Origin of the sequence: Bradyrhizobium sp. 2TAF36 (genome assembly GCF_052114925.1) — a bacterium.
Taxonomy (GTDB): Bacteria; Pseudomonadota; Alphaproteobacteria; order Rhizobiales; family Xanthobacteraceae; genus Bradyrhizobium; species Bradyrhizobium barranii.
Genome location: NZ_JBFRFR010000023.1, coordinates 56,748 through 100,960, shown reverse-complemented (window position 1 = coordinate 100,960; position 44,213 = coordinate 56,748). Strand labels below are relative to the sequence as shown.

Here is a 44,213-nt window from a genome sequence, read left to right as displayed (position 1 = left end):
GCCTCCGCCCCAGCCAACCATGCCCGCCGTACGTCACGCCATCGTCGATCTCATCCTTCGGCCGCCGTCTCAGCAGTGCCCATATTGCCGAAAGCAAATCCTTGAAAAACAGGGGCGCAAACACATTCTGCCAAAGTAGTGCTAGGGCGTGTACTCATAAATCGGGGACGCAGTGAAGTCCGCTATGCCTCTAATCGCGGCGCGAACGCGGACGTCGCAGGACTTCCGCGTTGGGCCGATGAACAGACTTCATTCGCTGCTGTTGGTCCGAAGTCGTTGGCAGGGAACGTCACCAAGGTCTCGCTTGCTCATGGCGTAAATGTTGCGAACAAATCGGTAATGTCGCGATACTCGACATGATAATTCCCATCCTGCCCGTCAACGGCAGGTTGCCCGGGTCCCAAGTCTGAAGGACTGGCACGCCTGTCACGCGCCGCTGCCCTTGAGCCGTTCGTTGCGACGGCGCAGGCCTTCCAGGGTGGCGAGGAGGATGACCGACACTGTGGTCAAAACCACCGCCGCTGCCGTGATGGTCGGACTGATGTTCTCGCGGATGCCGCTGAACATCTCGCGCGGCAGGGTGCGCTGCTCCGGACCTGCCATGAACAGCACGATCACCACCTCGTCGAAGCTGGTCGCGAAGGCGAACAGCGCACCTGACGCCAGGCCGGGCAGGATCAGCGGCAGGATCACGCGGCGGAACGCATAAAGCGGCGAGGCGCCGAGCGAGGCGGCGGCGCGTGCCAGATTGGTGTCGAAGCTTTGCAGCGTCGCGCCGACCGTGATCACCACAAAGGGCGTCGCCAGCGCGGTGTGGGCCAGGATCAGGCCGAGATAACTGCCGGTCAGTCCGATCGGCGCGAAGAAGAAATACAGGCCGACCGCGGTGATGACGCCGGGCACGACGACCGGCGACAGCACGAAAGCCAGCACGAGCGGTTTGAACCGGCTCTTCCACTGCGCCAGCCCCAGCGCGGCCAGCGTGCCAAGCACCATCGACAGCAGGGTTGAGGCGACGCCGATGATCATGCTGTTCTTCAGCGAATTCATCCAGCGCGGCGAATTGATGAAGTCGTCGTACCAGCGCAAGGAGAGGCCCGGCAGCGGATAGGTGAGGTACGAGCCCGAGCTGAAGGACAGCGGCATGATCGCAAGGATCGGCGCGATCAGGAAGATGAACACCAGCGTGGAGATGATGATGGTCGCGGTCCACGCGATGCGCTGGCTGGGCGTGCGGAGGGAAGAATGATCGCTCAATTCTTCATCCCTCCCGTGACTTGCTGTCCCTGCACCAGCTTGCCGTAGACGAGAGCGAGCAGAAGAGTGGCCAGCAGCAGCACCGCACCCAACGCCGAAGCAAGGCCCCAATTGGCCGTCTCGGTCGTGTAGAGCGCGATGAAGTAGCTGATCATCTGATCGGCGGCGCCGCCGACGAGGGCCGGCGTGATGTAGTAGCCGAGCGCCAGGATGAAGACGAGCAGGCTTCCCGCGCCGATGCCGGGCAGGGTCTGAGGCAGGTAGATCCGCAGGAAGGCAGTGGTCGGTGGCGCGCCGAGCGAGGCGGCGGCACGCATGTACGCAGGCGAGATCGCTTTCATGCTGCTGTACAGCGGCAGGATCATGAACGGCAGGAGAACGTGGGTCATGGCCACGCAGACACCGAAGCGGTTGTAGATCAGCCGCAACGGCTCGTCGATGATGCCAAGCCAGTGCAGGCTGTCGTTCACGACGCCCTTGCTCTGCAACAAGACGATCCAGGCGCAGGTGCGGACCAGAAGCGACGTCCAGAACGGCAGCAGGACGAAGATCATCAGCAGGTTCGACCGGCCCGGCGGCAGCGTTGCCAGTAGGTAAGCGACCGGGAAGCCGAGGATCAGGCAGAGTACCGTGACGCTGAAGCTGATGAGGAAGGTGCGGGCGAAGACGTTGCGGTAGATCGCCTGGTCTGATGCGGCCGCGACGATCGCACCATCGACGTTCCGCGTCAGGTCGAGCGCCGCCAGCAGATAGAATCCGGTCACCGGGCCACCGGCATCCTTGATCGTCGTCCAGGTGGCCCGTTCGCGCCAGGCCGGGTTGATCTTGCCCAGTGTCTCCCTGGCGGTGCCGGGCTCCGGCTGCGCCTTCAGATTACGTGCCGTGCTGGTCAGGATCGTACGAAAACCGTTCAGGGCGTAATTGAGCCGCTTGGCCGCGATGGCGATGATGCCGGAAGCGCGCGCCGCCAGGATGTCGCTTGCCAGCGCTGCAAAGGCCTTTTCATCCGGCAGGTCCTTGCCGTCCCAGTCGGCGAGAGCAGCGATGGTTTGCGGCAGAACCTGACGCACCTCGCGGTCATCGACCGCGCGCCACAGCATGCCGGCGATCGGGCCTGCGAAGGTGAAGAGCAGGAAGACGAGAAGCGGCAGCACCAGCGCCAATGCCCTGACCTGACGTGTCCGCTCCGCACGCCTCAATCGGCGCTTGAGCGGCACCTCGGTCAACGCATTGGCGCCGGTCAAGCGCGCATCCGTCATTGGTCGAGCCTTGGATCGAGCCTTGGATCGAATCTTGCGGGGCGCGTTATTTCGCGGCCCATTTGTTGAAGCGCTCGGTCAGGCGGTCGATGTTCTCGAGCCAGAAGCCAACGTTGATCTCGACCGCGTTCTTGATGTTGTCAGGCGCTGTCGGCAGGTCCTTGAGAACGGCGGGCGCGAGCAGGGCGGCTGCGTCCTTGTTCGAGGTGCCATAGGCGATGTTCTGCGACAGTTTTGACTGGTTCTCCGCCTTGCCTGCGAAGTCCAGGAACTTGTAGGCCGCGTCCTTGTTCGGGCTACCCTTCAGGATGACCCAGCTGTCGAGGGTGAAGAGCGCTCCGTCCCATACGATGCCAAAATTCTTCTTGTCGTTCTTGTTCGCGGTGTCGATGCGGCCATTGTAGACCGAGGTCATCGCCACCTCGCCGGAGGCGAGCAATTGCGGCGGCTGGGCGCCGGCCTTCCACCAGACGATGTCGCCCTTGATGGTGTCCAGCTTCTTGAACGCGCGCTCGACGCCCTCGTCGGTCGCCAGCACCTTGTAGACGTCCTTCGGTGCGACGCCGTCGGCCATGAGGGCGATCTCCAGCGTGGTCTTCGGGCCCTGACGCAAGGCGCGCTTGCCCGGAATCTTTTTGGTGTCGAAGAAGTCGGCCCAGCCGTTGGGGGCGTCCTTCAGCTTGTCCTTGTCGTAGCCGAGAACGAAATCGTAGAGGATGGCGCCGACGCCGCAGGGATTGACCGACGGCGGGATATAGGCGGCCTCGCCGCCGATTTTGGAATAATCCATCTTCTCGAACAGGCCTTCCTCGCAGCCGACCGCGAGTTCGTCGCTCTCGACCTGGACGAGGTCCCAGGTGGCGGCACCACCCTGCACCTTGGCGCGCAACACGCCGACGCCGCCGTCCCAGGACTCGTCGTTCATCGCGACGCCGGCTGCTTTCTTGAACGGCTCGAAATAGACCTTCTTCTGGGCATCCTGATAGGCGCCGCCCCACGACACGACGGTGAGGTCACGCGCCTGCGCGACCGTGGCCAGCGCGGCGCTGGCGCTGAACGCCACGGCGAACCCCAGAGCAATCTTGCCAGTCTTGCGCTTCAGCATGGTCCTTGTTCCTTCTTCATCTGCGTTGCGTTGAGCTTGATCGATGCCGGTCCGGATCAGACGGGATCGAGGGCCAGGCAGTCCTCGGGACGGAAGGTGATGAATACGCTTTCACCAGATCTTAGATTGCCATGTCTCAATCCGTCATGCGTCCCCGGCTGAAGCTTGACCATGAACTCCCCGTTGCCGGCGACATCGAGCACGGCAAGCGCGTGGTCGCCGAGATAGATGGTGTTCTGCACCTTGGCCGGCAGTCGGTTCGGTCCCTCGCTGGAGGTGCCGTCCGGGATGATGGCGATCCGCTCCGGCCGCACTGACAGGGAGGTCGACGCGCCCGCGCCCGATACATTGACCGCCCGTGCGGTCACGGCGCCGCCACCAGCCAGCGTGACGCGGCAATATTCCTTCTCGACCGTCTCGACGGTGCCGGACAGCACGTTGTTCTCACCGATGAAGTGAGCGACGAAGCTGTTCACCGGATGCTCATACAGCGCGTCGGGCCGGTCGATCTGCTGCACGATGCCGTCGTTGAACACGGCGATGCGATCCGACATGGTGAGCGCTTCGCTCTGATCGTGGGTGACGTAGACGACGGTGATGCCCATCGTCTCGTGCAGCTGCTTGATTTCCAGTTGCATCTGCTCCCGCAGGCGCTTGTCGAGGGCGCCAAGGGGTTCATCCATCAGTACGAGCTGCGGATTGAAAACCAGCGCGCGGGCCAGCGCCACGCGCTGCTGCTGACCGCCGGACAGCTGCCCGGGCCGCCGGTGCGCCAGGGTTTCCATCTTGATCATGCGCAACGCCGCGTTGACGCGCTCCTGCGCCTCGGCCTTGGCCGTGTTGCGAACGGATAGCGGGAAGGCAATATTCTCCGCGATCGTCAGGTGCGGGAACAAGGCATAGTTCTGGAACACCATGCCGATGTCGCGCTTATGCGGCGGCACGTTCTTGATCGGCCGTTCCGCGAGGTAGATTTCGCCATGGGTTGGAACCTCGAAGCCGGCCAGCATCATCAGCGTTGTCGTCTTGCCCGAGCCCGACGGGCCGAGCAGGGTGACGAACTCACCCTTCCTGATTTCGAGATCGAGGTTCTTCACCACGAGGTGCTCGCCATCGTAGGTCTTCTGAATGCCGGAAAAGCGCACCAGCGCCGGCGCAGGCGTGACCATGCCGGCTTCCATGTTGTCCTCGCGTTGTCCCCTGCAGTGCTGTCAGCACCTCGTTCGAGGTTGCGGGAAACAGCTTAGCATCCTCCGACGAGAATGCCAGCGGCGCAAGCGACGCGCGCGGGTCCGGCGCGTGAAGACGCACTACATCCCCGACAGCTTCGTCACGTAGACGTTCAGCGAGCCGCCGGCTTCCGCGACGATGCGCAGCGTCTTGGAATCGAAGGCGATGTCGGCGAGGGTCAGGCTGTCGATCTTGGCGTCGACCTTGAGGCCATCCTCGCTCTTCTGGTAGTCGGCGATCGCGGCCGCGATCTTCTCGCGCGCATTGGCGGCGATCGGCTTCAGATCGAGCGTCGCTTTCTGCACCAAGGCCTGCTGCATCTGCGGCACCACCGCGCGCGCGGCCGCGCCGAGCAGGCCGAAGGCGGCCTCGGACTCCACCGCGAGCTGGATGTCGGCGAGCCGCAGCGTCTGCTGCGCCTGGTCGAGCATCGGCCGGCCCCAGATGTGTACGGTCGCTTCGGCGCCGAGACCGAGCCAGCTCTTCTTCTCCTTAGCACGCACCAGCAGCGAGATCAGGAGACGATCGCCCGACGGGACCACGTTGACGCCTTTCACGGTGACGTCGACCGGGCCGGAGCCGTCCTCGGGATAGGTGTGGCCGACCATCTGCGCCGCGATCAGCTTGTTGATCTCGGTGAAGGGCACGTCGATCGGCACGCCGATGTTCACGCCGGTGCCGGTCGGCGGCACGATCGAGATCTTGTCGGGGAAGGGACAGTCCGGTTTGGTCGACGTCGAGGTCACGCGCGTCTCGAGCTCGAGACCGAGCAGCAGCGTCACGTTCTGCGCGTCGACGCGCGGCTGCGCCGCGATGGCACGGGTCGGTTTCATCTCGAGCCAGAGCGGCGGCAGCGCGGCCGAGGAGCCCGAGCCCTGCAGCGGGATCGAGCGGCAGGCCTTGGCCCATTGCAGCTTCGCATTGTCGCGCAGCGAGGGATCGTTGCGGATGCGCTCGGAGACGATGTTGATCTGCTCGCCGACATTCTTGTCGATCAGCGGCTTCACCTGCGCCGGCACGTTGACCTTGGCGCCGGAGACGTTGAGGTTGGTGTCGCCGAGATTGACCTGGGCGCCGAGATTTGGCTCGAGATGCCAGTTGGCCGCGAGCTTCGGGCGCGAGGTGACGACCACGTTGCCCTTGATCTCGGCGCTGGCGTTCAAATTCTTGATGTTGACCGCGCCGATCCGTTTCGCTGCGTCGCCGCCGAGCACGCTGCCCAGCGCGTCGCCAAGCGCGCCGGTGGCTTTCGACGACAGCGAGCCCGTCACGTTGAGCTTGCCGTTGAGCGGCGTCGAGATCGTCAGCACGTCCTTGTCGCCGGCAGCCGCCATCGGCCCGCGCACGGCGGACCAGCCGATGTCGGCATTCTCCAGGATCTGCGAGATTGGATTATCGGCCTTGCCGGCGAAATTGCGCGGCGCGGCTTTCTCGGCCTGTTCGCGGATCGCCGATATCGCGATCGCCACCGGCGCCACCACGATCGAGCTCTTCGCGACCGGCGGCAGCGGTGGCAATTGTGCGACCGGCGGCGCAGTCGTCGCCGCGCGCGGCGACAGCCAGTCCATCGCCTTCAGGCTGACGAAAAACGACGCCGCGAGCACCGCCACGGCGATCAGGATAGTCTTCAAGTTCAGCGTCAGTCGCATCAATCCCCCAAGCCGCCCAGGGCCGGAAGTCTACAGGGCAGGCGAGGGGGGCGCTAGAGCGCACCGGTGGGGTGGAATTGGGGCGAACAGATTAACGGTTGCGGCAGCATCGGTGCCGCGCATCCGTCATCGCGCACCTAGCTGCGCCTCGGGCGGCGAACCGCCCTCACATTGCCGCGATCGCCACCGCCGCAAAAGAAGCGGTCGCCGCCGTCGGACTCCAATCCTGACACCATCGTCCCGGCGGGCAGGTCGAGCTGCTCCAGCACCTTGCCGGTCTCGGGATCGATCCGCCGCAAATCGCTTTCCTCGCCCTCCCAGGTGCCATGCCAGAGCTCGCCGTCAACCCAGGTGACGCCGGTCACGAAGCGCTTGCTTTCGATGGTGCGGAGGATCTTTCCCGTCTCCGGATCGACCTGATGGATCTTGCGCTCGCGATACTGACCGACCCACAGCGAGCCCTCCGCCCAGGCCAATCCGGAATCGCCGCCGCCGCCCGGGGCCGGAATCGTGCTGATCACCTTGCCGGTGGCAGCGTCGATCTTCTGGATGCGATCCTCGGCGATCTGGAACAGGTGCCGGCCATCAAACGCCGTCCCCGCATGCGCGGCGACGTCGATGGAGCGTGCGATCCTGCCGTTGGCCGGATCGACCGCATTCAGCTTGTCGCCGGATGCGAACCAGACATGGGTGCCGTCATAGGTGACGCCATGCACGGCCTCGACACCCGCAAAAGGTCCGTACTCCCTGACGATCTCGGCGGCTGAACGCTTCATGTGCTTGATCCCTGTGATGTGATCCAATTTACGCCTTCAGGAGCGGTCCGGGGAGTAACAAGCCTGTCGGGAAACCCGGGACGGGCGGGGTCATCCAGCGCCGTGCCCGGCCGAGTCCGAACGATTGCACCTTGTTCGATCGCGCCAGCTCTTCGAGGGCCCGCTGCACCGTGCGCGCGCTCGTCCCCAGCGCCAGCGCGAGCGCCGAGCTCGACCAGGGCTCGCCGTCGGAGAGGAAGGCGAGCACCGCGGCGTGCTTCTCCTCGACGGGACGTGCCAGCACGAGCACGTCGCGCGTCTTGCGCGGCGCCAGCACGAAGCCTTGCTTCGTCGCGCTGATGTCGGCCAGCGGCTTGAGCTGGGTGCGGAGGCGCCCGATCTCGACGCGCAACCGCGCGCGATGCGATTCATCGGCGTGCTTCGCCCGGAACGCGCCTGATATCAGCGCCTCTCGCGAGACGTCGGCAGGCCATGCCTGCGCCAGGAGGCGGGCGAGCGCGAATAGCACCGGCCGCGTTCCGAGCGATACGACGCGGCCTTGCCTGCGCAGGGCATGATGAAAGGTGTCCACGACGAGCGCCGTCGAGGTCGCCAGTCTCTCGACCTCGCCGAGCAACAACGGGTGTTCGCTGCCGCGCGCGATCAGGCGCGCCGCCGGCGTGTCGAGGATCAGGTTCGCGCTGTCGACCTCGGCCACGAGCGCCGGGATCTTCGCCTGCCGCGCTGCGAGAGCCGCGCGGTTGAGCGCGGCGCGCGCATCTTTCGCTCTCAATCGTCTGATGGCGATGCCGGCGACCACGAGCTCGCGGACGACTTGCGATGCAGGCGGGAGCGGGGAGGGGCTGAGCTCGGCCAGCGTGCGCTCGGCTTCGTCGAGCTGCCCGACGAGGAGGAGGCGGCGCGCCTCGATGTGGCCCGCATGGGCTGCATTGGCGAGATCGCCGTGCTGTTCGAGCGTCGCGCGGGCCGCCGCGAGCGTTTTCACCGGCCAGCTCAGGTCGCGCGAGACGAGCGCGATCTCGGCTTCGGCCACCACGCATCTCGCGCGCGCCACCGCCTCTCTTGGACCGAACGCGCGCGCGGCACTCCGCAGCAGCGTCTTCGCTTTCGCGAGATCGCCGAGCTGCGCCATCGCGATGCCGCGTAGCGCCAGCGACGGTGCATCGTTGCGCAGCGCAACGCGGTTCAGCGCGCCGAGCGGATCGCCGGCCTCTAACGCGCGCGCGGCGGCCGTGATCAGCGAGTCCATTCAAATCCCGCCACACTTGTTACTCCCACCGCGCAACCGCTTGGTGCCAGAAATCGTTGACGACCGACAATGTGCGGCGAGGGTCGAGCGGTTCCGCGTCCGTCATAGCGCGACGCGGAAGGACCGCCCGGACAAGAGGAATGGAGAGCCATGATGACATCAGTAGACAACGCAGGAACTAACGGACAGGCCGCCATGCAAACACCGCCGGTGGTGTCGCCGCAGGACTGGGAGGCCGCCCGTCAGCAACTGCTCGTGAAGGAAAAGACGCATACCCGTGCCCGCGACGCCCTCGCCGCCGAGCGCCGGCGCATGCCGTGGATGGAAATCACCAAAACCTATGCGTTCGAGGGGCCCGGCGGCAAGATCAGTCTGGTGGATCTGTTCCAGGGCCGGCGGCAGCTGATCGTCTACCGGGCCTTCTTCGAGCCGGGCGTGCTCGGCTGGCCCGATCAAGCCTGCCGGGGCTGCTCCATGGTGGCCGACCAGGTCGCCCATGTCTCGCATCTGAACGCCCGCGACACCACGCTCGTGTTCGCCTCGCGCGCGCCCCAGGCCGACATCATCAGGCTGAAGCAGCGGATGGGCTGGACCATGCCCTGGGTCACCGTCACCGACAGTTTCGACGCCGATTTCGGCGTGGACGAATGGCACGGCACCAACGTGTTCTACCGCGACGGCGACCGCATCTTCCGCACCTATTTCGTCAAGAGCCGCGGCGACGAGCAGATGGGCGGCACCTGGAACTATCTCGACATCACGCCGCTCGGCCGGCAGGAGGTCTGGGAGGACTCGCCAAAGGGCTATCCGCAGACGCCAACCTACAAATGGTGGAACTGGCACGACAGCTACGCGGAAGGCGCTGCGCCCGACAAGAAATGGGTGGAGATCTCGACGGCCGGCGAGAAGGCTTTTCGCGAGGAGGCCGCGGAAGGCCGTGACTAGTCCCGCCAACGTGGCCACCGGCGCGAGCCGCGATGGCGTGGTGGCCGCACGCCACCTCGCCAGATGGCTGGCTCTGGCGGCAACGCCGACCTTCGCGATCATGGCCGTGTTGACGGCCGTGCTCGGCGGCCCGGCGGACATGCTGTGTGCCGCCGGGTACGGCTCCGTGCTGAGTGGGATGGTGCCGATGTATCTGCTGATGAGCGCGTTTCATTCGGCGGCCTGGCTGAGGCTGGTTTCGGAGCGGCGGGGCGCCATCCGGCGAGATACGGATGGCGTCAGTCATTGACCGCTGTCGTTGAGGAACAATGCCATCAGGATTTCGTCGTAGTATCGGTCGGCGTGCTTCAGTGCTTTCACCTCACGGCCGTATTCGACAAAGCCGGCAGCGGTGTAGAGGCGGATGGCGGCGGCGTTCTCGCTGACGACGGCCAGCTGAAGCTGTTCAACTTGCCCTGTGGCATGTGCCACGACCGCGTCGACAAGGCGCCGCGCCGCGCCGGATTTTCGCGCATGGGGCCGCACATACATGCCCCAGAGAAGAGCCTTGTGCTCGGTCTTCGCGCCGTCCTGCCGATGGAAGCCGGCAACGCCGACGAGCTCGTGCGCGACGAAGGCGCCGAAAACGTCCGACGCTGCAAGGCGCGCCTCGAACCAGGTGAGGGGCTTTTCCTGCTCGCGTGCGAACGTGCTGCCAAAAGCTTCGGGATGCGTTACGAGCGCTTCCAGCCTGATCGCACGGTAGAGAGCCGCGTCGGCGGGCGTGAGCAGTCTGATCATGGCTATAAGAGATGTGCCAGCGGTAGCGGCGCGCCGGCCTTCAGCGTCTGGATCGCAATGCTGCTGCGAACCTCCCGCACGATGGGCAGGTTGAGCAGCTTGTCGACGAGGAAGCGCTGGTAGTCCTCGAGCTCGGGCACGACGATTTCGAGGAGATAGTCGGCTTCGCCGGAGACGAGGTGGCAGGCAACGACCTCGGGCATCGCCACAACGGTCCGTTCGAAGCCCAGCGCCTGGTCGTTGGCATGGCCGTTGATCTTGACGCCGAGGAAGGCCGAGAAGCCGAGCCCGAGGCGGCCACGCCGCAAGGAGGCCCGGTAGCCGTCGATATAGCCGTCCCGCTCCAGCCGCCGCACTCGTCGCAGGCAGGGTGATGGCGACAATCCGATCTTGTCCGCCAGTTCGATGTTGCTCAGTCGTGCGTTGGCCTGGAGTTCGGTGACGATGCGCCGGTCGATCGCATCTAGTTCGCATTTTGGCATGAACCGCATCCTGTGGGATCGAGAAGGGCGCAATATTGCGCCCGAGCCGCCGAGACTAGCCCAGTTCGCAAGGACATGCCTTGGCTTTCCGTGAGATGGATTGCTCCGACTTTGCTGCTGATGGAGTGAGCCATGACCGAGAGCCCGAACCTTGCGCCTCTGCTGGAGGCCGTCGAACGTTACTTCACGCTGATGTACGACAGCGATGCTTCGCAGTTCGACCGCGTCTTTGCGCCGACTGCGCAACTCCACGGATTTCGCGACGCTGAATTGCGGATCCTGCCCGTTGGCGACTAGAGAGCGATGCTGGCTTCGACCCCGTCGCCCAAATCCAAGAATGCCCCGCGCCTTCAGGAGATATTGCTGATCGATCTGGCGTCGTCAGCGCAGGCACTGGTGAAGGTTCGCGTTCGGATCGATGTGCGCCAGTACGTTGATTATCTGGCGTATCACTGCATCGAGGGCACTTGGCTCATTACCGCGAAATCGTTCCATGTGGAGCGACGGTATGAGCCGACCGGCACGTAGCGCCTCCGCAATCTTATTGCCCGCCCACCGCCTGCAGATACGCGACCACCTTGGCCGCGTCCTCCGCGGAGACGCCGCCATAGGGCTGCATCTTGTTGCCGGACACGACCTCGTCCGGCTTGACCATGAAGCGGGTCAGCTTGTCCGGATCCCAGACGAAGCCGGCGTCCTTCATCGACGGGGAGTAGTTGTAGTTCGGCAGCGAGCCCGCCTTGCGTCCCACGACCTTGTTGAGATTGGGACCGAGGCGATTGTCGCCATCCTTCACCGAGTGGCAGGTGCGACAGGAATTGTTGAAGGCCTGCTGGGCCGCCTCGTCGTTCGCCGGCTGCTGGGCGAGCGACGAGGGCGCAGACAGGAGCAGCGTCAATGCGCCGGCACCTGCGATCGAGCGCAGCCATGGACCTAGCGACATTTGCAGGTGTGATCGCATCCGCGCCTCCGAACAGTGCTTCTCCAGGCGAGGCCGCCCGGAGAGCATGATGCAAACGAAAACGGCCCCGGTGGGTTCCGGGGCCGTTTGCGTCACAATGTCCTGTCGCGTTAGCGCGTCGCGGCGCCGAGGTCCGCGCGGCGTTCGGTCATCGGCAGCACGATCACCTTGGTGCCGACGTTGACGCGGGAGTAGAGGTCGGTGACGTCGTCGTTGGTCAGGCGGATGCAACCGGACGAGACGTGCTTGCCGATCGTGTCGGGGGCGTTAGTGCCGTGGATGCGGTAGATGGTGCCGCCGAGATACATGGCGCGGGCGCCGAGCGGATTGCCGGGGCCGCCGGCCATGTGGCGCGGCAGATAGGGCTGGCGGGCGATCATTTCCGGCGGCGGGGTCCAATCCGGCCACTCGGCCTTCTTGGTCACCGACTGCACGCCGGACCAGGTGAAGCCGTCGCGGCCGACGCCGATGCCGTAGCGAACGGCCTGGCCATTGCCGAGCACGTAATAGAGATAGGTGTTGGGCGTATCGATGATGATGGTGCCCGGCGCCTCGCGCGTCGCGTAGGAAACCGTCTGGCGGCGGAAGCGGGCCGGCATCTCGACCGCGTCCTGATCCTCGGACGGCGCGGCCTGGTAAGGCGTGGCCTGATAGGGCTGGTAAGGCTGCGGCGCGGCCATCGGCGGCAGCGGCTGGAAGAACGGGAAGAGCTGCACGGGCGCAGCCTTGGCCGGACCGGCAAATGCGATTGCGGAGATCGCGATGGCGCTGAGCGCAACGGCGCGCGAATACGTCTTGAACGTGTCCAGATTGATCATTGATCGCCCCTGTTTGATCGGTGTTTCTTGACCACCGCGGCACCGTTTCGGTGCTCCGTTGCCCAAATCACTAACGACAAAACGTTTCGGGAGCTTTGCGCGGAAAACCGAAAACGGTTTCATGGCGGAAAGGATTTGTTTCATGACGGTTTCGTGGCGGCGCGGACCCGTTAACCAACAAAACAGCGGGCCGACACTTCTGTGACGTCACACGCCTGAAATATCCGTGGTTGATGGTCCTAAGCCGAGAATCATCAAACTCTCGGGATTTCCCCATGCGGGTATTAATCGCGACTGACGCCTGGCATCCGCAGGTTAACGGTGTGGTCCGGACGCTGACCTCGCTGGCGAACGCGGCCAAGGCGCTCGACGTCGAGATCGACTTCCTCACCCCGGACGGCTTTCGGTCCTGGCCGCTGCCGACCTATCCGGGCCTGCGCATCGCGCTGCCGAGCGGCAAGGAGATCGCGCGGCGGATCGAGAAGGCGGCGCCGGAAGCCTTGCACATCGCGACCGAGGGGCCGATCGGCTGGGCCGCGCGCGCCTATTGCCGCCGCAACCGCCTTGCCTTCACCACCTCCTACACGACGCGCTTTCCCGAATACGTCTCGGTGCGGACCGGTATCCCTGATGCCGTCGGCTATGCCGTGCTGCGCCACTTCCACGACGCTGCCGCCATGACCATGGTGGCGACGCCTTCGCTGCGGCAGGAGCTCTCCGAACGCGGCTTCAAGCGACTCGGCTTCTGGACACGCGGCGTCAACACCGAGCTGTTCCATCCAGACAGTCCGGCCAAGCTCGACCTGCCGGGTCCGATCTTCATGACCATGGGCCGCGTCGCCGTGGAGAAGAATCTCGAAGCGTTCCTCTCGCTCGACCTGCCCGGCACCAAGGTCGTCGTCGGCGACGGCCCGCAGAAGGCGGCGCTCGAAAAGAAATATCCGGATGCCGTCTTCCTCGGCGAGAAGAAGGGCGCGGATCTGACCGCGCATCTCGCCGCCGCCGATGTCTTCGTCTTCCCGAGCCTGACCGACACGTTCGGTGTGGTGCAACTCGAGGCGCTCGCCTGCGGCACGCCGGTGGCGGCGTTTCCGGTGACGGGCCCCAAGGACGTCATCGCCGATCATCCGATCGGCGCGATCGACCATGATCTGCGTACCGCGTGCCTCCGCGCGCTCACCATGTCGCGCGAGACCTGCCGTAACTTCGCGCTGGAGCGTTCCTGGGAAAACAGCGCGCGGCAGTTCGTCGGAAACCTCACCTCACTTCAGCCCAGCCGCATCCTGCGCGCCTCGCCGGTCATGGCGCGGCGGCCGGTGCGCGGCTGATCTGCAACGTTTGACCCACAGCGAGAACCTCATCGATGGCTAAGATCATGAACCTTGACGGTACCCAGCAGCTCGACCTCACCCGTGGCACGGTTGAGCAGGCCTATGACCGCTGGGCGCCCGTCTACGATCTCGTGTTCGGCGGCGTGTTCGCCAAGGGCCGGCAGGCCGCGATCGCGGCCACCAACAAGATCGGGGGCCGTGTGCTCGAGGTCGGCGTCGGCACCGGCATCTCGCTGCCGCTCTACGCGCCGCATCTGCGCATCTTCGGCACCGACATTTCGGAAGCGATGCTCGACAAGGCGCGCCAGCGCGTCACCGAGGGCAATCTGAAGAATGTCGAGGGCCTCGCGGTGATGGACGCCGAGAAGCTCGAATTCCCCGACAATTCCTTCGACGTCGTGATGGCGCAATATGTCGTCACCGCCGTGCCGAACCCGGAAGTGGCGCTCGACGAATTCGCCCGCGTGCTGCGCCCGGGCGGCGAGCTGATCATCCTCACCCGCGTCAGCGCCGATACCGGCATGCGCCGCTTCATCGAGCAGAAGCTCCAGCCGGTGGTGCGTCCGCTCGGCTTCCGCACCGCCGAGTTCGCCTGGTCGCGTTATGCGAAGTGGCTCTCCGGTGCCAAGGGCATCGAGCTCGCCGAGCGCCGCCTGATTCCGCCGCTCGGCCATTTCTCGCTGGTGCGCTTCCGCAAGGTCGACGTCGCCAAAGCAGCCTAAGTTGGGCTGTGTGAGCGGCGGCTCAAGCCGCCGCTCACGCGTTCGCGTGCGTCATCGCGCCGCTGCACATCGTCACATGACAAAATGATGATGTCACACGGCCTACATCGAATCCCTGTAAATCCTGAACCCGAAAGCATTTTGGGGGAGAGCATGATCAAGAATTATCTCGAGCAGCTGCGGATCCAGCGCTGGGACGACCATCGCTACTATCACCACAGCCGCATCAATCAGAGCCTGCACTTCGTCAGCGCGCTGAGCTTTCTCTTCGCCTATGTCTGGCTGTTCGTCGATCCCATGATCTCGGCGCTGGTCGGCTGGCTGGTGTCGATGACCTCGCGCCAGGCCGGTCACTTCTTCTTCGAGCCGCACGATTACGACCACATCAACCAGGCGACGCACGAGTACAAGGAGGACATCAAGGTCGGCTACAACCTTCAGCGCAAGGTGGTGCTGATGGCGATCTGGGCGCTGTCGCCGCTGGTGCTGGTTGTCGATCCGACGCTGTTCGGCCTGTTCACGCCCTGGGCGAGCGCGACCGATTTCATGCGGCAGGTCGCCAAGATCTGGCTCGTGATCGGCGGCGGTGGTCTGTTGTTCCGCACCGTCCACCTGTTCTTCATCCGCGACATCGAGACCGGCTTGGTCTGGATGACCAAGATCCTGACCGATCCCTTCCACGACCTGATGCTCTATCGTAGCGCGCCGCTCGCTTTGATGCGCGGCGAGCTGATGGATCCCGGCCTGCACCTCAACCCCGAGCACACGCTGGGCCTCATCTCCGAGCCCACGCTCGAAGAGCAGCACGCCTGAGCGCGCTGTTCTCACACAACACTCCGATGTCTGATGGTTGCGTCATGCCCGGCCTCGTGCCGGGCATCCACGTCTTGGGGATACCTTTAAAGTGACTCAGCGGAGCCCAGCGCTCTCTTCACCTCACCCCGCTTGCGGGGAGAGGTCGGATTTGCGCGTAGCGCAAAGCCGGGTGAGGGGGGCTCTCCGCGGGGGGACTGCTAGTGGATCGTTGATCAACTCTCACCGCATGCGCGGAGACTCCCCCTCACCCCGACCCTCTCAGCGCGAGCGTAGCTCGTCGCGGCCCCGCATCCGCCTTCGCCAAGGCTTCGGCGGACAAGGGCGGGGCGAGGGAGAAGGGAGGGCGGTGCTCGGGGTTAAGAGTGGGAAAGCCTCAGCGCCCAAAACGCTTGGCCAGCATCTCTTTCAAAATCTGCCGCTTGATATTCTTGTTGGTGAGCACGCCGTCGTGCCACCAGAAGCCGTCGGCCTTCATCTTCTCGGCCGCGCGGACGAAGCGCTCGGCGACCTCGGTGAAATCGGCGTCGGTGTAGTTCAGGCTGAAGATCAGCCGTCCGGTGCCGACCCAGCTCAGCGACAGGCCTTCGGCGCGCAGGTAATATTGCAGCATCCAGTTGTAGCGGGACGGGGTGGTGTACTTCACCGTCCAGATCGACGAGAAGTTGGCGAACCGCACCGGCAGGTTGGCATCGGTCATCATCTGGTTGAGCTTTTGCGCACGGCCGTTCCAGGTCGTGTCCAGGCCGTCGTAGATGGCACGGAAGTTCGGGCTGGCAAGCCGGCTCAAGAACTCGTCCATCGCCGTCATGACGTAGGGATGCGAGTTGAAGGTGCCGCGGGCGAAGCAGATGTCGGCGGGACGATCGTCGCGGAAGCGGCGCATCAATTCCTTCTTGCCGCAGACGACGCCGACCGGCAGGCCGCCGGCAAGGCTCTTGCCGTAGGTCACCATGTCGGCCTTGACGCCAAAGTACTCCTGGGCGCCGCCGGCGGCGAGACGGAAGCCGACGAAGACCTCGTCGAAGATCAGCGCGATGCCGCGCTCGGTGCAGACTTCGCGCAGCTTCTTCAGCCACTCGGTATACGCCGCGCGGTCAAAGTTTCCGCCGCGGGAGGAATCGACCAGCGAGGAATCGCCGGGCGCGTTGCCGTTCGGATGCAGGCCCTGCAACGGATTGACCAGCACGCAGGCGATGTCCTTGCGCGTGCGCAGCACGTGCAATGTCTTCTCGGACATCTCGGCGAGGGTGTAGGTCTCGTGCGCGGGAATCGGATTGCCGACGCCGGGCTGTACGTCGCCCCACCAGCCGTGATAGGCGCCGGCGAAACGAACGAGATGCGTGCGCTTGGTGTGGTAGCGCGCAAGCCGCACCGCCTGCATGACGGCCTCGGTGCCGGACATGTGGAACGAGACTTCGTCGAGGCCCGAGATCTGGCAGAGCCGCTGCACATTCTCGAGGATGACGGGATGGTAGGGGCCGAGCACGGGGCCGAGTGCATGCGCGCGCTTCTCCGAGCCCTCGATGCACTCCTTGTAGAAGTCGTTGCCGAAGATGTTGACGCCGTAGGACCCGGTGAGGTCGTAAGAGGTGTTGCCGTCGACATCCGTGACGGTGACGCCGCTGGACGATTCCATGAAGGTCGAGGTGCCCAGATGCTCGCGGACGAGGCGCGAGAACTGGAACGGCACGCGGTAGGTTTCGGTGAAGTGCAGGTCGGAGATCTTTTCCGCCGCTTCCTTCGTCATCGCGCGGCCCCTGGGGTAGCGCTCGGCGTAGAGGCCGGCGAGGCGGAAGAAGGCGTCCTTGCGCTGCTTCACCACGTTATCAGGCGCGCCGTCGCAGCCGAAATACTGATCGCCCTCGAACTCGTAGAACGGGAGCAGCTTGGCCACCCGGCGCGACATCTTGGAGTGCCCGGCGAGCGACCGGTGCTTGGCGCGGGAGAGTGCGATGCGCGCCTTGAGCTTCGGGAAGGCGGCGGCAGCGGACGCTGCGGCGGCCACGGAAAATGAGAGAATCGGGAGTGTCGTTTCCATGACAACAAGCGCTAATACTGCGAGCTGACAGATTCATGACAGTCAAAGCCCTCATCGCCTCTTTCACCCAGCAGGAAGACCTCAACTTCCTGTTGACCAACCGCATCCCCCGCGCGGCCCTGACCCGCTTCATGGGCCGGTTCTCCAAGATCGAGAATCCCCTGGTCCGGGACTTCTCGATCGCGCTGTGGAAGCTGTTTTCCGACCTCGATCTGTCGGAGGCGCGCAAGACCCACTTCAAGAGCCTGCACGACTGCTTCACCCGGGAGCTCAAGCCGGGGCTGCGGCCCTTCGATCCAGACCCTTCCATTGTCGCCAGCCCCTCGGACGGCATCGTTGGCGCCCATGGCCGGATCGTTGACACCGAGCTGTTCCAGGTCAAGGGTGCGCCCTATTCGCTGCTCGACCTGCTCGGTGACTCAGCGCTCGTGGATCAGCACCGCAACGGAAGCTTCGTCACGCTGCGGTTGACCTCGAGCATGTATCACCGCTTCCATGCGCCCTATGATGCGCATATCGAACGCGTCACGCTGATCCATGGCGACGTCTGGAACGTCAATCCGATCGCGCTGAAGCGGGTCGAGCGCCTGTTCTGCAAGAACGAGCGCGCGGTGATCCGCACGCATTTGTCGACCGGCGAAGCCGTGACGCTGGTGCCGGTCGCCGCGATCCTGGTCGCGAGCATCCGCCTGCACTTCCTCGACATGGTGCTGAACGCGCAGACTCGCGGCCCGGTCAATTTCCCCTGCGACGTCAACGTGACCAAGGGCGAGGAGCTCGGCTGGTTCGAGCACGGCTCCACCATCATCATCCTGGCGCCCGGTGATTTCAACTTCTGCGACGGCATCGGCGAGGGCACCCGCATTCGCGCAGGTCAAGCGCTGTTGAAGAAGAACTAGCCTTCAATCCGCCGCGTCGGCAGCCTATATCGTCGGCGGGCCGATTGGATCGACACGGAATCTTGTGATGGCGCGGGCGCCGGTGATGGCGGCGGGTGGTATTGTGCTGCGGCGTGGCGCGCCGCCGCTGGTTGCGGTCGTGCGCCAGCGCAAGCGCAACGAATGGGTTTTGCCCAAGGGCAAGCTCGACGACGGCGAGACGCCGAAGGAAGCCGCGCACCGCGAGGTGCTGGAAGAGACCGGCCACGATGTGGCCATCCACGAATTCCTCGGCACGCTCGTCTACCAGTCGGGAGGGCGCTCCAAGGTCGTGCATTTCTGGCGCATGGAGGCCGAGGGCGGTCCCGTTCGCAAGCTGATGAACGACATCAAGGCGGTCGACTGGCTGACGCTGGAGGATGCGCTCGCGCGCCTGTCGCGCGAATATGAGCGCGCGTTCCTGGTGCAGGTCGGTCCGATCGCGCTCGCGGCGGCCGGGCTGGCGTCTACGCCGGTGCCCGAGCCGGCGCCAGCAACCGACGACATCGATGCAGCTTTGCAAACCCTGACACCCGCTGAAGTCGCCTCAGTCGACGAGCTGCGTCATGGCCTGTTGCAGAAGGTGAAGGCCTGGTTGCGCGGCGAAGCGTGAGTTGTCTTTACGCTGCTTTGCTCGCGAGTTTGGAAACATCCGCGAGCTAGCAAGTTTGTGGGAGCCTTAGTTCCCTCCAAGTCGTCATTGCGAGCGCAGCGAAGCAATCCAGAGTCTCTCCGCGGAAAGATTCTGGATTGCTTCGCTTCGCTCGCAATGACGGAGGAGAGGGCCGCGCACTCGACGTCGACCCTCATGGTGAGGAGCGCGCGTCGCGCGTCTCGAACCATGCGGCCCGACTGTGGCCTCGCCCTTCGAGATGCTTGCTTCGCAAGCTCCTCAGGGTGAGGGGAGGCACCGTTCACCGCCGCTCTTTCTTCTCCTTCGGAGCGGGCGCCGGTCTGCGCGGTGCTGCGGGACGTTGCGCGGCGGGGAGGCGCTGCTGGAATCCGCCCTGGCGCTGGATGCCGCCTGGCTGCTGAGCCGCAGGCGGCTGGCCCGGCTGCAATCCGGTGCGCGGCGTTTGCGGCTGCGGCGCCGTGCCCGGCTGTGACGGCACGACTCCGCCGGGCTGCGCCGGGGTCTGTCCGTTTCGCTGTGGCTGCGTCTGCAACGCGCCGCCGGGCTGCGTGCCTTGTCCAGTACGCGGCGCACCTGCCGGCTGTCCCGCACCTTGCTGCTGACCTGGTTGCTGCTGGCCCTGCTGCTGCTGGCCTCGCTGCTGCTGACCCTGGCCCGCGCGCGGCGTACCCGGTTGCACGGCGCCGCCTTGTCCTTGCCGCTGCGGCGACTGCGCGCCCTGGCGGCCCGGCGTGCCCGGCTGCTGCTGGCCCGGACGGTTGTTCTGGCCGGGCTGGCCGTTCGGCCGCTGCGGCTGCTGACCGGGTGCTGTCGCCGGCCGCAATTGCTGCTGCTGCGGTGGCTGGGTCGGCCGCGGAATGCGGCTGATTGCGGTCGGATTGGCACGGCGGAAGTCGCGCTGCTCGGTGACGATCTGCCGGCCCGTGGTCTGCGCCAGATGCACCTGGCTGACGAAGCCGCGGTCGCGCGTGATCTGCTGCGGAGCGATCGTGATCGGCACGGCGGCAAAGCGCATGCCGCCTGTGCCTCCGGCGCCCGGGCGGATCGCAAAACCGCTTGCGGCCTGCGTCAAGGCGCCGAGTCGCGTGCCGCTGGTGCGATCGTTGACCTCGATGTGGCCGACCCGGCCGTCGGCGTCGGGATAGAGCTTGATGTTGACGTTATTCGCAGCACTGGCCGCCGCGCCTTCGGGAACGTCGACGACGCCGGTGGTGCCGCGGATGCCGAGCGTTGCGGTCGGCGTCGCGATCTTCATGTCGCCGGTCTTCGCCACGGCTGCTGCAACGAAGGCAACGGTGCCCTTGCCGATGTCGAAGATCGCCGAATTTTGCTTGCCGCCGTCCTCATAGACGTAATTGTCGATGGTGATCTTCGCGCTGGCGGAGAGGTTGAACGTGGTGGCGTCGTTGAAGGTGATGCCGAGCGAGGAGTTCGACGAGGTCTGCACGACGTCGTTGAGATAGATGTCGTCGCGCACGCGCAGCGGATACGAGTTCCTGTCGCGGACCACGGTCGCGATCCCCGTCACGGTCGCGACGTTGCCGATGGGCTCGACGGCGGCGGGTTGCGCGTCCGTGGCGGGCGCAGGTGAAGCCGACGGCGTCGGGGAGGGGGCGGGCGTTGGCTGCGCCTGGGGCTGGGCCTGCGCAAGCTCGATTGCATCGGATGCGAGCGCCACGCTCGCGCCGGCCAGCGGCAACGCCAGCAACGGAAGCGCAAAGACGAAGCGGCGCCAAGCCACCATTGATGTCACGAGGAAGTCCCGGTGAGAACGCGAGGCGAGATCGGCCGATATCAGCTGGGGTTAGCTGAATGGTGGATGAACATGTGTCGCATGGACGGGGCGAACGTTCAAACGACCTGCGATACGAGCGAATGAGCTCGGCCCTCTCTACTGCGTCATGGCCGGGCTTGTCCTGGCCATCCACGTCTTAACGCGCGTTACCGGGAACGTGGATGCCCGGGCCTTCGCCTCGCCGAAGCGGCTTCGGCCGCGCAGGCGGGACAAGCCCGGGCATGACGATCATTGTGCACCTGTCGAGGATGACATCGTTGATGTCAGCTGACGCGCTTCCAGGTCTGGCCGCCGCAGAACATGCCGCCGAAGGCGCAGCCCTGCACGCGCATCGCATTCGGGCCCTTCATCGCGATCGTGGAGTCGTAGTTGCGGCCGGAGTCGGGATCGTGGATGCGGCCGCTCCACTTCGCGCCGTCGGGCTTCATGTTGATCAGGATGCGCTCGTTGGACTTCATGGCGTAACCGCAGAGATTGGCGCCGCAATGTTCGACGCGGACATTGCCCTTGTTCTCTTCGGTCGCCCAGACGCCGATCGGCGTATTGGCGGCCGACGCCGGCGCGGCGGCCACCGGAGCCGGAGCGGGCGCAATCGCGACCGGTGCAGGCGCGGCAACGGGAGCCGCGGCGGGCGCGGTCTGCGCGGTGTTGTCGTAGCCGGCGGCCGGAGCGGCGGCAACAGTCGGAGCCGCGGGGGTGGCGACAGCAGGCGCGGCCGCCTGCACCGGCACCTGTTGCACGGGCTGCTGCTGCACCGGAGCCGGCGCCGGCTGTGCGGTCGTCGTGGACGGAGCTGGCGTGGTGTCGTCGTCGTCGTCCTTGGAGCCGCCGAGGCCCTTGAGATTGATGTTGTTCAGCTTGATCGGCTTGTCCGACAGGCCCGGCGCAACGATCGTCACGCAGTCGAGCGAGGCGCAGTTGCGCGGCGTCTCGATGCGGATGTGCTGGCCTTCGATCTGGAACGCAATCGAGTTGCCGGCATGCGCGGCGGCGGTCGAAGCGAGGAAGAGCGCGGTGGCGGCGATGGTGAGCTTGTTCATGGCAACCTCTGAAAATTGTGCCGGTCTGAACTGGTGTCGCTGGTGGATGAAGCGTGGTTCGACCCTACGCCGGGCCTGTCCCGACTTCTGTGATGGACGTCACAACGATCCGTGCCGGCTGGGTGAGGCAGCGCACATTCAGCGGCGGGTCGTCCTGCGTAACCTCGTGGCGACACAGAGGGAGGCACCGATGAAGCGGCTTGCGACATCGCTTGGCACATTGATCGCTTTGGTGGCGATGGCGTCTTCAGCGCATGCCGGTGCCTACACCTTCTCGATCGGCGGCCACCGGTTTCATGTCGAGGCGCCGCGGAATTGCCGGTCTGCTTCCTGTGTGTCGGTTTCATCCAATCGCAGCCTCCGGCGGACGATCGATGCCGATACGACACCTGCTCCGCTGCCCGTAGTCGCGCCGTCGCAACCGGCTTGTCCGGCAGCTCCGGTCAGGCCGGCGCCAGCGGCCGTCGTCGTGGCACCACCCGCGCCGCCCGCCCCCGTCATGGCCGCGGCCACATCGCAGCCCGTTGTCTTGCCGCCGCCAAGACTCGAGGCGCCGAGCCCCAATCCGCCGAGAGTTGAGCTGCCGCGCATGGATCCGCCGAAGACGGTCATGCTCGATCCGCCGCGCATGGAGGTGACGGCCGTCGCTCCGAGGCCCGACGAGACTTCATCGATCGCCCAGCGCAGCGATGACGAGCCGGCTTATTCGCCGCTCGGCGAATGGGAGAGCCCAGGCGCGAAGGGCACGGTTCGCGTCGAACGCTGCGGCGCCGCGCTGTGCGGCTATGCGCTGACCGAAGCCTCGAGCCGGGGCGAAAGCGTGCTCGTCAACATGAAGCCGAAAACGCACGATTCCTGGACCGGCAGCATCTACAGCCGTTCCAGCGGCAGCACCTATTATGGGACGATGACGCTGACGGCTTCCGGCAGGCTTCGCGTCGAAGCCTGCGCGCTCGGCCGCTTCTGGTGCTCCGGCAACGACTGGACGCGCGTCGAGGAGCGGCAGCAGAAGGTGATCACGACATCACAGCAGTGGGGGGCAAGGTCGTAGTCTTTCGCGGGCAGGCGTGCTGCTTACCCTCTCCCGCAAGGGGAGAAGGAAAAGAAAGATCCCCTGTCCAATTTGTAATCGTCCCGCACCGAACCTGCATCTCGCTTGCACGCGACCGATGGCTGACGACGCATGCAAGGAGAGCCACCATGAAACGTCTCGGCCTCATCGCCGCGCTGCTGATCGGCAGCGCGGTCCCGGCCCACGCCGACACCGACATCTGGAACAACAGGCTGAAGCAGCAGCGCGGCGACGATGCGCTGCATGTCGACAGCGCGTTCTGCGACGCGCAACTCGGCGCGCCGCAGAACGGCACGGCGACTTCGGCGCAATACAAGCGCTGCATGCGGACGCGGGGCTGGCGCTTCAGTCATACGGTTCGCGAGAAGGACGACGGCTATCCCGATCCTGATAATCCCGGTCTCGTCTGCCACGACTTCAAGATTGGCGGCGTCACGGGATCGTCCTGTTCGAATTTCTGAGCACGGCAATAGGCCCGGCGGCCGGATGATCCGGCGCCGCCGGGCAAGCCCGTGATGCGGTCGGTGATGTCTCTAGATCATGCCGAGCACGATGGCGCCGACAAAGGCCATGGCGAGGCACGCGGTGATAACGCTCAGTCTCCCGGCGAACGTCATAAGGTCGCTCCCGCTGCTGTCCCCCGTGCGAGCGCATCATGGTTAACAGAGAGTCTCTCTCCGAAAAAGTCAGCCTTGCTTCCGCTGCTGCCTGGCGGCGTACGCGCGTGCGTGCCGGTATGGTTAAAGAACACTGAAATCAACACGTTGAAGAGTCTTTAAGTAAATTCACCGAACGTGCGTGCATGACGCGCGGAGTTCGTTTGTATCTCGTCGGCTCCATCGTCCTTGTTTCGCTTGCGGGTTGCGGACGCGGCTTTTTCCAGGCCGAACGCGAACCGTGGCGGGCCGAGGCCGAAGCCGCATGCCTGAAATCGGGCGCGGTGAAAGAGGGGCCGGATCTCGTCCGCATCGAGCCGATCTCGGGCCCCGGCATGTGCGGCGCCGAGTTCCCGTTGAAGGTCGCCGCCATCGGCGAAGCCTCGGGCAGCTATGGCTTTGCCGACGAGGAACTGCGTCCGCCGGGGAGTGTCGGCGGCCAGCCGCGATGGCCGGTGACGCAGCCGCGATCGAACCCTCCGCAGAGCCAGAACTATCCGTCATCCTCCTATCCGCAGCGGTCGAACTATCCCGAGAGCGCGGTGCGCCAGCCCTCCGGCTACGGCAACGCGCCCGGCCCGATGTCGCTGAACGCGCCCGGCGTGGCCCAGCAAGAGGACGAAATCGACCTGCCGCCCGAAGGCACCGACGCCGCGGGCGCCGCACGCTACATGAATGCGCCGAGCTATCCGGCGCGGCCGGCGCCGTACTCGCAGGCGCCCGCGCAGCAACCTTTGCCGCGTCTTGGTCCGGCGCAGGGCAATCCCGTCATCGCCGTCGGCCCCGTCGCGATCAAGCCGACCGCGACGCTCGCCTGTCCGATCGTGTCCGAGCTCGATCGCTGGCTCGCCGACACCGTGCAGCCATCGGCGATGCGCTGGTTCGGCGCCCGCGTCGTCGAGATCAAGCAGATCTCCGCCTATTCCTGCCGCGGCATGAACGGCAACTCGCACGCCCACATTTCCGAGCACGCCTTCGGCAACGCGCTCGACATCGCCGCCTTCGTGCTCGCCGACGGCCGCCGCGTCACCGTGAAGGACGGCTGGCGCGGCATGCCGGAAGAGCAGGGGTTTTTGCGCGACGTGCAGTCGGGCGCGTGCGCGCATTTCACCACGGTGCTGGCGCCGGGCTCGAACGTCTATCACTACGATCATATCCACGTGGATCTGATGCGCCGCGCCAGCCGCCGCCTGATCTGCCAGCCCGCCGCCGTCTCGGGCGACGAGGTCGCCGGCCGCGCCCAGCAGCGCAACCCTTACGCCGGTCGGCGTGATCCCTATGTCACGGGCTCGCTCGGAACGCGCAAGAGCGCGACGCGCAAGCAGGAAGAGGACGAGTACGCCGACGAGTAAGATGCCCGCCGATATCGTCCGCTATCTCACCCATCCGCAGGTGCAAATAGATCCCACGGTGCCCGTGCCGCAATGGGGCCTGAGTTCGGTCGGTCGCGCGCGCACTGAGACCGCGGCGAATGCGGGCTGGCTCGCGAGCACCACGCAGATCGTCTCGAGCGCCGAGCGCAAGGCGATCGAGACCGCGGAGATCATCGCGGGCCGCCTCGGACTCATGATCGAGATCCGCGAGGCCATGCATGAGAACGACCGTTCAGCGACCGGCTTCCTGAAACCGGCCGAGTTCGAGGAGGTCGCCGACCAGTTTTTCGCGCAGCCACATCTCAACGTCCGCGGCTGGGAGCGCGCCGTCGATGCGCAGGCGCGCATCGTGCGCGAGACCGAGGCGGTGCTATCCCGCAATCGCCCGGGCGACGTTCTCTTCGTTGGCCACGGTGCCGTCGGCACGCTGCTGTTCTGTCACCAAGCCGGTCATGCCATCGATCGCGTTCACGATCAGGCGGCCGGCGGCGGCAATTGCTTCGCATTCACCCGGGAGGGGCGCCGCGTCCTGCATGGGTGGCGCAAGATGGAAGAGATCGGGGCCTAGTCCCTGGGTGCCGGACAGTCACTTCGAGGCCGGCTTCGACGGTGCGGGGACCAGCCCCATGCACCGCTGCACCTCGCCCGGAACGTTGTAGGTCCGCATGATATGGCGGCTGTCGCGCAAGCCGGTCGCCTCCCGTTGCACCACGAGCATCCAGAGCGCCTGGCCGGCTTCCATCACCAGCTTGCGCCGCGCCGCTTGCATTGAGGCCGGCACTTCCGAGCGCGCGTGAGCGGCGTCGAATTCGCGCAGGCGCGCAAGACTCTGTTCGAGTGCACTGCCCATCCGTCCAAGCGCTGAGGCCTGTTCCTGGACGATCTCGTAATGGAGGATATCGACAGGCGGGCGAAGATCACGGGACATGGCGCTTAATATAATGCCGCGGCAGCGGGCTGCGCAACGAGTGGCACGCCGCTGCTACTTCGCGCGGTACGCCGCCAGAAACATCCGCGTCGCGCTGTCGACGACCTCGGTCATGCGCTCTTCCGACGGCGCAGGCGCGGCCTGGAAAACGAACGGCAGGAAGAGCGAGGCCTTGCACAGCTCCATGAACTGTGACGCTGCCAGATCGCAATCGTCGATCTTGAGGTCGCCGGAGGCGACATGGATTTTGAGATATTCGGAGAGCCGGTTGATGGTCTTGTCCAGCACGCGCAGATAATAGCGGCGGCCCACGTCAGGCATGCGCTCGGCGATCGCCATCACGGTGCGGATCGCCGAACCGCCGCCGGGCCGGCACAGCAGATGGATATAGGCCTGGCCAAAATCCTTCAGCGTGGTCTCGGCGTCGCGCGCGGGATCGAAATTGAAAACGACCTGGCCGTGCTGGAGCGCCTCCTGCTCGAGGATGGCTTCGAACAGCGCGCATTTGTCGGCGAAGTAGACGTAGAGCGTGCCCTTGGAGACCTGCGCCGCGCGCGCGATCTCGCCCATGCTGGCGCCGTCGAAACCGAGATCCATGAACACCTTGCGGGCTCCGTCCAGGATCTGGCGGCGCTTGGAGCTGTCCTCCTCTTGGACGACGTGGAGATGTTCGCGGCCGGCTACAACCATTGGTTCAGCGTCTCGGAAGGTTTCTGGATCGGGCCCGACCCATGAAACCCAAATAAAGGATTCGGGCCAGTAGGGTCCTGCCCGGGAATATTATCTATGTTGACCGAACCGTTCGGTCAATGATATTTGGAATGGGCGAAAGGGAACCGGCCGCAGGAGGGCCGTCCCTGGTCGCCGCTTTTTTTGTTGGGGAGGCCTTTATGGCCGTATCGAGAGACCAGGCTGCGCGCGTCCTTCGCCAGGAAGCGGTGGAGACGACGCCGGGGCATGCCGGCAGTGAAGCTGCGACCGAGAAATCCGTCGCCCTTGCCGAGCAGTTGCGCTCTCATGTGGCCGAGGAAACCAAGCGCCGCACCAATGAGGCGCCGGAGACGCCCGTGACCGACAAGCCGGCTGCACCCGCTGCCGCCGACGCGCCGAAGCCCGGCAAGCGCAAATTCGTCCTGATGGGTGTTGGCCTCGTGCTGGCGCTCGCGGCCGCGAGCTATGCCGGCTACTACACGCTGGTCGGCCGCTTCTACGTCTCCACCGACGACGCCTATGTCCGCGCCAACAACACCATGCTGGGCGCGCGCGTTGCCGGCCACATCTCTTCGATCCTCGCCGGCGACAACACGACCGTGCGCGCCGGCGACGTCGTCTTCCGCATCGATGACGGCGACTACAAGATCGCGGTCGATGCCGCCGCGACCAGGATCGCGACCCAGCAGGCCACCATCGATCGCATCGGCCGCCAGATTGCAGCGCTCGACAGCCAGGTTGCACAGGCCAAGGCGCAGCTCGTCTCGGCCGAGGCGGGCCTCAAGCGCGCCGATCTCGATTATGAGCGCCAGCAGGCGCTGAGCAGCAAGGGCTTTGCTTCGCGCGCCACGTTCGAAAGCTCGGAAGCCGGACGCGACCAGGGCGCCGCCGCGGTCAAGGCCGCCCAGGCCGCCTACGACGTCGCGGTCAGCAATGTCCACGTCACCAAGGCGCAGCAGGCCGAAGCGCAGGCGCAGCTCGCCGAGCTCAAGACCTCGCTCGCCAAGGCCGAGCGCGATCTCGCCTTCACCGCGGTGCGCGCGCCGGTCGACGGCACGTTCTCGAACCGCCTGGTCAGCGCCGGCGACTTCGTCGCGGTCGGCCAGCGTCTCGGCAACATCGTGCCGCTCGACGACGTCTATATCGACGCCAATTTCAAGGAAACCCAGCTCAAGCGCATCCGTCCCGGCCAGCCGGTGACGATCAAGGTCGATGCCTACGGCATGCGCAAGTTCTCCGGAATCGTCGACAGCATCGCAGCGGGCTCCGGCTCGGTGTTCACGCTGCTGCCGCCCGACAACGCCACCGGCAACTTCACCAAGATCGTGCAGCGCGTGCCGGTCCGCATCCGCGTGCCGAAGTCGGTGGCGAAGCAGAACCTGCTCCGCGCCGGCATGTCGGTCTATGCGACCGTCGATACCAACAAGGGCGCCGCCGACGCCGACAGCGAGATCGATCTCGACGATCCCACCGCGATCCACCCGCAGTAGCCACAAATCGAGCGCTGCGAGGTCAGACCATGGCCAACGCCACCACCGCCTCACCCGCCATGATGGCGAACCCCGACTCGGAGCGCATCGCGCCGAAGCGGCTGTTCGCCTTCATCATCATGGTGTTCGGGATGTTCATGTCGATCCTGGACATCCAGATCGTCTCGGCGTCCCTCAGTGAAATCCAGGCAGGCCTGTCGGCAAGCTCCAGCGAGGTCGCCTGGGTCCAGACCGCCTATCTGATCGCCGAGGTGATCGCGATCCCGCTGTCGGGCTTTTTGTCGCGCGCTTTCGGCACGCGGCTGCTGTTCGCGATCTCGGCCGCGGGCTTCACCGCCTCGAGCCTGCTCTGCGGCTTCGCCACCACGATCGAGGAGATGATCCTCTGGCGTGCCCTTCAGGGCTTTTTGGGCGCCGGCATGATCCCGACCGTGTTCGCCTCGGCCTATACTGTATTCCCGCGCTCCAAATTCCACATCGTCGGTCCCATCATCGGGCTTGTTGCGACCCTGGCTCCCACGATCGGCCCGACGGTCGGCGGCTACATCACCGATCTGATGTCGTGGAACTGGCTGTTCTTCATCAACGTCGTGCCCGGCATCGGCATTACGCTGGGCGTGCTGGCGCTGGTCGATTTCGACGAGCCGCATTTCGAGCTGCTCGACCGCTTCGACTGGTGGGGCCTGCTCTTCATGGCCGGCTTCCTCGGCACGCTGGAATATGTGCTGGAGGAAGGTCCGCAACATGAGTGGATGCAGGACACGTCCGTCGCGATCTGCGCCTGGATCTGCGCGGTCTCGGCGATCGCCTTCTTCTGGCGCGTGTTCACCGCGGCCGAGCCGATCGTCAATTTGCGCACCTTCTCCAACCGCAATTTCGCGGTCGGCTGCGTCCTGCAGTTCTGCATCGGTATCGGGCTCTACGGCCTGACCTACATCTATCCGCGCTACCTCGCCGAAGTGCGCGGCTACAGCGCGCTGATGATCGGCGAGACCATGTTCGTCTCGGGCATCACCATGTTCCTGGTCGCGCCGCTGGTTGGCCGTCTCATGGTGAAGGTCGACATGCGCTACATGATCGCGTTCGGCCTCATCGTGTTCGCGATCGGCTCCTACCAGATGACCTGGATCACGCGCGACTACGATTTCTACGAGCTGCTGGTGCCGCAGATCCTGCGCGGCATCGGCATGATGTTCGCGATGGTGCCGACCAACAACATCGCGCTCGGAACGCTGGCGCCCGACAGGGTGAAGAACGCCTCCGGCCTGTTCAACCTGATGCGCAATCTCGGCGGCGCGGTCGGCCTTGCCGTCATCAACACCGTGCTCAACAACCGCACCGATTTGCACATCACCCGCCTTCAGGAGCGGGTGACCTGGGGCAATGCGACCGCGACCGAAACCCTGACCATGTTCATGCAGAAATTCCAGGGGCTCGGCGATTCCACGCTGATGGCGATGAAGCAGCTCAGCCAGATCGTGCACCGCCAGGCCGTGGTGATGAGCTTTGGCGACGCCTTCTTCGCGCTGACGCTGTTCTATCTCGGCCTCAGCCTGCTGGTCACGCTGCTGAGCAAACCGGCCTCGATGACCGGTGGCGGCGACGCGCATTAGGCAAGCGGCTTACGAGGTGTCATCGCCCGCGGAGGCGGGCGATCCAGTACTCCGCAGCGGAAGTTGTGTGAGCTAACTATCGCCGCGGAGTACTGGATGCCCCGGTCAAGCCGGGGCATGACAGCGGAGATTGAGGCGGCGGCGATGCCGGACCAAGGCGCCACGCACCAAATTGCAACACTCGTCCGTGAATTCGCGGGGGCCCCGTTGCAAACCGGAAACGATACATCTATAAAGCGCACCTCATTCAATCGAGCCAGGGAGAGATTTGCATGATTTCGTCGCACTCGCAGATCGTACGCCCGCGTTCGATGTTCTGGTTCGGTATGTCGGCGGCCTGTTAGAGGCCTCTTCCGCCAGATTCGATCGGGTCACGAGTCCCGATCTCTCCACTTCCCAAGTCAAAATCAGTTGTGAGTGACGCCGGTCAGCCCTCCGTGGCGGACTTGCGTCCGTCGATGGAGCCGGCCTGCGCCGAAAGCGGCCGGATAATGTCATGACCTCTCTGTCAAAAAGGCCCGCGGCCATACGCGTGGTGCTGCCCTTCGTATTCCGGCACTGGCTGAAGCAGCCCGGACGCGGCCTGATCGTGGCCGGCGGCCTGCTGGGCGCAACCATCGCCGACCTGTTCATGCCGGTATTCTCCGGACATCTGGTCGATGCGCTGACGCGCGGCTCGTCCGATCCCGACGCGCGCCGCGCGGCGCTGGTTGCGTTCGGCGCCATCGTGGCGCTCGGAGCGGCGTCCGTGGTGCTGAGGTTGATCGGTCTCCAGGCGATCGTCCCGTTCACGCTCAAGATCATGTCGGATGTCGCCCAGGAGGCCTTCACGCGCGTGCAGCGCTTCTCGACCGACTGGCACGCCAACTCCTTTGCCGGCTCCACGGTGCGCAAGGTCACCCGCGGCATGTGGGCGCTCGACCTGCTCAACGACACCATCCTGATGGCGTTGGCGCCGTCTCTGCTGGTGTTGATCGGCTCCATGGTCCTGATCGGCCTGCACTGGACGTCGCTCGGCGCGGTGATCGCGGTGGGCGCGCTTTTCTACGTCGCCATCACCGTGCTGTTCTCGACGCGCTACATCGCGCCGGCCGCGCGCGTCTCCAACGCCTGGGACACCAAGGTCGGCGGTACGCTGGCGGACGCGCTGACCTGCAACGCCGTAGTGAAATCCTTCGGCGCCGAAGCGCGCGAGGATACGCGGCTCGCCCGCGTCATCAACCGCTGGCGCGTGCGCGTGCGGCGGACCTGGTTTCGCTACAACTACACGGCCATGGCGCAGCTCTCGCTGCTGCTATGCCTGCGTGCGTCCGTGATCGGCGGCGCGGTGCTGCTGTGGATGTCCGGGCACGCGTCGCCCGGTGACGTCACCTATGTGCTGACGAGCTACTACGTCATCCACGCCTATCTGCGCGACGTCGGCATGCACATCAACAACCTCCAGCGCTCGGTCAACGACATGGACGAATTGGTGGCGATCCATGGCGAGCCGATCGGGATTGCCGATGCGGCCAGTGCGCGACCGATCGCGATCGAGGCCGGCGAGATCGTATTCGACGACGTCACGTTCCACTATGGCGGCCATCGCGCGCCACTGTATGACGGACTGTCGGTCACGATCCGCGCCGGCGAGCGCGTCGGCCTGGTCGGCCGCTCCGGCTCCGGCAAGACGACCTTCGTCAAGCTGGTGCAGCGGCTGTACGACGTCTCCGGTGGTCGCGTGCTGATCGACGGGCAGGACATCGCGCTCGCTACGCAGCAATCGCTGCGCAGCCAGATCGCGATCGTGCAGCAGGAGCCGATCCTGTTCCACCGCACGCTTGCGGAGAACATCGCCTATGGCCGGCCCGGTGCCAGCCTGGAGGCGATCGGGCACGCGGCGCGGCTGGCGAACGCGCACGACTTCATCCTGCGCCTGCCGAAGGGCTACGGCACGTTGGTTGGCGAGCGTGGCGTGAAGCTGTCGGGCGGCGAGCGGCAGCGCGTGGCGCTGGCGCGCGCCTTCCTGGCGGATGCGCCGGTGCTGATCCTGGACGAGGCGACCTCGAGCCTCGATTCGGAATCGGAGGCGCTGATCCAGCAGGCGATGGAGCGGCTGATGAAGGGCCGGACCTCGATCGTGATCGCGCACCGGCTGTCGACGGTGCGCAGCCTCGATCGGATCCTGGTGTTCGACCGCGGCGAGATCGTCGAGCAAGGCACCCATGCCATGCTCGCGAGCAAGCCCGGCGGCATCTATCGCGGTCTGTTCGAGCGCCAGGTGGTGGAGCTCGGGCGCATCGCGGCGGCGGAATGAGAGGCGCGCGGCAGCGGGACGAAAGTCCCGCGGTCACGCCGTTAAGGATGGAATGAGATGAAGGACCTGACGCGCGGCTCCATCGTGAGCCACATCCTGAGCATGGCGCCTCCGATCGTGGTCGGCATGATCACGATCATGATCTGTCAGCTCGTCGATCTGTATTTCGTCTCGGGTCTGGGCGAGGCGGCGATCGCCGGCGTCGCGGCGGCCGGTAATGCGGGCTTTCTGGTCAACGCGCTGATGCAGGTGCTCGGCGTCGGCACGGTTGCGCTGATGGCGCACGCCGTGGGGCGGAAGGACCGCGACGACGCCAATCTGGTCTTCAACCAGTCGGTCGTCCTGTCGGTGCTGTTCGGGATCCTGACATTGGTCGCGGGCCTCGCGCTGTCGCGCCCCTACATGCGCGCGGTTGCAGCCGACGAAGCTACGGTCGAAGCCGGTACCGTTTATCTGCTCTGGTTTATGCCGGCGCTGGCGCTGCAATTCGCCACGCAAGTGATGGCTTCCGCATTGCGGGCGACCGGCATCGTGCGGCCGAGCATGCTGGTGCAGGCGCTGGCCGTGGTCATCAACATCGCGCTGGCGCCGGTCCTGATCACGGGCTGGGGCACCGGACATGCGCTCGGTGTCGCCGGTGCCGGCCTTGCCAGCTCGATCGCCGTCTTCGTCGGCGTGCTGATGCTGTTCGGCTATTTCCTCAAGCTGGAGCGCTACGTCGCGTTTCACCCCGAGCAGTGGCGGCCGCAGCTGCGGCAGTGGAAGAGAATCCTCAATGTCGGCCTGCCCGCAGGCGGGGAATTTGCGATGATCTTCATCATCATGGCCGTGGGCTATTACGTGCTGAGCATTTTTGGCCCGGCGGCGCAGGCGGGGTTTGGCATCGGGACGCGTCTCCTCGGGCTGATCCAGATGCCGGCGCTCGCCATCGCCCTCGCTGCAGGGCCCATCGCCGGCCAGAATTTCGGCGCCGGCAATGGAGCACGTGTGCGGGAGACCTTTGTCAAGGCGTCGCTTATCGCGACCGCCGTGATGATTGTCTTCATGATACTCGCGCAGTTCGCGCCCGGTCTGTTGCTTGCCGGCTTCTCCAGGGATCAGGAGACGATGGCGGTTGCGTCGCTGTTTCTGCGCCTCGTCTCGCTCAACATGGTGGCGCAGGGGCTGATCTTTACTTGCTCCAGCATGTTTCAGGGGCTTGGCAACACCAAGCCGGTGTTGTGGACCTCGGCGACGCGGGTTCTCACCTATTCCCTGCCGTCGATCTGGCTCTCGACGTGGCCGGGCTTCCGGATGGAGCATGTCTGGTATTTGTCGATCGCGACGACCACGCTACAGGCCGCCCTGAGCGTGTGGCTGTTGCTCCGGGAGTTCAGAAAGCGCCTTGCGCTGCCGGCACAGGAGAAGGTCGCGAAGCCGGCAAATCCCGAGCCGGTTGTGCCTCCAATGCGCGAGCCCGCGTAGCAGATTGAACGGACGCGCGCTTGTCGCCCACCCACGGCTCCGGCTAGTTTGCCGCGCCGTGGGTGGGCCGCGAATCTGCAAGGGACAGCAATGACCGAGGTGTTGAACGAGCAAGGACGAGCGTCCTGGCTCTCCGCGATCTGGGCGGCGCGCTACCGCACACCGGCCCGCTTCGTCGCGCTGGTCGCGTTGCTGCTGCCCTGGAGCACCACCGGCGTGACTTTTGCGCTCGTGCCCTGGCTGATCGCCTTTGCTTTCATCGACCTTCGCGAACTCCCGCGCTCGCTGCTGCGCCCGATCTGCCTGCTGCCGATCGCGCTGTTCGTGCTGGCACTCGTCGGCACGCTCTGGTCGGTTGCGCCCTGGGCCGAGCGGCTGCACGCGCTCGGGCCGCCGGCAAAACTGCTGGTGATCCCGCTGCTGATCTACCAGTTCGAGCGCTGGCCCTACGGCAAATGGGTTTTTGCGGCGTTCCTGGTCTCCTGCACGCTGCTCATGCTGTACTCCTTCACTGTCGCGATCGATCCCAGGCTCTCGCTGAAGCTCTATCTGTCGCGCGGGCCCTACCAGGTCGAGAGCGGGATCGCCGTGCGCAATTATATCGACCAGAGCCAGGAATTCGCGCTCTGTGCGATCGCGCTGGTGTACCCGATCGTGACGCTGGTCCAGCAGGGCCGCGTTCGGATCGCGGCGTTGTTCGCCGTATTGGCGCTCGGCTTCCTCGCCAACATGATGTTCGTCGTGGTCTCGCGCACGGCGCTGGTGACGCTGCCGGTCCTGCTCGTGGTGTTTGCACTGCTGCATCTGCGCTGGCGGGTGGCGCTCGTTGCCGGCGCTGCGACGGCGTTGATCGCCGTAGCGCTCTGGGCCGTCTCGCCGCATCTGCGCGCGACCGTCGGCAAGTTCCAGAGCGATTATGAAAGGAGCCTGGAGGCCGACAACAATTCGATTAGCGGCATGGGCTCGCGTCTCGAATACTGGCGGAAGTCCCTTGGGTTCATCGCCGACGCGCCGCTGATCGGCCACGGCACCGGCTCGATCCGCGGTCTGTTCGCCGGCGTGGCCGCCAATCCGCACGACGACCCGCTGCGCGGCGAGATCGTCAGCAACCCGCACAATCAGCCCCTGAGCAATGCCGTGCAGTGGGGGATGGTCGGCGTGCTGGTCCTCTACGCGCTGTGGATCGCGCACCTCTTGATGTTTCGCGGCGAGGGGCTAGCCTGCTGGATCGGTATGCTGGTCGTGGTGCAGAACATGCTGTCCTCACTGCTCAACACGCATCTGTTCGATTTCACCTCGGGCTGGATCTACGTGCTCGGTGTCGGCGTCGCCGGCGGCATGGCGCTCGCGGCGAAGAGGACGCGCACCTAAAGCGCGGCAATACTGTTCCAGACGAGGGTGAGGCCCGACAGGAACAACAGGCCGAGCACGACGTCGCCAAAATGCTTGTCGTTCAGTGCGTGATAGACGCGGGCGCCGGCCCAGGCGCCGATCAGCGTGCCCGGGAAGGCGACCAGCGCGAGCCAGACCACCTTGAATTCGACGAGACCCGACGCCGTCTGCAACACCAGCGCGGTCGCGAGCACGGTGAAATTGAAGAGCTGGAAGATGCCGCGCCGCTCGTGCTTGTTCCAGCCGCGGATATTGGCCCAGAGGATCGGCAGCGGCCCGGACAATCCGGCGAGGCCGCCGAGAATGCCGCCGGCAAAGCCGATCGCGCCGTCGGCAATGCGGCCACCGAACGTCACGGCGAGGGGCCTCTTGTTGAGATAGAGAGCGGTCGAAAAGATCAGGATCAGCACGCCGACGCTCAGCTTGAATACTTTTGGATCGGCGGAGGCGATCAGCATGGTGCCGAGCGGCACGCCGATCAGGCCCCCGATCAGGAACGGCCAGACCAGCGACAGGTCGAAACTCTTCCACATCGACGGCAGCGTCGAGGTCTGCGCGATCACCGAGCAGATCAGCACCAGGGGCACCGCGAGCGAGGGCGGCAGGACGTAGAGCCAGATGCCGAGCGCCATCAGCGCGGTCCCGAAGCCGGCCAGTCCCGAGACGAAGCCGCCGGCCAGCGCGCCGAACAGCAGCAGCGCATAAGTGAGCGTTTCCAACAGATTGTCCTTGTCGCAATGGGCGATCCCGAACTGTTGATCGCCAACGCCCGCATAGCACGGCTGCGGCCGTGCAGGTCAATTCCAAAACCGCACGCAAGCGTGATCCCCAACCGCGGGCTTTCGCCAAAGGCAGGCCTACATGATGACCATACTTCAATCCGGGGGCCTGCCCGACGCCATGATGCGCTCTCATTGGCCTTTCCCCGAACGAGATGATGGAGAACGACCATGACCCGCACGAAGATTGCCGTTGCAGCCGCGCTGCTGTCTGCGGCGGCCCTGATGCCGACGATGGCGCAGGCGCAGTTCTCCGAACCCGCGGCCTATCAGGCCGCCCATCCCGACCGCGATGTGCTGAACGGCGGCCAGCTCACGCCTGCGGCGCGCGCGGCTCGTGGCGAGACAGTGGCACCGAGCGAGGCCTATGCGGCTTATTCGTCAGGCGTGACGCCGGTCGTTCGCCCGCGCCACCGCCGTCACCACCGATAAGAAGAGCCTAGACGATCTGCCTCGTGTCGGCCGGCCTGTGCAGCGCGCCGACCAGGATGCGCAGCGCTTCCGTCAGCTCCGATCGATTGCGCGCGGCGCCGAGCGAGACGCGCGCGGCATGCGGCGGTGTTCCGTCCACGGTGAAAGCGTCGCCGGCGACGACTGCAAGTCCATTCCGCAACAGATGCGCGGCGACGTCGGGGCGGCCCTCCGGCAGCCGCAGCCAGAGATGATGGGCGGCGGGCTTGGCCAGGAATTGAATGCCTTTCAGCGCGCGCTGCGCAAGCTGCTGGCGGCCGATCGCCTCGTTGCGGATGGCGGTGATGATGCGATCGGCGATGCCGTTCTCGATCCAATGCGTCACCAGCGCGACCATCAGCGGCGCCGGCATCTGCACGGTGGCCTGCAGGCCGGCACGCATGTCGCGCTGCGCGGCGTCGTCGGGCGTCAAGAGATAGGCGACGCGCAGCGCCGGCGCGATGCATTTCGACAGCGTGGTCGCGAGATAGGTCCGCTCCGGAATGAGGTTTGCGATCGGCGATGCCGAACGGTCGAGCAGCCCATAGGCATCGTCCTCGATCAGCGCCGTATCGGCATCGCTGATGATCTTTGCGATGGCGTTGCGCCGCTCGGCGGAAAGCGTCGCGGTGGTCGGATTGTGCAGCGTCGGAATGAGATAGACGGCCTTCGGCCTGTGCGCGCGACAGGTCTTCGCCAGCGCATCGGGCAGGATGCCGCCATCATCCATGGCGACACCGACGAGCTTGACGCCGAGCCGCGCCGCGGCGGCCTTGATGCCGGGGAAGGTGAGGGCTTCCGTCAGCACGACGTCGCCGGGCCGCGCGAGCTGAGCGAGCAGGTTGAACAGGATCGTCTGCGTACCGGGAAAGATCACGAGCCTGTCGGCGTGTGCGTGCGAAACGCGTGCACGCATCCAGCGGGCCGCGACCTCGCGCTCATGCGCGCTGCCGCCGGGCGGCTGATAGTTGAGATGCGCCGTCAGGCCCGATTGCGCGCGGATGGCTTCCATCCCGGCAATGATCCGCTCATCGAGTTGCGCTTCGAGCGGATGCGGCGGCACGTTCATCGAGAGGTCGATCGCGACCGGGTGCGGCATGTCGACCGCGCGGCGCGCGCTGGTCTCGGATACGAATGAGCCTTGTCCGACCCGGGCTTCCATGATGCCGCGGCGCCGCGCCTCGGTGTAGGCACGCGTCACCGTGGTGAGGTCGATGCCGAGGGCCTTCGCCAGCGCGCGCTGCGTCGGCAGCTGCTGGCCGCGCACCAGCCGGCCCGCGGCGATGTCGGCCTCCATGGCCTCGACGATGCGCTGGTAGCGCGGCCCGCTCAGCTCCGAGATTGTAGGGGTCCAATCCATGCAATTTAGGCCCATATCCTTTGAATGTATGGATACAAGATATTATTGTATGGATCAGCGAAAAGGAAGAGGTGCTGTCATGGCAACCGGTTCAGTCTCTCTCACGAAGGCGATGTGGCGCGGCTTCTTGGGCAAGTGCCCGAACTGCGGCGAAGGACATATGTTCGGGCGCTTCCTGAAAGTGGCCGACAGCTGCGACCATTGCGGCGAGGAGCTGTTTCACCAGCGCGCCGATGACTTCCCGGCTTATCTGGTGATGGTCGTAGTCGGCCATCTCGTGGTGCCGGCGATCCTCGCGGTCGAGACGGCCTACGCGCCGGCGGTCTGGCTGCAACTGGCCGTGTGGTTGCCGGTAACGCTGTTCGCTTCGCTCGCGCTGCTGCAACCGACCAAGGGCGCCATCGTCGGCCTGCAATGGCAGATCGGCATGCATGGTTTTGAGGCGGGCAAGCTGCGCCGCGAGGCCGTCGCGCCCGTCCTCGTGAAGGTGAACACCCGCGCGGCCTGAGGGGCCGCAGCGTTTACATCGCGCGCGCGGCGGCTACACTCCATCGTAGAAACAAGAACGATGGAAATGCCGATGGCCGCACGCGCGAAGACTTTTCTGCTCTGTCATGGCGCATGGTCCGGCGGATGGGCCTGGAAGAAGATGCATCCGCTGATGGCGCAGGCCGGCCACCGCCTGGTGGCGCCGACCTTCACCGGGCTTGGCGAGCGCGCGCATCTGGCCAGTCCCGCGATCGATCTGGATACGCACATCCAGGACATCCTCAACGTCATCAAGTTCGAGGACCTCGACGACATCGTGCTGCTCGGCCACAGCTATGGCGGCATGGTCGCGACCGGTGTTGCCGACCGCGCGCGCGAGCGCGTCACGCAACTGATCTATCTCGACGCCTTCGTGCCGCGTGACGGCCAGTCGCTGTTCGATCTCAACGAGGGCGGCCGCGAGCCGATGCGCAAGGCGACTGCCGCGGGCGACGGCTACCGCATCCCGCCGAATCCACCGCCGCCGGATACGCCGCAGGCCGATCTCGACTGGCTCAATGCGCGCCGCATCAACATGCCGATCAAATGTTTCGAGACGAGGCTCAAGCTCGAGCATGGCGAGCCGGCGATGCCGCGCAGCTACATCTATTGCAGGCGCATTCCGCCGGGCGATGTGTTCGGGCAGTTCGCGAAGCGCACGAAGAACGAGGAGGGCTGGCGCTATTTCGAGCTCGATGCGAGTCATGCGCCGAACGTGACGGCGCCCGAGGCTTTGATGGGCGTGTTGAACGAGATTGTCGCTTAGTTCGCAGCCGTCATTCCGGGGCTCGCGAAGCGAGAGCCCGGAATCCATCAGGCGGCAGAGTCGGTGGATGAATGGATTCCGGGCTCGTGCTGCGCACGCCCCGGAATGACAGCCGGGTCAAAATGGTGAGGGGCTCGATGCGGTCAGCATCGAACCCCTCGTTGCAAGATATCAGCCGGCCTGTAAGCCGGGTTCTGTAAGGCACCGTCCGCTTGCGCGAACGATACGTGACGGCCATTCCTCTGGGACCATGTTTGCACATGGCCTCGAGCAACCTACCCGGACGGCGGGCCTGACATCGCCCCGCGGCGTTATCGCTTGCGCGAACAGCCCGCTACGCCGTCCCTATTCGGTTTTGCTCCCGGTGGGGTTTACCATGCCGGCTCCGTTGCCGGAGCCGCGGTGCGCTCTTACCGCACCTTTTCACCCTTACCTGCCTACGCAGCTTGCGCTGCTACGGCACGGCAGGCCCGAGGGCTTGCCGCGCCAGAGCCCCGAAGGGGCGTCGGCGGGCGGTTCGTTCTCTGTGGCACTTTCCCTGGGGTTGCCCCCGCCGGACGTTATCCGGCACCGTATGTCAAGGGAGCCCGGACTTTCCTCCCCGGCGGCCTTTCGGCACCTGCCGGAGCGGCCGTCCGGCCGACTGACCGGCTACGCATGGGGCATTTGTGACGGTTCCGTCAAGCAGAGATCGCCGCGCACGCCGGCTGCGAATAATTTATCCTGAACATGTCGTTGGGCGTGGGCCCGGTTCGACTGGATGCCGGCAATCCAGCCGAGCAACAGGAGTTAAGCGATGCAGTATTTGCTGCTGATCTACCGGAACGAAGCTCAACAGAGCAAGATGGACCCCGCAGATTACCAGAAGCTGTTGGCGGAGTATTCCGCCTACACCCAGTCCATCGTCCAGAGCGGCAACTTCAAGGCCGGCGACGGGCTCCAGCCGACCTCGACTGCGACCACCGTTCGCGTTCGCGACGGCAAGGTACTCGCGACCGATGGTCCGTTCGCCGAGACCCGCGAGCAACTCGGCGGCTATTATCTCGTCGAGGCGAGAGACCTCGACGCAGCGATCGCGATGGCCGCGCGGATTCCCGGAGCCAGGGACGGCTCGATCGAAGTCAGGCCCGTGATGATCTACAAATGATCTCGTCCCCTGATATCGAATAATTATCCCGAGGATGTCGTTTGATGTTGGCCCCGTTCGACTGGATGTCGGCAATCAGGCCGAACAACAGGAGTAAGCCATGCAGTACCTACTGCTGATCTACCGGAACGAAGCGAAAATGATCAACATGTCCCCCGCGGACCGTCAGGCGCTGTCGGCGGAGTACGGCACTTACACGCAGTCCATCGTCCAGAGCGGCCATTTCAAGGCCGGCGACGGGCTTCAGCCGACCACGACGGCGACCACCGTGCGCGTGCGCGAGGGCAAGACCCTGACGACCGACGGTCCCTTCGCGGAGACTCGCGAGCAACTCGCCGGCTACTATCTGGTCGAGGCCAAGGATCTGGACACCGCCGTCGGACTGGCTGCTCGGATTCCCGAGGCCAAAGAGGGATCCATCGAAGTCAGGCCGGTCATGATCTACAAGTGATCTGTCCTGCCGACATCGCTCGGATTTTTCGCGACGAGGCGGGGCGGGTGCTTGCCACGCTGATCCGCCTCGTCGGCGATTTCGATCTCGCCGAGGACGCGCTCCAGGATGCCTTCGCGGTCGCGCTGGAGCGCTGGTCGGCGGGCGAGGTGCCCGATAATCCGCGCGCCTGGCTGGTCAATGTCGGTCGCAACAAGGCGATCGATCGCATCCGGCGGCAGGCCGTGTTCCGCGGCAAGCAGCGGGCGCTCGTGCATGAGCTCGAGTTCAACGCGCAGGCGCGCGACGAGCCGCCAGCAACGCTCGATGACGATATGCTGCGGCTGATCTTCACGTGCTGCCATCCAGCCTTCGCCATCGAGGTCCAGGTCGCGCTGACGCTGCGCACCGTCTGCGGGCTGTCCATGGCGCAGGTCGCGCGCGCCTTTCTCGTCGGCGAGGATGCGATGGCGCAGCGCCTCGTCCGCGCCAAGCAGAAGATCAGGCTCGCCGGCATTCCTTATGAAGTGCCCGAGCACGCCGCGCTTGCGCCGCGGCTCAACGGCGTGCTCGCCGTGATCTATCTCGTCTTCACCGAAGGCTATGTTGCGACCTCGGGCGCGGATTTGATGCGGCCCGATCTCGCGGTCGAAGCGATCAGGCTCGGCCGGTTGCTCGACCGGCTGATGCCGGATCGCGCCGGGATCAAAGGCCTGCTCGCCTTGATGTTACTGCACGATGCGCGCCGTGCCGGGCGCGAGACCACAGCCGGCGACGTCGTTCTGCTGGAAGAGCAGGATCGTTCGCTCTGGAATTGTGTGCAGATCGAGGAAGGTCTGCGTCTCGTGGACGACGCGCTCCGCGTGCCTGGCCGCCCGCAGCCCTATGCTGTGCAGGCCGCGATCGCCGCGCTGCATGCCCGTGCGCCGAGCTACGAGCAGACCGACTGGCCGCAGATCGCTGGCCTCTACGAAGTGCTCTTGCGCATCAATCCGTCGCCGGTGATCGAGCTTAACCACGCCGCCGCAGTCTCGATGGTCGACGGCCCGGCGCGCGCGCTCGATCTCGTCGACGCGATCACCGCGCGCGGCGGGCTTGGCGGCTACGAGCTGTTGCCTGCGGTGCGCGCGGATCTGTTGCGACGGCTTGGGCGCAAGGACGAAGCGCGCGAGGCGTATGTCGCCGCGACGGCGGCGACGCAGCTGGAGCCGTTGCGGCGGCTCTATGCGCGACGGATGCGGGAGATGGAGTAGTCGCCACGCATTCCGTCATTGCGAGGAGCGAAGCGACGAAGCAATCCAGACTCTTTCCGCGGAGGCAGTCTGGATTGCTTCGCTGCGCTCGCAATGACCGGAGTGTGTGGCTTGCGCCGTTACTTCGCCGCGACTGCCGTCGCATCCGTCGGCAGGCTTGCGAGCAACGCCTGCAATGTCGACAGCGTCGAGTGATCCGCGACACCATCGAGCCGCGCCGGGCGGAAATGGCGCTGGAAGGCGGTGACGACTTCCATCGTCGCGGCGTCGTATTTGCCGGTGAGCGGCACGCCGTAGCCGTATCGGGCGAGCGCCTGCTGCAGGCTCAGCACCTCGTCGCTGATGGTGCCGAGCATCAGGCTCTCGCCGCGCACGACCGGCGCGGGCGTCACCCAGTGTCCGACGCCGGAATTGGCCAGCGAATGCCACGGAAATTTCTCGCCGGGATCCTTCTTGCGCGCCGGCGCGACGTCGGAATGGCCGAGCACCCGGTGCGCGGCGACGTTGCGGCGAAGCATGATGCCGCGGCACAACGTGATCACGGCGGCGATCTGGCGCGACGGATATTCCGGATAGCCCCAGTCATGGCCGCGATTGATGATCTCGATGCCGATCGAGCAGGAGTTGATGTCGTCCTCGCCGGCCCAGGACGAGACGCCCGCGTGCCAGGCGCGCTTGGCCTCGGGCACGCATTGCACGATGCGGCCGTCCTCCAGCACGACGTAATGCGCCGACACTTCGGTGCCCGCCGTGCACAGCCGCGCCAGCGCGCCCTCGACGTCGGGCATGCCGGTGTAGTGCAGCAGGATCATATCCGGCTGCCGTCCCTTGTTGCGGTCGCCATGGTTCGGCGAAGGGATGATGTCGGAGACGATCGAGGAATCCGGCTCGAACGTCCGCGTGTTCGCCGCGGCCTTGGGAACCGGGAGAACGCGTTGACGTTTCGAATCAGATCCAGACGGCGTGGAAGGACCGGACGACATAGACAGCTCAAGTCGGACAGAGAGTGGGCCAAGCCCTTCTCTTTACTATTCCTTTACCCTCCGCCGCGCGCAATCGCGCGGCGCGGTTAATGGATGCATTTTGGCGCATGTGTGTGGATGGAGCATCACCGACGCGTCACCTTTTCGACTTGTAACAAGCCGATCAACGCTTTCTTAACGCTAAGGGCCGTTACTGAGGATTGAAGAGCCGACCCGCGTCCGGAGGCGGCCAAAGCGTATTTTGGCTCGAAATCCCATGGCTGCCCGACAAATTCCACTGGGAACACTGGGTTTGCGGCCCGGGATGACCGGGCTCGGTAACCATGCTGGACGAGGGTTGGGTCGTGGAACCGCCGCGACGCGGAATTATTCGAGGCGTAATGGACTCGCTCGTCCCAGATCTCGCAAGGACGCTCTGCGGGTGTGGCGCATGAGTTCGGTTCCGCACATCCCCGTTCTTGGCCGCGAGGCGGTCGATCATCTCGCGCCGCGCGCGGGCGGGATCTATGTCGACGCCACCTTCGGCGCCGGCGGCTACAGCCGCGCCATCCTCGACGTGCCGGGAACCCGGCTGATTGCGATCGATCGCGACCGCACGGCGATCGCCGGCGGGGCTGAGTTGGTCGAACGCTCCGCGGGCCGGCTGACGCTGGTCGAGGACCGCTTCTCCAATCTCGCCGAGGTCTGTGCGGCGCAGGGCGTCGATGCCGTCGACGGCGTCGTGATGGATGTCGGGGTCTCCTCGATGCAGCTCGACCAGGCCGGCCGCGGCTTCTCCTTCCGTCTCGACGGTCCGCTCGACATGCGGATGGGGCAGGCGGGGCCGACGGCGGCCGACATCGTCGCGCGCGCCTCGGAAAGCGATCTCGCCGACATCATCTATCTCTTTGGTGAGGAGCGGCAGTCGCGCCGCATCGCCCGCGCCATCGTCGCCGACCGGCAGGAGACGCCGTTCACGACAACGCGCGCGCTCGCCGATCTCGTCGGCAGGGTCGTGCGCTCGAAACCCGGCGATATTCATCCGGCGACGCGAACGTTCCAGGCCCTGCGCATCTTCGTCAACGAAGAGCTCGAGGAACTCCAGACCGCGCTCGCTGCGGCCGAGCGCGTGCTCAGGCCGGACGGCCGCCTCGTGGTGGTCTCGTTCCATTCGCTGGAAGACCGCATCGTCAAGAATTTCCTCTCCGAGCGTAGCAAGACAGGCGGCGGTTCGCGGCATCTGCCGGAAGTGGCGCAAACCGCGCCGAGCTTCCAGCTGCTGACCCGGCGGCCGGTGATCGCGGGTGAGGAGGAAGTCGCGCATAATCCGCGCGCGCGTTCCGCAAAGCTGCGCGCCGCTGAACGTACCGATGCGCCCGCGCACGACGACGGCGAGACCTCGTCCTGGCCAAAGCTCTCCGACGTGATGAGGGGCGGCTAGCGCATGCGCTTCATCCACCTCCTCGTCATCGGCGCGCTGATCTTCGCGGCGGCCTACGTCTACCGGATCAAGATGGACTCCACGGCGCGCACCGAAAAGGTGCTGCGGCTGCATGCGGAGATCCGCGAGCAGCGCGATGCGATCGCGGCGCTGCGCTCCGAATGGGCCAAGCTCGATGCGCCCTTGCGCCTGCAGGGCCTGTCCGACCGGCATCTGCCGCTCAAGCCGGTCAACGGTACGCAATATGACTCGCTGAAGAACCTGCCGGAGCGTCCGCCGCGGATGTTCAGGCCGGGCG

General features: G+C 65.4%; 43 protein-coding genes, 1 other RNA gene and 1 pseudogene (1 of these 45 only partly in view). 25 read left to right on the top strand and 20 right to left on the bottom strand.

The genetic code is table 11. The annotated features are described in order from the left end of the window. Positions 1-426: 426 nt before the first annotated feature. The 7 genes from AB4Z51_RS15200 to AB4Z51_RS15170 form a co-directional block, all read right to left on the bottom strand. Positions 427-1,257, bottom strand: coding sequence for an ABC transporter permease (locus AB4Z51_RS15200; protein ID WP_085405134.1), 831 nt, complete (start codon positions 1,255-1,257; stop codon positions 427-429). Beyond that, the gene (locus AB4Z51_RS15195; protein WP_441497599.1) at positions 1,254-2,516 is read right to left on the bottom strand and encodes an ABC transporter permease; all 1,263 of its coding nucleotides are present in this window, start codon (positions 2,514-2,516) and stop codon (positions 1,254-1,256) included. Before AB4Z51_RS15195 ends, AB4Z51_RS15200 begins: the two co-directional genes overlap by 4 nt. Before the next feature lie 46 nt (positions 2,517-2,562). Next, positions 2,563-3,621, bottom strand: a complete 1,059-nt coding sequence (locus AB4Z51_RS15190; RefSeq protein ID WP_071910318.1) for an ABC transporter substrate-binding protein — start codon at positions 3,619-3,621, stop codon at positions 2,563-2,565. Positions 3,622-3,677: 56 nt separating this feature from the next. Further along, positions 3,678-4,802, bottom strand: coding sequence for an ABC transporter ATP-binding protein (locus tag AB4Z51_RS15185; RefSeq protein WP_085405132.1), 1,125 nt, complete (start codon positions 4,800-4,802; stop codon positions 3,678-3,680). A 129-nt stretch (positions 4,803-4,931) separates the two neighbouring features. After that, positions 4,932-6,500: a DUF4403 family protein gene (locus tag AB4Z51_RS15180; protein ID WP_085405131.1), complete on the bottom strand. Its 1,569-nt coding sequence runs from the start codon at positions 6,498-6,500 to the stop codon at positions 4,932-4,934. 137 nt (positions 6,501-6,637) lie between these two features. Further along, positions 6,638-7,276, bottom strand: coding sequence for a Vgb family protein (locus AB4Z51_RS15175; RefSeq protein ID WP_085405315.1), 639 nt, complete (start codon positions 7,274-7,276; stop codon positions 6,638-6,640). 28 nt (positions 7,277-7,304) lie between these two features. After that, on the bottom strand, positions 7,305-8,525 hold the full coding sequence (locus AB4Z51_RS15170; RefSeq protein ID WP_085405130.1) for a helix-turn-helix domain-containing protein: 1,221 nt from the start codon (positions 8,523-8,525) through the stop codon (positions 7,305-7,307). A 150-nt stretch (positions 8,526-8,675) separates the two neighbouring features. Here AB4Z51_RS15170 and AB4Z51_RS15165 point away from each other — a divergent pair, with 150 nt between their 5' ends. Beyond that, positions 8,676-9,470, top strand: a complete 795-nt coding sequence (locus tag AB4Z51_RS15165) for a DUF899 domain-containing protein (RefSeq protein WP_085405129.1) — start codon at positions 8,676-8,678, stop codon at positions 9,468-9,470. Next, a complete protein-coding gene (locus AB4Z51_RS15160; protein ID WP_085405128.1) occupies positions 9,463-9,759 on the top strand; it encodes a hypothetical protein in 297 nt (98 codons plus the stop codon). Before AB4Z51_RS15165 ends, AB4Z51_RS15160 begins: the two co-directional genes overlap by 8 nt. Here the strand turns inward: AB4Z51_RS15160 and AB4Z51_RS15155 are convergent. Further along, positions 9,753-10,250, bottom strand: coding sequence for a GNAT family N-acetyltransferase (locus AB4Z51_RS15155; RefSeq protein ID WP_085405127.1), 498 nt, complete (start codon positions 10,248-10,250; stop codon positions 9,753-9,755). The two genes, AB4Z51_RS15160 and AB4Z51_RS15155, sit on opposite strands and share 7 nt — an antisense overlap. Before the next feature lie 2 nt (positions 10,251-10,252). Continuing rightward, positions 10,253-10,732, bottom strand: a complete 480-nt coding sequence (locus AB4Z51_RS15150) for an Lrp/AsnC family transcriptional regulator (RefSeq protein WP_085405314.1) — start codon at positions 10,730-10,732, stop codon at positions 10,253-10,255. 132 nt (positions 10,733-10,864) lie between these two features. On the opposite strand from AB4Z51_RS15150, the pseudogene AB4Z51_RS15145 reads away from it, so the two are divergent. After that, positions 10,865-11,260: pseudogene (locus AB4Z51_RS15145) on the top strand (nuclear transport factor 2 family protein). A gap of 13 nt (positions 11,261-11,273) precedes the next feature. Here the strand turns inward: AB4Z51_RS15145 and AB4Z51_RS15140 are convergent. Beyond that, positions 11,274-11,693, bottom strand: coding sequence for a c-type cytochrome (locus tag AB4Z51_RS15140; RefSeq protein WP_441497598.1), 420 nt, complete (start codon positions 11,691-11,693; stop codon positions 11,274-11,276). Between the two features lie 110 nt (positions 11,694-11,803). After that, on the bottom strand, positions 11,804-12,511 hold the full coding sequence (locus AB4Z51_RS15135) for a L,D-transpeptidase (RefSeq protein ID WP_085405125.1): 708 nt from the start codon (positions 12,509-12,511) through the stop codon (positions 11,804-11,806). Positions 12,512-12,786: 275 nt separating this feature from the next. On the opposite strand from AB4Z51_RS15135, the gene AB4Z51_RS15130 reads away from it, so the two are divergent. From AB4Z51_RS15130 to AB4Z51_RS15120, 3 genes are all read left to right on the top strand, one after another. After that, on the top strand, positions 12,787-13,839 hold the full coding sequence (locus AB4Z51_RS15130) for a glycosyltransferase family 4 protein (protein WP_085405124.1): 1,053 nt from the start codon (positions 12,787-12,789) through the stop codon (positions 13,837-13,839). A 35-nt stretch (positions 13,840-13,874) separates the two neighbouring features. Then, complete coding sequence (locus AB4Z51_RS15125) at positions 13,875-14,564, top strand: class I SAM-dependent methyltransferase (protein WP_063981512.1); 690 nt, start codon at positions 13,875-13,877, stop codon at positions 14,562-14,564. Positions 14,565-14,717: 153 nt separating this feature from the next. Further along, positions 14,718-15,377 (top strand): hypothetical protein, encoded by a 660-nt coding sequence (locus tag AB4Z51_RS15120; RefSeq protein WP_085405123.1) that lies wholly within the window; start codon positions 14,718-14,720, stop codon positions 15,375-15,377. Positions 15,378-15,753: 376 nt separating this feature from the next. On the opposite strand, the gene AB4Z51_RS15115 is transcribed toward AB4Z51_RS15120, so the two are convergent. Continuing rightward, entirely contained in the window at positions 15,754-17,418 is a 1,665-nt protein-coding gene (locus AB4Z51_RS15115; protein WP_085405122.1) for an aminotransferase class III-fold pyridoxal phosphate-dependent enzyme, read from the bottom strand. A 35-nt stretch (positions 17,419-17,453) separates the two neighbouring features. Between AB4Z51_RS15115 and asd the strand changes: the two genes are divergently transcribed. Together asd and AB4Z51_RS15105 are read left to right on the top strand one after the other, a co-directional pair. After that, positions 17,454-18,317, top strand: coding sequence for an archaetidylserine decarboxylase (gene asd, locus AB4Z51_RS15110; RefSeq protein WP_441497597.1), 864 nt, complete (start codon positions 17,454-17,456; stop codon positions 18,315-18,317). A gap of 67 nt (positions 18,318-18,384) precedes the next feature. Then, positions 18,385-18,948: an NUDIX hydrolase gene (locus AB4Z51_RS15105; protein ID WP_085405121.1), complete on the top strand. Its 564-nt coding sequence runs from the start codon at positions 18,385-18,387 to the stop codon at positions 18,946-18,948. Between the two features lie 301 nt (positions 18,949-19,249). Here the strand turns inward: AB4Z51_RS15105 and AB4Z51_RS15100 are convergent, their stop codons facing one another. Continuing rightward, the gene (locus AB4Z51_RS15100; protein WP_167767975.1) at positions 19,250-20,713 is read right to left on the bottom strand and encodes a FecR domain-containing protein; all 1,464 of its coding nucleotides are present in this window, start codon (positions 20,711-20,713) and stop codon (positions 19,250-19,252) included. A gap of 314 nt (positions 20,714-21,027) precedes the next feature. Beyond that, on the bottom strand, positions 21,028-21,804 hold the full coding sequence (locus AB4Z51_RS15095) for a DUF2147 domain-containing protein (RefSeq protein ID WP_085399258.1): 777 nt from the start codon (positions 21,802-21,804) through the stop codon (positions 21,028-21,030). Positions 21,805-21,994: 190 nt separating this feature from the next. Between AB4Z51_RS15095 and AB4Z51_RS15090 the strand changes: the two genes are divergently transcribed. From AB4Z51_RS15090 to AB4Z51_RS15075, 4 genes are all read left to right on the top strand, one after another. Beyond that, on the top strand, positions 21,995-22,855 hold the full coding sequence (locus AB4Z51_RS15090; protein ID WP_085399259.1) for a DUF2147 domain-containing protein: 861 nt from the start codon (positions 21,995-21,997) through the stop codon (positions 22,853-22,855). Positions 22,856-23,004: 149 nt separating this feature from the next. Then, complete coding sequence (locus tag AB4Z51_RS15085; RefSeq protein WP_085399260.1) at positions 23,005-23,337, top strand: hypothetical protein; 333 nt, start codon at positions 23,005-23,007, stop codon at positions 23,335-23,337. Positions 23,338-23,678: 341 nt separating this feature from the next. After that, on the top strand, positions 23,679-24,884 hold the full coding sequence (locus AB4Z51_RS15080; RefSeq protein WP_135214108.1) for an extensin-like domain-containing protein: 1,206 nt from the start codon (positions 23,679-23,681) through the stop codon (positions 24,882-24,884). A 1-nt stretch (position 24,885) separates the two neighbouring features. Then, on the top strand, positions 24,886-25,473 hold the full coding sequence (locus tag AB4Z51_RS15075; protein ID WP_085399262.1) for a histidine phosphatase family protein: 588 nt from the start codon (positions 24,886-24,888) through the stop codon (positions 25,471-25,473). Between the two features lie 18 nt (positions 25,474-25,491). Here AB4Z51_RS15075 and AB4Z51_RS15070 read toward each other — a convergent pair whose 3' ends face one another. Continuing rightward, positions 25,492-25,833 (bottom strand): DUF6665 family protein, encoded by a 342-nt coding sequence (locus AB4Z51_RS15070; protein ID WP_085399263.1) that lies wholly within the window; start codon positions 25,831-25,833, stop codon positions 25,492-25,494. A gap of 54 nt (positions 25,834-25,887) precedes the next feature. Further along, the gene (locus AB4Z51_RS15065; RefSeq protein WP_085399264.1) at positions 25,888-26,523 is read right to left on the bottom strand and encodes a TetR/AcrR family transcriptional regulator; all 636 of its coding nucleotides are present in this window, start codon (positions 26,521-26,523) and stop codon (positions 25,888-25,890) included. A gap of 200 nt (positions 26,524-26,723) precedes the next feature. Between AB4Z51_RS15065 and AB4Z51_RS15060 the strand changes: the two genes are divergently transcribed. The 5 genes from AB4Z51_RS15060 (at position 26,724) to AB4Z51_RS15040 (ending at position 34,778) form a co-directional block, all read left to right on the top strand. Continuing rightward, the gene (locus tag AB4Z51_RS15060; RefSeq protein ID WP_085399265.1) at positions 26,724-28,034 is read left to right on the top strand and encodes an HlyD family secretion protein; all 1,311 of its coding nucleotides are present in this window, start codon (positions 26,724-26,726) and stop codon (positions 28,032-28,034) included. A gap of 29 nt (positions 28,035-28,063) precedes the next feature. Further along, positions 28,064-29,647, top strand: a complete 1,584-nt coding sequence (locus AB4Z51_RS15055; RefSeq protein WP_085399266.1) for a DHA2 family efflux MFS transporter permease subunit — start codon at positions 28,064-28,066, stop codon at positions 29,645-29,647. Positions 29,648-30,143: 496 nt separating this feature from the next. Continuing rightward, complete coding sequence (locus AB4Z51_RS15050) at positions 30,144-31,943, top strand: ABC transporter ATP-binding protein (RefSeq protein ID WP_441497596.1); 1,800 nt, start codon at positions 30,144-30,146, stop codon at positions 31,941-31,943. A 57-nt stretch (positions 31,944-32,000) separates the two neighbouring features. Then, a complete protein-coding gene (locus AB4Z51_RS15045; RefSeq protein WP_085399268.1) occupies positions 32,001-33,407 on the top strand; it encodes an MATE family efflux transporter in 1,407 nt (468 codons plus the stop codon). A gap of 90 nt (positions 33,408-33,497) precedes the next feature. Then, a complete protein-coding gene (locus AB4Z51_RS15040; protein WP_085399269.1) occupies positions 33,498-34,778 on the top strand; it encodes an O-antigen ligase family protein in 1,281 nt (426 codons plus the stop codon). Here the strand turns inward: AB4Z51_RS15040 and AB4Z51_RS15035 are convergent. Continuing rightward, positions 34,775-35,518: a sulfite exporter TauE/SafE family protein gene (locus AB4Z51_RS15035; protein WP_071910378.1), complete on the bottom strand. Its 744-nt coding sequence runs from the start codon at positions 35,516-35,518 to the stop codon at positions 34,775-34,777. The two genes, AB4Z51_RS15040 and AB4Z51_RS15035, sit on opposite strands and share 4 nt — an antisense overlap. Before the next feature lie 231 nt (positions 35,519-35,749). Between AB4Z51_RS15035 and AB4Z51_RS15030 the strand changes: the two genes are divergently transcribed. Further along, complete coding sequence (locus tag AB4Z51_RS15030; protein ID WP_085399270.1) at positions 35,750-36,010, top strand: hypothetical protein; 261 nt, start codon at positions 35,750-35,752, stop codon at positions 36,008-36,010. Positions 36,011-36,017: 7 nt separating this feature from the next. Here the strand turns inward: AB4Z51_RS15030 and AB4Z51_RS15025 are convergent, their stop codons facing one another. Then, on the bottom strand, positions 36,018-37,388 hold the full coding sequence (locus AB4Z51_RS15025; RefSeq protein WP_167767958.1) for an aminotransferase-like domain-containing protein: 1,371 nt from the start codon (positions 37,386-37,388) through the stop codon (positions 36,018-36,020). A 49-nt stretch (positions 37,389-37,437) separates the two neighbouring features. Between AB4Z51_RS15025 and AB4Z51_RS15020 the strand changes: the two genes are divergently transcribed. Both AB4Z51_RS15020 and AB4Z51_RS15015 read left to right on the top strand, forming a co-directional pair. Further along, the gene (locus tag AB4Z51_RS15020) at positions 37,438-37,896 is read left to right on the top strand and encodes a DUF983 domain-containing protein (RefSeq protein ID WP_071910384.1); all 459 of its coding nucleotides are present in this window, start codon (positions 37,438-37,440) and stop codon (positions 37,894-37,896) included. A gap of 72 nt (positions 37,897-37,968) precedes the next feature. Then, positions 37,969-38,682 (top strand): alpha/beta fold hydrolase, encoded by a 714-nt coding sequence (locus AB4Z51_RS15015; RefSeq protein WP_085399286.1) that lies wholly within the window; start codon positions 37,969-37,971, stop codon positions 38,680-38,682. A gap of 167 nt (positions 38,683-38,849) precedes the next feature. Here the strand turns inward: AB4Z51_RS15015 and rnpB are convergent. Beyond that, positions 38,850-39,329, bottom strand: an RNA gene (gene rnpB, locus AB4Z51_RS15010) — RNase P RNA component class A. A 149-nt stretch (positions 39,330-39,478) separates the two neighbouring features. On the opposite strand from rnpB, the gene AB4Z51_RS15005 reads away from it, so the two are divergent. From AB4Z51_RS15005 to AB4Z51_RS14995, 3 genes are all read left to right on the top strand, one after another. Continuing rightward, positions 39,479-39,829, top strand: coding sequence for a YciI family protein (locus AB4Z51_RS15005; RefSeq protein ID WP_063981532.1), 351 nt, complete (start codon positions 39,479-39,481; stop codon positions 39,827-39,829). Between the two features lie 100 nt (positions 39,830-39,929). Beyond that, a complete protein-coding gene (locus AB4Z51_RS15000; protein WP_063981533.1) occupies positions 39,930-40,280 on the top strand; it encodes a YciI family protein in 351 nt (116 codons plus the stop codon). After that, positions 40,277-41,512: an RNA polymerase sigma factor gene (locus AB4Z51_RS14995; RefSeq protein ID WP_135214110.1), complete on the top strand. Its 1,236-nt coding sequence runs from the start codon at positions 40,277-40,279 to the stop codon at positions 41,510-41,512. Before AB4Z51_RS15000 ends, AB4Z51_RS14995 begins: the two co-directional genes overlap by 4 nt. 119 nt (positions 41,513-41,631) lie before the next feature. Here the strand turns inward: AB4Z51_RS14995 and AB4Z51_RS14990 are convergent, their stop codons facing one another. After that, complete coding sequence (locus tag AB4Z51_RS14990; RefSeq protein ID WP_193560871.1) at positions 41,632-42,495, bottom strand: N-acetylmuramoyl-L-alanine amidase; 864 nt, start codon at positions 42,493-42,495, stop codon at positions 41,632-41,634. Between the two features lie 430 nt (positions 42,496-42,925). On the opposite strand from AB4Z51_RS14990, the gene rsmH reads away from it, so the two are divergent. After that, the gene (gene rsmH / locus AB4Z51_RS14985) at positions 42,926-43,915 is read left to right on the top strand and encodes a 16S rRNA (cytosine(1402)-N(4))-methyltransferase RsmH (RefSeq protein ID WP_085399272.1); all 990 of its coding nucleotides are present in this window, start codon (positions 42,926-42,928) and stop codon (positions 43,913-43,915) included. Between the two features lie 3 nt (positions 43,916-43,918). Further along, positions 43,919-44,213, top strand: the 5' portion of a protein-coding gene (gene ftsL / locus AB4Z51_RS14980; protein ID WP_014492951.1) for a cell division protein FtsL. Its footprint extends 98 nt past the window's final position; the window shows 295 of its 393 coding nt (coding positions 1-295); the start codon lies at positions 43,919-43,921; its stop codon lies beyond the right edge, outside the window.

Excerpts from the sequence above, each read along its gene's own strand:
- AB4Z51_RS15195 (WP_441497599.1), bottom strand. The coding sequence starts at position 2,516 with ATGACGGATGCGCGCTTGACCGGCGCCAATGCGTTGACCGAGGTGCCG.
- AB4Z51_RS15015 (WP_085399286.1), top strand. The coding sequence starts at position 37,969 with ATGGCCGCACGCGCGAAGACTTTTCTGCTCTGTCATGGCGCATGGTCC.
- rsmH (WP_085399272.1), top strand. The coding sequence starts at position 42,926 with ATGAGTTCGGTTCCGCACATCCCCGTTCTTGGCCGCGAGGCGGTCGAT.
- AB4Z51_RS15185 (WP_085405132.1), bottom strand. The coding sequence starts at position 4,802 with ATGGAAGCCGGCATGGTCACGCCTGCGCCGGCGCTGGTGCGCTTTTCC.
- AB4Z51_RS14990 (WP_193560871.1), bottom strand. The coding sequence starts at position 42,495 with ATGTCGTCCGGTCCTTCCACGCCGTCTGGATCTGATTCGAAACGTCAA.
- AB4Z51_RS15190 (WP_071910318.1), bottom strand. The coding sequence starts at position 3,621 with ATGCTGAAGCGCAAGACTGGCAAGATTGCTCTGGGGTTCGCCGTGGCG.
- AB4Z51_RS15090 (WP_085399259.1), top strand. The coding sequence starts at position 21,995 with ATGAAGCGGCTTGCGACATCGCTTGGCACATTGATCGCTTTGGTGGCG.
- AB4Z51_RS15000 (WP_063981533.1), top strand. The coding sequence starts at position 39,930 with ATGCAGTACCTACTGCTGATCTACCGGAACGAAGCGAAAATGATCAAC.
- AB4Z51_RS15135 (WP_085405125.1), bottom strand. The coding sequence starts at position 12,511 with ATGATCAATCTGGACACGTTCAAGACGTATTCGCGCGCCGTTGCGCTC.
- AB4Z51_RS15085 (WP_085399260.1), top strand. The coding sequence starts at position 23,005 with ATGAAACGTCTCGGCCTCATCGCCGCGCTGCTGATCGGCAGCGCGGTC.
- AB4Z51_RS15120 (WP_085405123.1), top strand. The coding sequence starts at position 14,718 with ATGATCAAGAATTATCTCGAGCAGCTGCGGATCCAGCGCTGGGACGAC.
- AB4Z51_RS15095 (WP_085399258.1), bottom strand. The coding sequence starts at position 21,804 with ATGAACAAGCTCACCATCGCCGCCACCGCGCTCTTCCTCGCTTCGACC.
- AB4Z51_RS15020 (WP_071910384.1), top strand. The coding sequence starts at position 37,438 with ATGGATCAGCGAAAAGGAAGAGGTGCTGTCATGGCAACCGGTTCAGTC.
- AB4Z51_RS15165 (WP_085405129.1), top strand. The coding sequence starts at position 8,676 with ATGATGACATCAGTAGACAACGCAGGAACTAACGGACAGGCCGCCATG.
- AB4Z51_RS15025 (WP_167767958.1), bottom strand. The coding sequence starts at position 37,388 with ATGGATTGGACCCCTACAATCTCGGAGCTGAGCGGGCCGCGCTACCAG.
- AB4Z51_RS15105 (WP_085405121.1), top strand. The coding sequence starts at position 18,385 with ATGGCGCGGGCGCCGGTGATGGCGGCGGGTGGTATTGTGCTGCGGCGT.
- AB4Z51_RS15050 (WP_441497596.1), top strand. The coding sequence starts at position 30,144 with ATGACCTCTCTGTCAAAAAGGCCCGCGGCCATACGCGTGGTGCTGCCC.
- AB4Z51_RS15180 (WP_085405131.1), bottom strand. The coding sequence starts at position 6,500 with ATGCGACTGACGCTGAACTTGAAGACTATCCTGATCGCCGTGGCGGTG.
- AB4Z51_RS15175 (WP_085405315.1), bottom strand. The coding sequence starts at position 7,276 with ATGAAGCGTTCAGCCGCCGAGATCGTCAGGGAGTACGGACCTTTTGCG.
- AB4Z51_RS15150 (WP_085405314.1), bottom strand. The coding sequence starts at position 10,732 with ATGCCAAAATGCGAACTAGATGCGATCGACCGGCGCATCGTCACCGAA.
- AB4Z51_RS15075 (WP_085399262.1), top strand. The coding sequence starts at position 24,886 with ATGCCCGCCGATATCGTCCGCTATCTCACCCATCCGCAGGTGCAAATA.
- asd (WP_441497597.1), top strand. The coding sequence starts at position 17,454 with ATGACAGTCAAAGCCCTCATCGCCTCTTTCACCCAGCAGGAAGACCTC.
- AB4Z51_RS15170 (WP_085405130.1), bottom strand. The coding sequence starts at position 8,525 with ATGGACTCGCTGATCACGGCCGCCGCGCGCGCGTTAGAGGCCGGCGAT.
- AB4Z51_RS15040 (WP_085399269.1), top strand. The coding sequence starts at position 33,498 with ATGACCGAGGTGTTGAACGAGCAAGGACGAGCGTCCTGGCTCTCCGCG.
- AB4Z51_RS15070 (WP_085399263.1), bottom strand. The coding sequence starts at position 25,833 with ATGTCCCGTGATCTTCGCCCGCCTGTCGATATCCTCCATTACGAGATC.
- AB4Z51_RS15140 (WP_441497598.1), bottom strand. The coding sequence starts at position 11,693 with ATGCGATCACACCTGCAAATGTCGCTAGGTCCATGGCTGCGCTCGATC.
- AB4Z51_RS15055 (WP_085399266.1), top strand. The coding sequence starts at position 28,064 with ATGGCCAACGCCACCACCGCCTCACCCGCCATGATGGCGAACCCCGAC.
- AB4Z51_RS15125 (WP_063981512.1), top strand. The coding sequence starts at position 13,875 with ATGGCTAAGATCATGAACCTTGACGGTACCCAGCAGCTCGACCTCACC.
- AB4Z51_RS15065 (WP_085399264.1), bottom strand. The coding sequence starts at position 26,523 with ATGGTTGTAGCCGGCCGCGAACATCTCCACGTCGTCCAAGAGGAGGAC.
- AB4Z51_RS15155 (WP_085405127.1), bottom strand. The coding sequence starts at position 10,250 with ATGATCAGACTGCTCACGCCCGCCGACGCGGCTCTCTACCGTGCGATC.
- AB4Z51_RS15030 (WP_085399270.1), top strand. The coding sequence starts at position 35,750 with ATGACCCGCACGAAGATTGCCGTTGCAGCCGCGCTGCTGTCTGCGGCG.
- AB4Z51_RS15080 (WP_135214108.1), top strand. The coding sequence starts at position 23,679 with ATGACGCGCGGAGTTCGTTTGTATCTCGTCGGCTCCATCGTCCTTGTT.
- AB4Z51_RS15045 (WP_085399268.1), top strand. The coding sequence starts at position 32,001 with ATGAAGGACCTGACGCGCGGCTCCATCGTGAGCCACATCCTGAGCATG.
- AB4Z51_RS15130 (WP_085405124.1), top strand. The coding sequence starts at position 12,787 with ATGCGGGTATTAATCGCGACTGACGCCTGGCATCCGCAGGTTAACGGT.
- AB4Z51_RS15100 (WP_167767975.1), bottom strand. The coding sequence starts at position 20,713 with ATGGTGGCTTGGCGCCGCTTCGTCTTTGCGCTTCCGTTGCTGGCGTTG.
- AB4Z51_RS15060 (WP_085399265.1), top strand. The coding sequence starts at position 26,724 with ATGGCCGTATCGAGAGACCAGGCTGCGCGCGTCCTTCGCCAGGAAGCG.
- AB4Z51_RS15115 (WP_085405122.1), bottom strand. The coding sequence starts at position 17,418 with ATGGAAACGACACTCCCGATTCTCTCATTTTCCGTGGCCGCCGCAGCG.
- AB4Z51_RS15005 (WP_063981532.1), top strand. The coding sequence starts at position 39,479 with ATGCAGTATTTGCTGCTGATCTACCGGAACGAAGCTCAACAGAGCAAG.